Below are 57,671 nucleotides of genomic sequence, written 5' to 3'. Positions count from 1 at the left end.
TATTTACTAAAATACAACAAATAGACCCAAACTGGAAAATCTTAGACCAAACTAATACAAAAACAATTTTTGTATGCACTGGTATAACAGATGCAGCAAAACAAATATTACAAAGTTTAAGTATCGAATTTTGGATACTACCAGCTCAAAAAGACAAGGTATGTATAAATAGTTTATTAAAAAAAATGGCTAACATAGGCATAACAAGTGCACTTTTAGAAGGTGGTATGAAACTTATAGAAAGTTTTGCCAAAATAGATGCAATTAATGAATTTGTAACATACGTATCACCCGTATTGGTGGCTAATAATAACCCTAAAAAACAACTAGTTATTAATAAGACTAGCCAACTTGGATGTGATTTACTTATAAATTCAAAAATTAAGGAAGATTAAAATGTTTAGTGGAATAGTTCAGCAATTAGGAACTGTAAAAAGAATAACTGCCAGAGATAATATAAAAACTTTTTATATTGCTTTTGAAAACTGTAGTAAATGTAGTGTAGGAGATAGTGTTGCTATAAACGGGATCTGTCTAACGGTCACAGACCTTAATTTAGAACATACTATAGCAAGTTTTGACGCTGTCCCAGAGACTCTAAGCAAAACGAACCTAAATGAACTAAATATTGGAGATACTGTAAATACTGAACTTGCTATACGCTATGGAGACTTAGTCGGAGGCCATATAGTTCAGGGCCATGTTGATGAAAAAGGCTCTATTAAAGAGATTAAAGACGTTGGTGGAGCATGGATTATTGAAATAACAGCTTCAAAGGAACTTTTAAAGTATCTAATTCCTAAAGGATTTGTTGCTATAGATGGTATGAGCATTACTGTTGTGGATATTTTAGATGAAAGTTTTACTGTAGCTCTTATACCACACACAATAGATACCACTATTGCAAAAAACTATACTAAAAACTCTAAGATAAATCTTGAAGCTGATGCTACAGGTAAATATATCTATAAATATATACAAGGGCTCAAAAATGTTTGAACAAGTAAAAAATAATATAACAAAAGCTATACAAGCGCTTAAATCAGGTAAACCTGTTGTCGTCCTTGATGACTACGATCGTGAAAATGAGGGAGATCTTATACTACCAGGGCAAATGACAACTGAACAAAATATTGCTTTTATGTTAGAGCATACAAGTGGCATTATCTGTTTAGCGATGGACTCCAAGCAGGCTAAAAAGTTAAATCTGACTCCAATGGTTGCAGCAGATCAGAATAATAGTACTTTTAGTACTCCTTTTACAGTGACTATAGAAGCAAAAGAAGGTGTAACTACGGGTGTTTCAGCAAAGGACAGAGCTCACACAATTCAAGTTGCCTCAGCACCTGAGGCTAAAGCAGAAGACTTAGCTCGTCCCGGACATATATTCCCACTAATTGCTAATGATAAAGGTGTTTTAGGGCGCAATGGTCACACAGAAGCAACCGTTGATTTAATGAAACTTAGTGGTTTTAACAGCACTGGTGTTCTATGCGAGCTTATGAATAAAGATGGCTCAATGATGAAAGCTAAAGACATTGAAAATTTTACTCAAATGCATAGTTTACCTGTACTAACTATTGCTGAACTATATCAATACCGTTTAGCAACAGAAATTTTCATTGAGAAAACGGCTAGCTCTTCTATACCCTTTGTTGATGTGGGTGAGCTTGAAATATCTGTTTATAAGGATAAATTTAACAGTGATGAAGTAGTTGTATTGTCCAAACCATATCAAGGAGATAAACCTTTAGTAAGAATGCACTCTTCTTGTATAACTGGAGATTTATTTGGTTCTTTGCGTTGTGATTGCCAAGCTCAACTTAAGAAAGCTATGCAAATGATTAATGAAGAAGGAGGGTATCTTATATATCTTAACCAAGAGGGTCGGGGTATTGGTTTAACTAATAAGCTTAAAGCCTATAATTTACAAATTAATGATAATATGGATACTATTGAGGCAAATTTAGCACTAGGGTTACCTGTGGATGCTAGAAAATATGATTTAGCTATTCAAGTATTAAAGTACAATAAAATTGATAAATGTAGATTAATCTCAAATAATCCAAAAAAAGTTAATGCTCTGAGAATGGTTGGTATAGAGACAGAGCCTGTTGCATGTGAGGCTTTTGTAAATTCACATAATAAAGACTATCTTATAACTAAAAAAAATAAAATGAAACACACAATTAGGGGTATATAGGTATCAGTATGAATAAATTAGCTATAGTTGTAAGTGAGTTTAACGCATTAATAACAGATAAAATGCTTGAAGGTGCTCTAGAAGAGGCACACACACAAGGTTTAAAAGATGATCAACTTGAAATACACAAAGTACCAGGAGCTATTGAGTTGCCATATGCTGCTAAACTACTTGCTGAAACAGGCAAGTTTGATGTTATAATATTACTTGGTTGTGTCATTCGTGGTGAAACAGACCATTATGATTACGTATGTGAACAGGTAAGCTACGGTACACAAAAAGTTATGCATCAATACAATTTACCAGTAATCTTTGGTGTATTAACTACCCACAATAAAGACCAAGCTTTAGATAGAGTGGGCGGAAAAAAAGGTCATAAAGGAAAGTATTGCGTACAAGCAGCTATTACTATGGCAAAGATGAAAAAGGATATACAAATTCAAGGAGCTTAATAGTGTCTCTACAGATTTTAAAATACCCACACCCGGTATTAAAAGAGATTGCAAAAGAAGTCTCAAAAGATGAGATAAACGATGAGTTGCGAGCTACGTTTAGTGAAATGCGTCAACTTATGACACAAGCTGGCGGTGTTGGGCTTGCAGCAATTCAAGTAGGCATAAAAAAGAGGTTTTTTATTATGGTTGATGACTTAGAAAGTCCTGAGCCTAATGTTATTGCTGTAATTAATCCTCAAATTATTGAAAAAGATGGCGAAATTATAGATGAAGAGGGGTGTTTATCATTTCCAGGCGTTTCAGCAAAAGTCAAAAGGGCTAATACAGTCAAGATTCAAGCTTTAAACGAATTTGGTCAAGACATGGTGATTATAAAGGAAGGTTTTTTAGCTCGTTGTGTACAACATGAGATAGACCATCTTAATGGGATAACTTTTTTTGACCATTTAGGGCCACTTAAAAGGCAAATGATAGAAAAAAAATATAAGAAATTAATGCAAGAGAATGCTAGACTGTAGGATTTTATTAATTTTTTCATAGTCAAAGCTTTACTTTTCAGCGCTTCTAAGCAAAAATTGTGTTTAAAGATATATAAAATTGGGATTACACATGTATATACATAACTTATTTAAAAAAATCGCTTTAGTATTACTAATCGTTTTGCTCAGCTCCTGTAATATGTTGACTAATGACCAGTTTGTTTACCTTGGTCACGGCGATGATACTCCTAGCTACCAATTATATTATGATAAAACTCAAAAGTTATTTATTCTAATAGATAAAAGAAATGGATGTTTCCAAAAAGATGATACAGGCACTTGTCTAGCTTTTAGTTTAAAGCAGACCAAATCTTTTAGAAATGATGTCTTGGCTAAGATGATCAAAATGAATATACTCCTAGAAAAAGATAATTACGGTGGCAATTATGCTATTTCTGAACTTGAGAAAGCTGGAATTACGACCATCAATAAGCCTATAAAAATAGGTGAGGTGTATGCAACTCCTGTTAGACAAATAATGATGGATAGACAACAGCAGTATCATCTGGTTAGAGGAGATTTCAAAATAGCTGCAAATCTAGTTGCTATGGTAGTAACTAATTCTGAAGGTAAAAAACAAATCAAAGTCGCTTACACTGTTGATTTTCCTGGTGTAGTGAAGAAATACAACGCAAACTTAAGGCCTTTTGTTATAGACCCTGCATACCTATACACTCATATGACTATGGATGCCGTACACGAAGCTCAATATGCACAAAAAGATGTTCATAAAAGTCAGAAAAAAGTAACTAAAGAGGTTGATAGTTATCTAAAAAAGATCGTTGATGAAGAGACAAATGATAGCCAACAAAGTAGCTCTATAGATACAGAAATTACTCAAATGGTAGCTAGCTTAAATAATGACAATAATTTAGTAACAAATATGACTGGCAGTGGTAGTAGTGTTGTCAATCCAACTAATAACTAGTTCTAATTCTAAGTCTAATGTTGAAATATCATTTCAGGTTATTATTCCACCACCTAAACAGATATCATCATCATAAAAAACTACAGATTGACCTGGCGTTATAGCCCTTTGTGGCTGACCAAAATGCACCTCTACAGTGCCATCAGAATTTACTATAACTTCACAAGATTGATCTTTTTGTCTGTATCTAACTTTTGCGCTACATTTAAAATTATTTGATGGGGGCATACCAACTATCCAACTTAAATCTATAGCATGCAGTTTACTTTTAAAAAGCATTGGGTGATTATGACCTTGTACAACTATTAAAACATTATTTTCTAGATCTTTCGCTGCTGCAAACCAAGGTATCTCAGGGCGATTTTTTACCCCGCCTATGCCTAGCCCTTGTCGTTGTCCAATTGTATAATACATAAGTCCATCATGTTCACCAATATTAATCCCATTTTCGTCATGAATTTCGCCTTTTTGGGCAGGTAAGTACTTAGATAAAAAATCTTTAAACTTACGTTCACCAATAAAACAAATGCCTGTACTATCTTTTTTATCAAAAGTAACAAGCTTGTTTTCTTTTGCTATTTGGCGAACCTTTTCTTTTGGTGTATTACCTATTGGAAATAGTGTTTGTTTTAATTGCTCTTGTCCTAGTGTGTATAGAAAATAAGTCTGATCTTTGTTATCATCCAAGCCTTTTACTAATTGTACAGAACCATCTTTGGCAACTCTAGTTCTAGCATAATGTCCTGTTGCAATATACTCACCTCCTAAAAGATGAACGTAGTTTAGAAAGGCTTTAAACTTAATTTCTTTATTACACAAAATATCTGGATTAGGTGTTCTCCCAGCTTTATATTCAGTTAAAAAATGCTCAAAAACATTATCCCAATATTCAGCTGCAAAATTTATTTTTTTAAAAGGTATCCCTATAGAGTCACATACTGCTTGAGCATCTTTTATATCTTGTTCAGCAGAACAAAACTCATCAGTGTCATCCTCCTCCCAGTTTTTCATAAAAACACCAGTAACATCATAGCCTTGTTGTTTTAACAACAAAGCTGATACCGAAGAATCAACTCCTCCTGAAATACCTACTATTACTTTTTTGGACATATTTTTATCCTATATTACTTTTTAAGCACAGATAAAAAAGCTTCCTGAGGGATTTCAACTGAACCAATATTTTTCATTCTTTTTTTACCCTCTTTTTGCTTTTCTAAAAGCTTTTTCTTACGTGAAACGTCACCACCATAGCATTTAGCTAATACATTTTTACGTAAAGCTTTAACTGTACTTCTAGCAACAATTGTACCACCTATAGCGGCCTGAATAGCTACTTCAAACATTTGTCTTGGAATAAGTTCTTTTAACCTTTCAACTAGCTCTCTACCTTTGTACTTAGCTTGTTCTTTATGAACAATGCTTGCTAGTGCATCTACCTTGTCACCATTTATCAATACATCTAGGCAAACCATATCTGCAGGCTCATAACGGATTAATTCATAATCTAGTGAACCATAACCTTTGGTTACTGATTTTAGAGTATCAAAAAAGTCCGATACAACTTCTATCATTGGTAAATCATAAACTATAGAAACCTGACTACCTACATAATTCATATCTACCTGTATACCTCTTTTCTCTATACAAAGAGTAATTACACTACCGACATAGTCTTTTGGTACAAGTATATTTGCTCTAACTATAGGCTCTTGGATTTCTTGTATAGCTCCCGGGTCAGGTAATTTAGCAGGGTTATCAACCTCAACTGTTTCACCATCTTTTTTTATTGCTTTATAAACAACTGTTGGTGCTGAAGTTATTAAATCAAGGTTATATTCCCTCTCTAATCTTTCTTGGATAATTTCCATATGCAACATACCCAAGAAACCACATCTAAACCCAAAACCTAATGCTTGAGAAACCTCTGGCTCAAAAAATAATGAAGCGTCGTTAAGACTTAGTTTTTCTAGAGCTTCTCTAAAGTCAGGGTAGTCATCTGAGCTTATTGTAAACATTCCAGCATAGACTTGTGGTTGAACCTTTTTAAAACCAGGTACGGCTTTTTCAGTAGGATTATGAGTATGTGTAAGAGTATCACCAACCGGAGCTCCGTGGATATCTTTTATCCCAGCTACGATAAAACCAACCTCACCTGCTTTTAAGTGATCAAGGTCTTTCATTTTAGGAGTAAATACACCTACCTTATCAACTTGATAAGAGTTGCCCGTGGACATTACTTTGATTTTTTCACCTACCTTCAAAGTACCATTTTTGATCCTAACTAAAGATACTACCCCAAGATAGTTATCAAACCAGGAATCTATAATCAAAGCTTGTAACTTATCATCTGGATTACCAGCTGGAGCTGGAACCTTTGCAACAATAGTTTCTAAAACGTCTTCTACACCTAAACCTGTCTTCGCGCTACATGTAGTAGCACCTGTTGCATCTATTCCAATAATTTCTTCTATTTCTTCTGCAACTTTTTCTGGATCTGCAGATGGTAGATCAATTTTGTTTAATATAGGGATAACCTCTAGATCTTGCTCTATCGCTGTATAGCAATTTGCTACAGTTTGCGCTTCTACTCCCTGAGCAGCATCTACAACTAAAAGAGCTCCTTCACATGCTGCTAATGAACGAGAAACTTCATATGAAAAATCAACATGTCCTGGTGTATCAATAAAATTAAGCTGGTAGGTTTGACCATCCTTAGCTGTATAATCTAAAGTGACAGATTGAGCTTTAATTGTGATTCCTCGTTCTCTTTCAATATCCATAGAGTCTAAAACTTGCTCTTTCATTTCACGTTCAGTCAAGCCGTTACAAACTTGGATAAACCTATCTGAAAGAGTTGATTTACCATGATCAATGTGAGCAATTATTGAGAAGTTCCTAATATTTTTTATGTACATACTTTTTAATAAACAATTTTTCTTAATGTTATAACTTAGCTACCTATTATGCTATAAAATAATTTTAAAATGTAGCTGTTACGACTTTTATGCAAAACAAATATTCTTTAACTATAACCTATTTAGTAAGAACCTTACTTACCCAAAACTTCTACTTTTGTTTTTTATTAATATTATACTTATTGTAAGTACGGTGACTTACTTTTCGAAGCATTAATGTCCTAACCAGTAAAACATTTAATCAGTTATAAAAGTTTTTCTTCATAGTTATTGTTTGCTATAATTGAAGTTCAAAGAAGTCCAAATTAGGAGAGCTACTATGGCATATAAAAAAATACTGTTAGCAATTAATGTTTATGAGAAAGCAAATGTTGTTATTGATTCTGCAGTTAACTTTGCTAAGAAAAACAACATCAAACAGCTTCAGGTTATTTCTGTAGTTGATTGTGTGGCACCTTTTGCACCTTCTATAGTTGATTTCCAGCACTCTATAGAAAGAGATGCAAAAGAAGCGTTAGCAAAAATAGTGGCTAAAATTTCAGGGTTTGATGTTAAGCATGAAATCTTAGTAGGTAATCCAGCTTCTGAAATAGTTGCATATGCTGAGGAAAATGAATGCGATCTAATTGTTTTGGGCTCACATGCTACTCATGGTATTAACTTATTGTTAGGCTCGGTTGCTAATGCTGTATTACATAAGGCAAAATGTGATGTTTTAACAATACGAGTTGGTAAAGATAAGCAAACAGCGATTGTAGACTACAAAAAGGTATTGGTGCCTACAGATTTAGAAAGTGATTCATGTGCGGTAGCGGCAAAAGCTAATGAAATAGCTAAGCTCTATAATGCAAGAGTAGATACAGCTTTTGTTATACCAAATGACAGTATATCTCTAATGACTTATGAAACAGCAAAGGTAGAAAATGCTATAAAGGAATTTTCCAAAGAAAATGATATTAATGGAGAAAAATCTGTGTTAATTGGGGGAGTTTCTAATAGTATTTTAGAAAAAGCTAAAGAGCAAGGAAATGATCTAATTGTGGTGGGAAGCCATAGAAGAAGCGCCATTGGTAGGTTCTTTTTAGGTTCTACGGCTAATGGAATACTGCATGAAGCAGATGTTGATGTTTTAGTGGTTAGATTAAAGTAGTTTTTGTCTTATTTTTCTCATTTTGGTTTAAGTTTTAGGTATTTTTCTTACAGAATTTCCATTAAAAAGCTATATTTTTTTGTTTTTTTATAATTTAATAAAATAATATACAGGTTTTACTTTCAGATTTTTATGAAAAAACTACTAGTCCTTCTTGCAAGTTCAGCAGAGTGGTATGAATTTACTGTGTATTCATTTTGTGCAGGATATATAGGCGCTGCATTTTTTCCATTTAATAACTCTTTCACCAACTTTTTATTTGCTTTTGGTGCTTTTGCTGTAGGTTTTCTTGCTAGACCACTTGGGGGAATTATTTTTGGCTACATAGGAGATAAAAAATCACGTATCTCAGCTCTTGCTTGGGCAGCATTTTTTATGGGAGTTCCTACAGTAGGTATGGCTTTGTTACCACCATATACTATGATAGGAATCTTAGCTCCTTTATTATTAGTGGTTTTTAGAATATTACAAGGTATAGCAATTGGGGGGCAATATAGTGGTTCTGTTGTTATTCTTATAGAAGGTGAAACTACAGCCTTGGGTAAAGCTAAAGCCTCAGCAAATGTGATAGCAAGCGCCTTTGGTGGAATATTACTTGCTATAGTTAGTTTTCAGGTTATTAGTTATTTTATACCAGATGAACTTATGGCAAATGGAGGCTGGAGAATCTTATTTGCTGTAGCAATTCTTTTAGTGATTTTGTCATTCTTTATTAAACATAGTGGTGCGAAAGAGGAAAAAAGTGCACCAAAAACTCAGGTTAAGCTAACATTATTATTTTTAGAGTATAAAGCTAGTATTTTGTATATGATACTATTATGTTTTCCTGGAGCAGTTGTAGCATACTTTCAGATTACTATATTGCCTAATATTATTAAGGAAGTACTTGGTCAAACTCACACTAATGTAGCTTTACTAACTACTATAAGCTTAGCTGTGTTTATAGGATCTTGTGCTTTGGCTGCTAGGCTGACAAAGTTTTTTGCTACAAAAGCCATAATTACAGCAGGATTAGTTTTGATGCTTATTTTACCTTTGCCAATGTATGCGCTATACAAGGCAAATAGTGAGCTATTGGTATTTTTCTTTATAGTCATGGGAGTAATCTTTGGGATTTTTTATGGCAATATTATGGTAATATTTACAGACTGTTTTCCAAAAAATGTGCGCTATACAGGCTTTGCTCTGGCCTATAATATAGGGTTTGGGGTATATGGAGGCTTATTGCCATTTGTATGCTTTTACTTAGCAGGTAAGTTCTCTGATTATGCAGCTGTTGGTGTTATATGTTTAAGTGCTATAGTTGGCTTGATAACTTTATATACATTAGAACCAGAGATCTGCAAAAAAGTACCTCAAAATAAAACTAAGCTGTAAAATAGTATATAAAGGTACACTTGCTGCAAGTTATTTATGGGTTACTATTTTTTAAGTGAAAGCTGCTTTGTTTATAACCTAAGTGATCGACTTTCTATAGATGATAATCTTAAGATCCTTAGAATTTATAAATCTATTTCAGAAGATAAGTCATTTTGTAACGATTTAAAGATTCATGACATTGTACCGGCATATAACTCAATAGCTTTTCATTTTCTTTATACTAATGATTTTTTATCCTTACAAAACAAAATCCTTGGAAGAATAGAATCAGCTGATTATAGTAGCTATATAGAATTTAAAACACATTATATTGATGTTGAGTATAGTGGTGTAGATTTAGAATCTGCTTCACAAAAACTAGGTTTAAGTGTGCCGGAAATAATAAAAAGACACACAGCATCAGAATATCATATAGCAATGCTTGGGTTTAAACCGTACTTACCTTATTTATTGGGACTAGATACTAGTCTAAGTTTACCTAGGCTGGCTACGCCAAGAAATAAAATAGAAGTTGGCTCTGTTGGGATAGGTGGCTCGCAGACTACTATATTTACAACAGATACTCCTAGTGGTTGGAATATTATTGGTAAAACAGCTTTTAGAGATTTTTCTAGTTTTAGCCCAGCAGATAAAGTAATTTTTAGGGAAATTTAGTCATGTTTTCAGTTAACTGTGATTTAGGAGAAAGAGGAGTAGCTCATCCAACAGATGATGAGTTAGTCAATTATATTGATATTGCAAATATAGCTTGCTCTGGACATGCTGGCGATAAGCAAAGCGTTGAGTATTATACAAAGCTTTGTAATGAGAATAACGTTAAAATAACTGCTCATATATCTTACCCAGACAAACAAAACTTTGGTAGAAAAGTTATTAGTATTGATAATACCACTTTACAAAAGTCTTTTGATCAGCAGCTAGCTCTTTTTGATGGTAATATAAAAGCTATTAAGCCACATGGGGCATTATATAATCAATTAAACGTTGATGATAAGTTAGCTAATTTTTTTGTAACATGGTGCTTAGATAGCGATATAGAAGAGCTTTTAGTTAGTCCTGTTGGTATATTACGAAAATACGCAGAACAAAATGGTATAAAGGTACTTAAAGAAAGTTTTGCAGAAAGGGGGTATATGTTAGATAAAAATAATAATCCTATGCTTATTCCCAGGGGTATGCCAAATGCAGAAATTCATGATTTAAGCAAGGCACTGTCTCAATATATGGATTTAAAAGAAGGTTTTATAAGGATAGCTGGTAAAAAAGTTACATTTAATTCCGAGACGATTTGTGTCCATTCTGATAGTAAAATAGCACTAGCGCTTGTAAAAGAAATATATAATCATAAAGGCTAAGTATGCAAACAAAAATATTTTCCGTGAAAGGAGGGTTATCGTTCCCTGTTTATGAAAGGCTATATGGATTTCAAGATAAAGGTATATCTCTTGGTGGTGCCCAAGATCAATTAAGTTTTAGAGTTGCTTATCAGTTATTTAATCAACCTTTAGATTTTCAAGCTATAGAGATGATTTATCCTGCGAAAATAACAGCCGAAGAAGATATGCTTTTTATATTGTGTGGAGCAACTTACGAAAATACTTCTATGGGAGGCAAACAAGTAGTATACAACCAAATACAGTTTTTAAAAAAAGGAGATACTCTAGAATTCAGTGGTATTAAGACTGGTTTTCGTACTTTAATGTTTGCTATAGCTCAAACTTCCAACCAAATTGTAGATATTGGTAAGAAAAGGTCAAAAGAAATTGAGCAGTTTATAGATTCAAACTATAAAAATAACTATATCCGAGTAATTAAGGGTCCAGAGTTTGGTATTCTAGAAGATAATGGTTTTTTTGAGCAAGTTTGGACAATATCACCAAACTCAAGTCAAATGGGAATCTCTCTAGATGGTAATGCTTTGTCTATTAAGAAAGTAGAAATGATCTCACAACCTGTAGTTGATGGTACAATACAGCTCTCTCCAGGCGGACCGATAGTTTTGATGCGCCATAGACAAACTGTAGGTGGTTATCCAAGAGTGGCTACAGTCGTTGAGCCAGATATAAACAAACTTGCTCAGTTTGTACCAAAAGCCCATTTAAGATTTAAGCTTGTTAGTTTCGATGAAGCAATAGAATTAAATTCTAAGTTTAATACTCTTTTTACAAAAAATCTTTTTTCGTAAATTAAGAGTGTTTTTATCTATTTTTTTGTTATAAACTTCTCATCGTAACTAACTCTAAATTAGAGGAACCATTTATAATGTTGCGAAAACTAGTAAAAACCTTAATTCCAAGTCAAGATAAGATATTTTTTGACCTATTGATACAGGCTACAGAGAGTGTAGAGGAGTCAGCAAGGATTTTAGATCAGATAATGAAAGAAAAAGATAATCTAACCATATCTGAACTTGCAGAAGAGTTAAGATTAACTAGAACTGTCACAGTTGAGTTGGCTAATAAAATTGATCATGAGTTAGCCAGATATTTTGTAACACCTATAGATAGAGTCGAATTACATAATATTATAACTTTACTTTCAAAGCTAAATAAGCGAATCGTAAGAGCTTATCGCTATATGCAAATCCTAATGGAAGAGGAAAGAGGCAACGTTAACCTATATTTATCAAACTGTGTTGAAACTCTTAGAAAAATGACAAAAGTTCTAGATGGTATGATGAAAGCTTTTAGTAAAGGCGATTATAAAACTCTTAAATCACTTTATACAAGAATAACTGTTTTAGATGAGAATGTTTTAGAGGATTTAGGCTATGCTCTTAAGAAATTCTCTCATTTTGAAGAGGGTGATATTATTTTTATAATGAAGGTTAAAGATATCTACAAAACCATAGAGAATGCTATTTCAACTTGTACAGCTGTTGCAGAATCAATAATGAGAATATATGTGAAAGAAGTTTAAATAGGATCTTGTCATAATGGTTACCTCAATGTTAATAATAATCATTTGCGTGGCTTTATTTTTTGAGTTTACAAATGGTTTTCACGATGCAGCAAATGTTGTTGCTACGCCAATAGCTACTAAATCTTTAACACCGTATCAAGCTATAGGTCTAGCTGCTTTTTTTAATTTTTTAGGAGCATTTTTTGGTACAGCTGTGGCAGCTACTATCTCAAAAGGCCTTGTAGATACAAGTGTAGTTTCGGACATAGTTCTTGTATCTGCGCTATTAGGAGCTATAAGCTGGAATTTTTTTACATGGTATTTTGGTATACCATCAAGCTCATCCCACGCTTTAATAGGCTCTTTAGTGGGAGCTGTTATAGTAGGAGCTAGCTATAAAGACGTCAATTACATTACAGTAGTTAATAAGGTTCTTGTACCAATGATTAGCTCACCTATTTTGGCTTTTTTCGTAGCTTTAATTGTTTGTATAGTGCTGTTAAACATTTTTACGCAAGTAAAAAATGTAAGACTTACTAATAAATACATTAGGGAGTTACAAGTAGTATCAACTAGTTTATTATCCTTTTCGCATGGTTCAAATGATGCTCAAAAAACTATGTCAATTATAACCTTAGCATTATTAAGTGCCGGTTTAGTACAGAGTACTGTAGTTCCAGATTGGGTTATAATAGTTTGTGGTGCAGCTATGGGTTTGGGGACTCTTTCTGGTGGTAAAAAAATCATAAAAACCTTAAGTACAAAACTTTCGAAACTTGAGCCTACAAATGCTGTTTCAGCTGAGTTAAGTTCAGGATTATTAGTTTTAGGTGCTTCTCATATAGGCTTACCAGTTAGTACTACTCAAGTTGCATCAGGTTCAATCATGGGTGCTGGCTTTGCTGATTCAGGAGTTAATTGGAGAGTTGTTAAAAAGCTAGCAACCGCATGGCTACTAACCATCCCTGCGTGTATCTTTGTTACAGGGATCATCTATACGATACTATATCATTCTTTTGGTAGTTTTTAGCTATAAAATATTTTCCTAAAAGTCTCTGTTGGCTTATAATTTAGAATTAAGATATTATATTTTTTTTCAAAGTATGCTAAAAAGAGATCAAGTTAAAAAAATTATTATGGCCCTTCACTGGTTTACGGTCGTTTTGTTAATCTTAGTATTTATATCTATAGAGTTTAGAAGCACTTTTGGTAAAAACACAGTTTTTTACAATTTTATGAAAAGCTCGCACTTATATATAGGTTTTAGTATTTTATTTTTAACCATTTGTAGGATTATTTTAAAGCAGTTTGCTATATTTCAGAGACCAGATTATAGTTTTTTGCGTGATTTTTCGGCCAAAGTAGTTCATGGGTTTTTATATTCTTGGTTAATAATTATGCCTATTTTAGGTTGGTGTATAATAAGTGCAAAAGGTACATATACGATACCATTTGGATTGCCAAGTATTCTCGACACTATGCCAAAAGAACAAGTTATACAGTTAAAGAATATGCATGAATACTTAGCATATCTTGGGTTAGGTATAGTATTTGTTCATATTTTAGTAGGTTTATCTAATTATTTATTAACAAGTAGAACTATTTCTTATTCGAAAATAAAAGTTTCTAAAAACGCTAACAAATATAAGGAGAAAGTTTTCAAATAAAACAGCTGATTTTTTGGAGGGGAGAAATGATAAAGCTGATATCTATAGAAGCTGTAAAAAGAGCTTTTTTAAAGGGCATTGATTCATTTACTGGCTTATATGAAATTCAAAATAATAAAAATTTCACCAATTTAGTTATTGGTAATTTCATGATGCATGTTAAAGGTCAAGGGGTCCAGATAAACCGGATAACAACTATAGAGCTTGAAAAAGCTAATCGAATAAAGGCTGTTTTAAATAGGGAGAGTGATGAAGACCTCAAAAAGCTTTTTATAGGTTTCGGGAGCAGGTTAAAACACATAAGCCAAAAGAAATGTAGAAGATGTTTTATAACAACTCACTACTCTTTCATAGCATTAGCAGTGTTTCATTATGCCTCTATAATAGATCCAAAATATTTAGAAGTAAACAATGTCTCCGTAGTTGATTTTTATGACATGGAGAGGTTGCTAGCATATTATTTGATTCCTAATACCTATCATAAGAGAGCTATTTTGAAACTCTTTGAAGTTATAGGAAATACTTTAGTGGATATAAATACATCGCTATATGAAGAAAGCTTTTTAGATCAGCTTTATTTAGATCAGGTTTCTGAAAATGAAAAGCTGTGGGCTTTTATTTGTCAGTCAAACTCTAGTTTAAGAACCCAGGCAGAAAACTTTCTTGATTATAAAAGTTTTAAAAAATTCTCTGATCTAGGGAAAAGGATATTAAAAGAAAAAAGCTTTAGGGATTTTAATAATGGTAGGGTCGTAAGATTTCGAGAGATGCCGGAAAATAGTAACTTATTTATAAAAATAAATGAGCTATTTTTAAATACTGTAGGTATCCTTAAGGGGATTGATAATATGTGTAGCGGTATATTAGCTTATTCACTAAAATTTAAGCAAAACACAACAAACCTTCATTCAACAGCAGCGCTGCTAAAAGATTTCCGAGAAGCATATATCTCTGGTGAAGCTATAATGCAGCGAAATCCATTATCTCATCTAATATCTAAGGGTATAGCTTTTGGTCTATTAAAACCTGCTCTTTCATCGTCTATAATTGCTTTACTGATAACGAGTATTTTCGGGAAAACTATAAACATATCGTTTAATTCTCCATATTATGGCGCTTGGAATAGACATGGTATAACAGGACAAATCAGGGGTTTCCTACTAAAAAGCTATCTTGAGATGTTTTCCGTTTTTATAGAGAACCATTTGTATTTTGTTTTATCTCAAGCAGAAAATCCTAATATACCTGCCCTAACCATTGAAAAACTCTGTTCATATGGCAATTATTTTATAAAAATTTTTTCTTCCGCTTACAAAGGTGGTTTAGGGCTACTGCCTAATAAAAAGCAAAAAGGAAGCTTACATTTTTACCTGAAAATGTATGCTGGAATTACACCAGATGGACAATTCACTTTTGAACCTGACTTTGGGAAAATGGAAGAGTGGAATAAGACAAAATTATCTAAAATATATACAGACATTTGAGTTTTATCACTTTTACCTACGGCTTGGTTTTTTGTTTTCAGGTCTTAACTGTTACTATCGTTAGGATCGTCTAAATCATTTCCTAATAATTCTAACAACTCAGTTCTAAATGCCTCAACTAACTTATCTTTATGCTTTGAATACTTGTATACTAAAACTAAAAAAGATTCTATGTGAAAATCTACCTCAAAGCCTCTTATGAAATCAATATATTCGGAATCTTTCATCAGTGAGTCGTAGTAGAATTTAGGCATAAAACCAATTACATTCTCTTTTTTTATAATATTAGATTTCTGTACTTCATTACTAACTAGATATTTTATTTTATTAGGATTGAACCTATAGGTTTTGTTTTGATGGTTATCTTCAGCATCTTCTTTATGTATGAAGTTGAAAATATTGTGGTCCCAGTCATATCGATTAAATACCAAATCTGTCTCTAGAACTTTCTGAGGCTCGTTATGTAAGTCTTTTATAAAATTTTTATCCCCATATATTAGAGCAGGTAGTTTTGCGGTATTGACAGATTTACAAATTATCCAATCATTTAAATCAATATGTTCCAGATGTTTTGTATTTATTAAGATTACATCATATGTCTCAAACTGATATTCTTTACCGTCTAGATGGTTTAAGGCATAATTGTCTAAGGTAAACCTTAAGTTGCTAGTGGAGTCTTGATTTAGTTTAGGTATTACTCTATCTATAGTTACTTTTATAGAAAGTGGAGACCCTAATATTCTTATAGCTCGTCTTTCTTTAAACCCATTATTTTTAACGCTATCTATAGTGCTTTCTAAATCCTTATAAATTTTGCTACAAGAATGAAAATATTTGACACCATTTTTTGTTGGGGTGATGCGATTGTGTATATTTTGTATGAGTTTAACTCCAAGATAATTTTCTAATATGTCTATCTTGCTTTTTATAGTGTTAAGTTCAACGTTATAGAATTTCTTTACAGAGCTGTATGATCCTAGTTCTACTACCTTGATGAAATAACGAGTTGCCTCAATAATGTCTTTGCTGAAATCAATATTCATATAATAAAACCCCTTTATGCATTATATTAATATATAACTATACTTAAAAAAATTTAAATAATAAAGATATTTATATAAAATTAACAAAATTATTTAATTTTTCTCTTCCTGTCCTATATTTATTTACTCTATCTTGAGTATCTTCGTATCCTATAGCGATACCACATAACAATATATAATCTTTGTAGCCTAACTCTTGTTTTACTACATCTGGATAGTGTGCTAATGACGCTTGGGGGCATGTTGCTAACCCTAGATCAATTGCTGCTAGCATTATAGATTGGATTAGCATCCCACAGTCCATGTAGCCACTAATTCCTGTATTATGGTACTTAAATATAAATACCGTAGTCGGTGATTCAAAAGAAAGATAGTTTTTTGCCCATTGTTGTAATCGTTTATCTTTATCCTCTCTGGTTATTCCTAAAGCACTATATAGATCGTGTCCACACTTTATAGCTCTTTGCTTTAGTTCGCCATCTAATTCTTCACCTTCATACCCGTATTCCATGCATGGTTTTTGTCCTTCTTTATGAGCTTTAAGTATTTTGTTCATTAAATTTTCTTTTTTTTCTCCGCTGATGACAGCTATCTTCCATGGTTGGGTGTTTTTGCTAGAAGGCGTCCATTTTGCAGCTTCAAATAATTTAACAAGGAGTTCTGGAGGTATAGGTTTCTCTAGAAATTTCCTAACAGATTTACGCTTTTTTAATGCATCAATTACATTCATAATTCATATAAAATAGTTTTTTGTCTGGATACTTTATTTTACTAGATAAAAGCAATAAAAGGGTAATTTCTACAGGTGAGCGCTTTTATTGCTTGATTAATGATCTAGATCTATATTAAAAAAATTTTTTATTTATTTGAGTTAGCCTTTCTAAAACTATAAAATCTATACACAAAATTACTTATATAAACGGATAAAAATATGGAATCAGTAAACTATAGAACTTTATTAAAGGGTTTATCTAGTCGTATAGAATCATTACGAGGCTATCTTTGACTATGATGTCAAAAAAGAAAAATTAACAGAAATTTTAATGGAGCTAGAAGATGGCTCTATATGGGATAATCCTGAACACGCACAAAACCTAGGCAAACAAAAGGTTGAACTAGAAAACATTGTGTTAACTTGTGAACATATTACAGACACTTTAGGAACTTTAACAGAACTTCTTGAGTTAGCACAAGAGGATGAATCTTTAATCCAAGAGATTGCGAAAGATACTCATGAGATTACTCAAGAAATTGAGAAGCTAGAATTTAGAAGAATGTTTTCTAAAAAGATGGATCCTAATAATGCTTATCTAGATATTCAGTCTGGTTCTGGAGGAACAGAAGCACAAGACTGGGCTGAAATGTTAATGCGAATGTATATGCGTTGGTCAGATAGTCATGGTTTTAAAGTTACGATAGATAATGTCTCAGATGGTGATGTTGCAGGTATAAAAGGATGTACTTTAAAAATTGAAGGTGAATATGCATATGGATGGTTAAGGACAGAAACAGGGATTCATAGGCTAGTTAGAAAATCACCCTTTGATTCTAATAATAAAAGACATACATCGTTTGCTTCAGTGTTTATATCACCTGAAGTTGATGATAATATCGATGTTGAGATTAATCCAGCTGATTTGAGGGTGGATACATATAGAGCATCAGGAGCTGGTGGCCAGCATGTTAACAAAACTGATTCAGCTGTTAGGATAACTCACTTACCAACAAATATTGTGGTTCAGAGTCAAAGCGATAGATCTCAGCATAAAAATAGAGAAAATGCTATGAAACAGTTAAAATCTAAGCTGTATGAGATGGAGCTACAAAAACGAAACGCTGAAAAAAATGCTTTAGAAGATTCAAAATCTGATATTGGTTGGGGAAGTCAAATTCGCTCTTATGTTTTAGATCAATCTCGTATTAAAGATCTAAGAACAGGTGTGGAAAACACAAATACTCAAGCAGTATTAGATGGTGATTTAGATAAATTTATAGAAGCAAGCTTAAAAAGTGGTTTATAGGATAATTTTAAATGACGGATAAAAATAATAAAGTAGAAGAGCAAGTTTTAGATGAAAACTCACAAATTGCTTTAAGAAAAGAAAAATTAAAGATATTAGCTGAACAAAACGTAGGTGTTAGTCATCCAAATGTTTTTAAAAGAAATGTGGTTGCTGCATGTCTTCAAGCTAAGTATGCAGATAAATCAAAGCAAGAATTAGAAGAAATAGAACATAAAGAAAACTATAAAATTGCAGGACGTGTGGTATTAAGAAGGGTTATGGGGAAAGCTTCTTTTTTTACTCTTCAGGATATGTCAGGCAGAATACAGGTTTATCTTAAAAAAAGTGATTTGCCAGAAGGTCAATACAACACGTTTAAAAATTTATGTGATTTAGGTGATATAGTTGCTGTTTCTGGTGTTGTATTTAAAACTAATACAGGTGAGCTTTCTATTCATGCTGATCATTTTGAAGTTTTAACTAAAGCTATCAGACCGTTACCAGATAAGTTTCATGGCTTGTCAGATCAAGAAATGAGATACCGTCAAAGGTACGTTGATCTTATAACAAATGAAAAAGCTAGAGAAGTTTTCAAAGTGCGTTCGAAGGTAGTTAGTTTTATTCGTAAGTATTTTGATAATTTAAATTTTATGGAAGTAGAAACGCCTATGATGCATGTGCTGCAAGGTGGTGCTGCGGCAAAACCTTTTAGAACCCATCATAATGCTTTGGATATGCCTTTATATTTACGTATTGCTCCAGAGTTATACTTAAAAAGACTAGTAGTTGGTGGTTTTGAGCGCGTATACGAGATAAATCGTAATTTTAGAAATGAAGGAGTATCTTCTCGTCATAACCCAGAATTTACAATGCTTGAGTTTTATATGGCATATGCTGACTATAATGATTTAATGGATCTAACAGAAGATATGCTTTCAAAGTTAGTTAAAGAAATAACTGGCGGTGTAGAGGTGGAATATGGTGAGCATAAGATTAACTTTTCTGCACCATATCAACGTATGTCTATGGTTGATTCTATAGTTAAGTACAATCAAGATGTTGATACCCAAGATTTAGCTGATTTTGAATCAGCTAAAAAAGTTGCAGAGAAGTTAAAGATAAAGGTAGAGCCTTTCTATGAGCTTGGTCATCTAATAAATGAAATTTTTGAAGAGACTGTTGAAGATAAGCTTATTCAACCTACATTTATAACAGACTATCCAGCTGTAGTTTCTCCTTTAGCTCGTCGTAGTGATAGTAACCCGGAGTTTACAGATAGGTTTGAGTTTTTTATAGGAGCCCGTGAGATTGCAAATGGGTTTTCTGAACTAAATGATGCCGAAGATCAGGCAGAAAGATTTAAAAAACAAGTCCAAGCAGCTGCTTCAGGTGATGATGAAGCAATGCCATATGATAAGGATTATATTAGAGCACTAGAGTACGGTATGCCACCAACAGCAGGTCAAGGTATTGGGATTGATAGGCTAGTAATGTATCTAACCAATTCACAGTCAATAAGAGATGTGATACTTTTTCCACATATGAAACCTGAGTGAGATTGTAAGTTATGTCAAAAGAGATTGTAAGTCATGGAATATTTTCTAATTATGATGATGCTATCGCTGAAATAAAGTCTAGAATAGCTAACGATAGTCATTTAAAGGCTCTTTTAGTTCAGTTGGAGAGTTGCCCATTAGGTAGATTTTTGATTGAAAATAGAGGGCTAGATGCATATTGGACAAAGGTAATTACCCAGAATAAAGGTAGTTATAGTAATGATTTTGAGGCTAAACTTATAACTACACCTCCAATATTTAACGCCACTCAAGAAAGATATCAAGTATTTAAACAAAAAATACTGCAATTACCAGATAATATAAAAATTTTATCTGTACCTGCGGGTCTTTTACCAGAATTTTCACAAGAGCTACTCTTATCTAAAAACTTTCAGATTGATGCTTACGACCCTGATCCATACTGCGCAGAAAAAAGTGGATTATCTAAACTTAAAAATGTTAAGTATATTGTTGAGAATGTTTTTAGGATGAAGATTGAAAATCATTATGATGCTGTAGTTAGTAATGGTCTTAATATCTATCTTAAAACTAATGAAGAGGTGCGATGTTTTTACCAAATTTTAAGCAATTCTTTGAAACAAGGTGGGACACTTATTTCTAGTTTTATAGCTTCATTAGAAGGAGTTGATATTAAAAGTCCTGAACATGCTAAGTTTGGCAAAGAAATCTTTGCAGAAATTTTAAATGTAAAGTGGACAAAAACCCATACGGAAGAGGAGTTTAGTCAGATACTTTCAAATTGTGGTTTTGGTATCAAAGAAATTATTTACGATAGTCAAAGAATGTTTCCAACCGTAGTAGCTGTTAAACAATAAGTAATTTGATCTAGTAACTTTACTTATAAAGTTTGTATATAGCTAGACAAGTTCAAGTACAGCTGTAAATCGGTTGGTACGGTTTAGATAAGAGAACTATTCAAAACTATAACAAAGCTGATACAGTTACTTTGGTTTTTTTGGGACACAATTTACGACATTGGTTATTGTTAAGAAGTATGAAAAGCAACCTAAGTAGCCAAAGTCATTTTTTATGGAAAATATTTCAAAATAAAATAGCTATAAAGTTTCATAAAAATCCATATAATATATTAAATAAATCTAATAGTTTATTAGGATTAGTGGGTGAAAAAAAGCTTACCTAGAAAAAAAATATACTTATTTTTATTATTGCTAGTAGTAATAGCAAGTTTTGGCTTTTTATTTAAAAATACAGGGCCTAAAGTTGTTGAGCCATCTGAAATAGCTGATAAGCAAGAAGAAAAAGTAGCTAAATTAAATTTAGAACCATCTCATAAAAAATTGCTTCCTGATAGGATTATAGGAGGTTTTTTAGATATGAGATATTCAAGTTCAGCTAATATTGATATGAAAAAAGTAGCTGACGATGGCTATAATGTTTTAATTATTACAAACGCAGAGGTATATGGTACAGATATAAACTTTTTCTCAAGTAGCTTAGGTGGTGTTAGTAACCAAACGTTTGTAAAGAAAATAGAGGAGGCTAAAAATGCTGGCCTAAATATTTTATTAGATGTAGGTGGCGTTCCAAATACTTTTTACCCAGGAATCAAAAAAAATGAGCCTGATCCTAACATAATAGGAGAGAATCTAACACAAGGCCAGGTAAATACACTTGCTGACAATATGGTCAAATTCTTAAATAAATATAATATAGAAGGTATTGCTTTTCGGATCAGAAAGTTCACTTCTTCTGTGTTTTTAGATAAGTTAGTGACAAGAATTAAGCATATAAATCCTAACTTAGTCATTGTAGTAAATCCAAAAGTAAATGATTATAAACTTGTTACTACAGGCCACAGTAGTGATTATGCTAGTGTAATTAAATCTGGGAATGTAGATTATTTATTTATACAAGAGTATGATGAATTTCCGCAATATGATTCTAATTTCATTTCAGAAAGTTATGATAAGATTATCGAAAACGCCTCTGTACCACTTAAAACAAAGGTGGTGATAAGTGAGCCAACAGATGCTGTAGCTGGAGGAGTTAATACAATATACCATCCTATGGCTGATGCTACGAACTCTCTTACTACAACTCAGGCTGTAGCTTTAATGTTACCTCAGCTAGAAAAAATAAAACTTAAGCCAAGATTCTCTGGTGTGGTCGGTTGGACTTTGAATGCTGATTATGTTGCTGATTCATACGATGATGATGACCATAAAGCAGGATCTTTTGCTCTAGGATTACGCGATTGTATTTATAAAAATATTTGTGATCCAAGAGTCAAAATGATTAAAGGGCCGGTAGTTGCAGGATTTTTACCTTTATGGGGAAAAAACAGCACATATAACATTTCTGGAAGACAGTTAAATAGTAGCCCTGTCAGTATTAAAATGACAGAAGATAAAGAATACTGTGATAAAAACCCAGAGATTTGTAAGTATAATGTTCTTATAGTCACATATTTAAATTACACCAGCAGTACAGGCTTTAAACTTACTTTTAGCCAAGAAAATAGCAGCAATACGAAAGAGATAATTTATTCTCCACAAGAGCTTAAGAAGTTTGTCGACTACATGAAACAAAAAGGCAAACATATTATAGTTTCAATTGGCGGGAAATTTTCTTATATTGAGTGGCAGGAATTTGATTTTGATGGACTTGAAAACGTTGTTGGTGATTATGGTTTTGACGGCGTGAATTTTGACTTATCTCCTTCTGACCTTCCACAAAACAAGCAGATGACGCAGCAAGCTGCTAAAAAAATTATAGAGTTTGTAAAACATATGAAAACTACAAAACCAGATTTTTGGTTAACGTTTTCACCTGTTTGGACATATATTGTGGCGCCTTTAGATAAAAATGGTGAAGATAACATTTACCGCAACCAAAGTTATGCTGACTTAATGAATGAAATAGGAGTTAATAATATTGATTACATATGGTTAAATACATATGGTCATTCAGGCATGGCAGGTATTTTAAGTTTCTATAAAGATCCTAAAGGAAACTATATGAAGATTACTTCAAATGATGGTTACCCTAGTTTTATGGCTTCTTTAGCTTGGGCCTTAACGACACAAGAAGGGTACGATGCAAATAAGCCTAAATACGAGGTAGATCGTGTTCCTAAAATTCCTGCTGGTAAGTTAATATTTACTATCCCAGCCATAGAAGGAGTTACTGCAAGAGGGTTGACATACGCACTTTCTGCTAATGATATCAAAGCTACTGTGGAGTTGATGGAAAAACATCAAGCATCTTTTGGAGGTTTTGCGTTATGGAGTATAGATTTTGATGCTATGAAAATTAGCCCAGGAGAGCTGTCAGCTGGATATTCACATCAGCCATGGAGTACTACTGATGCAATAGCTTCTATAAAACTTCCTCCAGTTATTTCTAAAGTGGTTGATAAATCCAGCATTAATAAAAATTCTAGTAAAAAAAACAACTCAGATGTATCCTTGATTACTAGTACAATAATCAATTATCCAGATGGTATAGGCACATATGAGGCTGGTACCATTGTTAGTTATCAAGCTTCAGAATATAAATGTATTTCTACTTTAGTGGCAAGGCTGTGTAACGATAAAATGTATATGCCAAATGGCTTATATGGAAGACTTGCATGGGAAAAAGTTCAAAAAGATAGCGTTGTAGACGATAGCACACTTACTAATGAACCTGAAATAATAATGGTCAATGGAGCTTATAAGTATCCTAGTGGCATAGGCTCTTACAGAGATGCTGAAGTTGTGGTAAACGGGGATAAAAAATATGAATGTATACCCGGCAATCAAGATTTATGTAACGATCTTACTTATGCACCTTACGGTGATAAAAGTTATCTAGCATGGAGTGATATAACAAAAGCGACTAATATGGAGCACTCGACTATAGGTTCTAAGGTTAAAAAACCAAAAGCTGCCGAATATGTTTATCCAGATGGCATAATTTCGTATGCAGGTGGTACAACAGTATCAATAGGTAATGATCTGTATAGATGTAAAGTAGGACCAGAGTCAAGACTATGCTCTATAGAAGCATTTGATCCTTCAGGTGACTATGGTACAGATGCTTGGGTAAAAATAAATTAAGACTACTCAATAGAATCAATAAGCTCTTGGAGCTCCCCTGATTCTTTCATCTCCATTATGATATCATATCCTCCAATAAGCTCCCCTTTAACCCAGAGTTGGGGGAATGTTGGCCAGTCTGCATATTTAGGAAGAATAGCTCTAATATCTGGGTTTTCTAATATATTCACAAAAGCAAATGGTTTGCCACAAGCTCTAATTGCGCTAGCTGCATGAGCTGAAAACCCACATTGAGGCATATTTGGAGAGCCTTTCATATAAAGAATAATTTGGTTTTCTTTTATTTGTTTTTCTATTCTATCTATTACTTTTTGTTCATCAGGAGTATTCATTTTATATCCTCTTTATAGGTTAAGTGGTTAGTATACTTAGAAATTTTATTTAAAAAATGATAGCATATTATACTAAATGGGTATAGTCATCTAAAGGCTATTAGGATAAAAACAAATTTAAAGGGAGTTTTATTATGAAATTTGAATTACCAGCGTTACCTTATGCTAAGGACGCGTTAGAGCCAGTTATCTCCAAAGAAACTATAGAATACCATTATGGTAAGCACCATCAAACTTATGTTACTAACTTAAACAAGTTAGTAGAAGCAACTGAGCATGACGGAAAAAACTTAGAAGAAATTATTAAAACTGCTAATGGTGGGTTATTTAATAACGCTGCGCAAGTTTATAACCATACGTTTTATTGGAACTGTCTTTCACCTGAAAAAACAGAGCCTTCAAGTCAACTTAAAGCTGCTATAATGGAAACATTTGGTTCAATAGATAAATTTAAAGAAACTTTTTCAGCAGCAGCTGTAGCTACATTTGGTTCAGGTTGGGCTTGGCTAGTTAAAGACTCTACAGGAAAGCTAGAGATAGTAATAACAAGTAACGCAGGGTGCCCATTAACAGATAACAAAAAGCCTTTATTAACTTTTGATGTTTGGGAGCATGCGTACTACATAGATTATCGTAATGCTAGACCTAAATATATAGAGGCTCTCTGGAGTTTAGTAAACTGGGAATTTGTTTCAGAACAGTTTGCTAAATAACTTTATACAAAAAGCTATAAACTTTTTAATTCCTCTTATATTATTACAATTCTAGATGCTACAAAATACTATCCTAGTTTTGCTAATATGTCTTTGGATATTTCTTGGGCCTGGGATTGTTTAGTAGTAAAGCTAAATTATACTTATTTAAGATTTGCCATAGCTTTTATCTGGTTTTTGGATATATAGATAACCAGCGACACAATTATTCCTATGATAAAGCTAAAGATAAATAGACCGCTCCAGCTATAGTAATATTGGATATAACCAGCTAGCGGTCCGACTAGTACTCTACCAAGTGAATCAATAGAGCTAAGTATAGCGAATTGAGTTGCTGAGAATTTAACATTTACTAAGCTCATTATCATTGCTACTAAAATAGCTGTCCCCATTGCACCACAAAAGTATTCAACTGCAACAGAGGCAACCATTAGACTATAACTTTTCCCTACTATTGCTAAAATGACGTACATTAAATTTGCACATGCCATGATGATGCTAAAATAAAGAAAGCTCTTATATACACCTATTTTTTTTGCTACTAGACCACCAAAAATTAATCCCAAGATAGTAAAAACTAGAGACATGGCTTTATAGGATACAGCTATAGTAGTTTTTTCAAATCCTAAATCAACAAAGAAAACAGAGTTTAGAGAAAAAGCTATAGCATCTGCTAGTTTATAAGCTATTAGAATCGCTAATATAGTGAGAGCAGGTTTGAAACCTTTACGTGTTACAAATTCTATAAATGGATTAATAAAAGCTTCTTTAAAGGTCCTTGGTGCAATAATCTTAGTATCTTCTTTTAAAAATAAAGTAAATATCGGACAGAGCATAAAAAAAGCTAAAATGATTAGTAAAGCATTACCCCAACCAGAATTTATAATATGTAGGATGTTATCGTTACTAGAAACTAAAATTAAAGAACCTAAAAGGTGGGAAGAGTTCATAAGAGTAGTAACTTGAAGTGGAGTAAGACATAGCTGATCAAGGTTGTAACCTCGGTTAAAGCTATCTACTAAAATTAAGAGTATTGATCCGGTAATTAACATGCCTATACGATAACCCATTACGGCAACAGCATTTCCTAGAGCTCGTTCAGATTCGCTAAGAACTTCAGTTTGGTATGCGTTGATAGCTATATCTTGTGTTGCTGATGTAAGGCATATTAAAAATCCGATAAAGGCTATTACTAAGGGGTAGTTAGCAGGTGAAAATCTACTCATTAGAGCAATTAGTAAGATTAAAATTACTTGGGTGATGAATATCCACCCCTTTCTTCTACTAAAGCCTTTAATACTGACTTTATCTAGAATCGGAGCCCATAAGTATTTAAAAGTATACGGTATTGCAATTAGCGTTAAAAACCCAATATCTTTAATTTGAATATTATTATCTTTATACCAAAGAAATAAAGATGATGCAGTAAGCATTAAAGGTAGACCAGAAGCGTAGCCTAAAATTAGCATACTAAACATTTTACTTTGCTTAAATGGTGCAATTAATTTCTCTAAAATGGTCGGGGATTTATTCATTAAGGATCAGATACAAAATTTTTAGCCTGTATTTGATAATAGGCTAATTTAAAAATTATTGGATGTAAAGGTAAATAATGAAAAGTGACTAGAAGTTCCTACTAGGCGCCCCTGTGTATAATTGTCTTGGGCGACCAATTTTTTGAGCTGAGTCGTTTACCATTTCTATCCATTGAGAAATCCAGCCAGAGGTTCTAGCAAGAGCAAAGGTTGCTGTGAACATTTCTTCTGGAATTCCCATAGCCTTTAAGATGATACCTGAATAAAAGTCTACATTTGGAAAAAGTTTCCTTTCTATGAAAAACTCATCTTGTAGTGCAATTTCTTCTAACTTTTTAGCTACAGCTAAAAGTGGGTTATCCCCATTGCCAAGCTTAGCTAAAATTTGCTCACAGTTTTGTTTCATGGCAGTAGCTCTAGGGTCAGTATTCTTATATACTCTATGGCCAAAACCCATCAATCTGAAAGGATCATCTTTATCTTTGGCTTTATCAATAAACTTGTTGATATTCTCCATGCTACCAATTTCTGATAACATTTTTAGAACAGCCTCATTTGCCCCTCCGTGTGCTGGGCCCCATAAAGCTGTTATACCTGCTATAATTGCAGCATACGGAGAGTTGCCTGTAGACCCGGATAGTCTAACAGTCGAGGTTGAAGCATTTTGTTCATGGTCAGCATGAAGTATAAAGATTGTGTCCATAGCTTCCACATGAAGTTCATCTGGCTTATAGTTTTCATCTTCAGCAAACATCATATATAGGAAGTTTTCAGCATAACCGTAGTCTGGTTTTGGCTCTAGGAATTTTTTGCCTTGGTTATGTCTATAGGCCATAGCTGCTATAGTAGCAATCTTGGCAATTATATTTTTGGCAATTTCTTCTTGAGACTCTTTTTGTCCATTATGAACATGCTCAGCAGCAATCACGTTAACCCCAGCAATTAGGCTAGACATAGGGTGAGCATGTTTTGGCATAGCAGACACTGCTGCTTTTATATGTTCACATACAGGCATTTTTGCTATAATTTCTCTTCTGAAAGCTTCTCTTTGCTCGTTAGTTGGTAATTGACCGTAGATTAGAGCATAACATAGGGTTCTATAATTTGATTTTTGTGTCCATTCTTGTATAGGGTAGCCTCTATGAAGGAGAACACCTTTTTCCCCATCTATATAAGTGATTTTGGATTCACACGATGCAGTTGACATAAACCCAGGATCATAAGTGAAAAGACTGTGTTTTACTAGAGATGAAACATCTATGCAATCATTACCCAAACTAGGAGAATATACGGGCAAGTCTATCTCAATATTTTTCTCAGCATATTTAAGTGTAGCGTACTTTGACATTATTATAAAACCTCCGGATAAGAGTTGATTATTTTAAAAAGTAGTAAAGTTTTACAGCAAAAAGAAACACATGCTAATAAACATATGATCATAGTCGAAATAATAAGCTAAACAGTATTTTTTTGCAAATAAAAATTGTTGTTTGTAAAAGCGGCTTCTTGTTAAATCAATGGATTAAAGCTACCTAGTTCAAACGCTTTTGATGTGAGTAAATTAGTTCTGGGCTTTTATTTTATAAATGTTTGAATTTCATCTTACAAAAATATATCATAAAGAGGTTAAGAACGTGAATTCACTTTGGTTTTGGTGTGAAGTTGCTTCGGAGGAATATCGAGCATGAAAAAAATAACAAATATTGATCTGATGTCAATAAAATCCTATAACTTTCCTATTACGGCTATAAGCTCAATATTGCACCGTATAACAGGTGTGATCCTTATAGTAGCTATTCCATTAGCAGTGGTTGGAATGAACTATTCTTTAGCTGGGCCAAATGGTTATGAGCAGACTGTGTCAATTTTGACAAAGGGGTGGGTTAGCTTATTTTTTTGGGTTTTCTTGTCAGCTTTGACTTATCATGTATATGCTGGTATTAGGCATATGATTATGGATATGGGCTTCGGTGAGAGTATGAAGATTGCTAAGTTAACTTCATTTATAACGATTGTTTTGGGTATTTTATCAGCGGTTTTTTGGGGGTACTTTTTATGGCTGTAATTTCGCTTACATCTTCAGGTGTTAAAGACTTTTTTGTGCAGCGAGTTACAGCTGTTATTATTGCTGTTTACTTTGCCTACATACTTATAAAAGCTTTATGTTTATCTCATGCTGGAGCACTTAATTATGACAGTTGGCACGGCTTGTTTACAGATGGCATATTTCTTAGAATTCTAACTTTGATGGCATATTTATCAATTTTCTTACATGCTTGGGTTGGTCTTTGGATTATCTGTGGCGACTATATTAAATGTGCATGGACTTCAGCGGTCGTTATGCTAAGTTTTATTTTGGTTTATGTATTTTGTTTTTTTTGGTTATTTGCGATTTTATTTTTCTATTAAGAGGTTGTTTTTATGAGTATAGCTACACAAGAATTTGACGCGATCGTTGTTGGTGCTGGTGGCGCTGGACTTAGAGCTGCGTTTCAGTTATCGCAATCAGGATTTAAGACTGCGGTTGTTTCGAAAGTCTTTCCAACAAGATCTCATACTGTGGCAGCTCAAGGCGGTATTGCTGCAGCTTTAGGTAATATTCAGTTTGAAGATGACCTTCCATCTGATGATTGGAAGTGGCATATGTATGATACTGTTAAGGGTTCTGATTATATTGGTGATCAAGATGCCATTGAGTATATGTGTGAGCATGCACCTCAATCAATTATTGAGTTAGAACATATGGGTATGCCATTTTCGCGTTTAGAAAATGGTAAGATTTATCAGCGTGCGTTTGGGGGCATGTCTAGAAATTTTGATCCAGCAAACCAAGCTAAAAGAACATGTGCAGCTTCAGATAGAACAGGGCATGCGCTTTTGCATACCTTATATCAGGGGAACTTAAAGCATAATACTAATTTTTATACCGAATGGTTTGCGGTAGATCTTGTCAAAGCTGATGATGGTAGTATCTCCGGTGTTATAGCTCTTTGTATAGAAACTGGTGAGACAGTGTTTCTTCAATCAAAGATAACAATCCTTGCAACAGGCGGAGCAGGTCGTATTTATGAATCTAGCACTAATGCATATATAAATACAGGTGATGGGATGGGCTTGGCTTTAAGAGCTGGCTTGCCTCTTCAAGATATGGAGTTTTGGCAATTTCATCCTACTGGTATTGCTGGAGCTGGTGTTTTGGTTACGGAAGGTTGTCGTGGAGAGGGTGGTATCTTACGTAATAAAGATGGGGAAAGATTTATGGAAAGATATGCTCCTAACGCTAAAGACTTGGCTTGTCGAGATGTTGTATCACGAGCATCTCAGCAGGAAATTATGGAAGGTCGTGGGGATACTTTTAGTGGTTCTAGTTGTGTATGGTTAGACCTTACTCATCTTGGGGAGGATGTTATTGATGAAAGGCTTCCTACAGTTAGAGAGTTAGCAAAAACTTTCGCAGGTGTGGATCCTGTTGAAAAGCCTATCCCTGTTGTGCCAACTTGTCACTATCAGATGGGTGGCATACCAACTAATAAATATGGACAAGTTATTACTCAAGAAAACGGTGAAGATAAGGTTATTGGTGGATTATATGCTGTTGGTGAATGTGCTTCAGTATCTGTTCATGGGGCTAATAGGTTGGGGAGTAATTCATTATTAGATTTGGTTGTATTTGGTAGGGCTGCAGGAATGCATGCCGAAGAAAGCTTAAAATCTGGCATGGCCATCAAAAAAACTTCAGTCGAAAATATAGAAAAAGCTACTGATAGGATTAGAAAATGGGATACTTCTGAGCAAAGAGGTTGCAAAGAAAAAATTTCCGTATTGAGAAAAGAGTTGCAACAAACTATGCAACAATATTTTTCGGTATTTAGACAAGAAACTACAATGAAAGAAGGCTTTGATAAGCTTCTTAAGTTAAGACAAAGACTGGATGATGCTGTTTTAGAAGATAATAGTAGAATATTTAATATGACTAGGATTGAAGCATTAGAGCTAGATAACTTAATGTTGACAGCCATTGCAACGGCTAAGCTGGCTATAGAGAGAAAAGAATCTCGAGGCGCGCACTCAAGAGTTGATTATCCAGAAAGAGATGATGAGAATTGGATGAAACATACACTATATTTCTTGGATGGAGATAGAACATCTTCTCGTGAAGTTAATATGTCTCCAACAAAAGTAAAAGCCTTTCAACCAGCAGAACGTAAATATTAATACAAGGATTTAATATAATGGACGTAAGATTTAAAATTTACAGATATAATCCGGAAACAGATAAGAAACCTTACTACGATGAGTATACTGTAACGGTTGAAAATGAAGGCGTAAAAGTTTTGACAGCTTTAGAGCTTATCAAAGAACAAGATCCAACCCTTGCTATGAGAAGGTCATGTAGAGAAGGAGTTTGCGGTTCTGATGGTATGAATATCAACGGTAAGAATCGTTTGGCATGTATTACCTCTGTTGGAGAGTTAAAGCAGCCTATTAAGGTGAACCCTTTACCTGGATTACCTGTTGTTAGGGATTTGATTGTAGATATGAAACAATTCTACAAAAACTATGAAAAAGTAAAGCCTTACTTGATAAACGACGAAGAGGCTCCTGCCAAAGAAAGGCTACAATCGCCAGAGGATAGAGCTAAGCTTGATGGGCTGTATGAATGTATCTTGTGTGCGTGTTGTACTACTTCTTGTCCATCATTTTGGTGGAATCCTGACAAATTTATTGGTCCGTCAGGGCTTTTACAAGCTTATAGGTTTATAGCTGACTCCAGGGATTCAGCTACTGAAGAAAGGTTAGAAGCTTTGAAGGATCCTTTTAGTTTATTTAGGTGTAGAACTATTATGAATTGTGTTTCTGTGTGTCCAAAAGGATTAAATCCAACAGAAGCAATAGGTAAGATTAGGTCAGCTTTATTGAAAAAGAGTGTATAAATAGTAAACCTAAGATCAGGTGGGTATATGAGAAAAAACCAACCAAATTTTAACCAATGGCTGGAAACAACGCAGTTCTTTGGCGGTAACTTGGAGTATTTAGAGTCAATTTATGATGACTATATTGCAGGCAATCATGATGGGATAGACCCAGAATGGTTATCTTTTTTTGATTCAGTAGCTAGTGCAACAGATGAAGTTCATAGAGATGTTCTAGAAGAGTTTAAGTATTTAGCTAAAAATAAAGTTAATGCTAGCAGTATGGCAGCTGTTGGTGGAAATGAAATAACATATAAAATAAAGTCTTTAGTTAATGCTTATAGGTTTTATGCTTATAAGTCTGCCAATATTGATCCTCTTGGGCTTTTAAAAAAAGATAGGGATCCTGATTTAGATCCAAAAACTCATGGATTGGATGCTCAAGAACTCCAACAGTCTATTAATTTAGGTGTTTTAACACAAAATAAAGAGCAATCAATAGAAAACCTAATTAGTAACCTTAAGTCAATATATGAAGCTAGTATCGGTTACGAATATATGTATATTGACAGCAAAGAAGAAAAAAAATGGTTGCAGCAGCAGATAGAGTCAAACACGCCAGTTTCTGTAGAAGAAAAAAAATGGATATTGCAACAGTTAGTTGCAGCAGAAGGTTTGGAAAAATATTTGGCTGTTAGATATGTAGGCCAGAAGAGATTTGGATTGGAAGGCGGAGAATCAATGATTCCAGCTCTACAGCATATTATCGAAAAATCTGTATCTAGACATTCAACTCGGTTTATACAGCTTGGTATGGCTCATAGAGGTAGACTTAACGTTTTGGTCAATATACTTGGCAAAAATCCAAAAGAATTGTTTGAGGAGTTTGAGGGTAAGCAAAGCGGAAAGAGTTTATCTGGAGATGTTAAGTATCATATGGGTTACTCAAACTACCGTAGTATTGATGGTAAAGAAGCTAAAGTAGCATTGGCATTTAACCCTTCGCATCTTGAAGCTGTTGATCCTGTAGTAGAAGGGGCAGCAAAAGCGATTCAAAATAAGCTTGAGGGTGATGTTCATAATAAGGTTGTACCTATACTTATACATGGGGATTCAGCTTTCTGTGGACAAGGTGTAGTTATGGAAACTTTTGGTTTTTCTCTTACAGAGGCTTATGGAACTGGTGGTACGGTACATATAGTCATTAATAATCAAGTTGGATTCACTACAAGTAGTAAGTTCGGTGTTAATAGAAGTAGTAATTATTCTACTGATATAGCTAAAATGGTAGATGCACCAATATTTCATGTCAATGGTGACGATCCAGAGGCTGTACTTAGAGCTACAAATATTGCTCTAGAGTATCGTATGAAATTTAATAAAGATGTCGTGATAGATATTCTTTGTTATCGTAGAAATGGTCATAATGAAACAGATGAGCCATCTGGTACTCAGCCAAGAATGTATGAGGTGATTAAAAGACTTCCTACAACTTTGAAAATTTATAGTGATAGGCTTCAAAGCCAGGGAGTTGTTAATACAGAGTTTGTGTCAAGATTAAATACACAATACCGCAGTAAGTTGGATGAAGGAAAAACTACTGTAGATATCCTTGATAGGAATAATGTTAAAGATAAGCTAAAAGTTTGTGACTGGCTTCCTTATTTAGGTAAACAAAAAACTGAATATGCCTACAATCCAATAGAGCAAAAGATACTTAAAGACTTGGCATATAAAATGTGTGAAGTTCCTAAAGAAATTGATATTCAGATGCAGGTTAAAAAAACCATCGCTGATAGGCTTAAAATGGCAAAAGGTGATACTCCTATTAACTGGGGATTCGCGGAATCTTTGGCGTATGCAACGTTACTTAAGGATGGTCATACAGTCAGGATCTCAGGGGAAGATAGTGGTAGAGGGACATTCTCACATCGTCATGCTGTAGTTAAGAACATGAACACAAGCTCATCGATAAAGGAGTATATACCGCTTAAGCATATAAATGAAAAAGCTAGATTTGATATTATTGACTCTACACTTTCTGAATATGGTGTATTAGGTTTTGAGTATGGCTATAGTTGTTATAGTCCAGATGCATTAGTAATTTGGGAGGCTCAGTTTGGTGATTTTGTTAACACTGCTCAAGTAGTTATAGACCAATTCTTGGTTGCAGCAGAAGAGAAATGGGGGATATTGTCAGGTTTAACTTTGTTTTTACCTCATGGTCAAGAAGGAGCGGGTGCTGAGCATTCTTCAGCAAGGTTAGAAAGATTTTTAAGTTCTTGTGCTAACGGTAACATGCAGGTTTGTACACCAACGACTCCTGCGCAGATTTATCATTTGTTAAGAAGACAAGTTATTAGACCTCTTAGAAAGCCTCTTATTGTTATGACTCCAAAAAGCTTACTAAGAAACCCTATGGCTGTTTCAAATTTAGAGGAGCTTTCAGCAGGATGTTTTGAAAGTGTAATAGATGATAAAAAAGCAAAAGCAGGTGAAGTTAAAAAACTGATTTTATGTAACGGTAAGGTTTATTATGATCTTATGCTTAAAAAGCAAGACGTTTATGCAGATACAGCAGTAGTTAGAATAGAAGAGCTTTACCCTGTTCCTAATGAGAAGTTGGAAGAAATATTTAAGAAATATAAAAATGCTAAGAAAATTATTTGGTTACAAGAAGAGCCACAAAACAAGGGGGCTTGGTACCATGTAAGGCATTTTATTGAAAAAATTCTTGGAGATGACCAAAAATTGTTGTGTGTAGCTAGAGAAAGATCTTCAACTCCTGCTGTAGGCTACCATGCGATGTATGTGAAACAGCAGGAAGAAATTGTTAATAAAGCTTTAGAAATATAAATTTTAAATTTATTACTAGGAGTAAATAATGTTAGAGTTAAAAGTACCTATGTTTCCAGAATCAGTAGCAGATGGAACCTTGGCGCAATGGCATAAAAAAGAAGGTGATTTCGTGAAAGAAGGTGAGATAGTGGCTGAGATTGAAACTGATAAAGTTGTTTTAGAGGTTCCTGCTACAACTTCTGGTGTTTTAAAAAATATCAAAAAGCAGGCTGGTGATATTGTATTATCAGAAGAAACCCTTGCTAATATAGATATAGATGGAAAGGCTGTTTCTAGCAAAGAAGAATCTTCTACTCAAGGAGCCAAAAACCAAGTTCCAGTTTCTTCTGGTGCAGAAGTTGATGTTAAAGCACCGGTTTTCCCAGAATCAGTAGCTGATGGTACAGTTTCTGAATGGCATAAAAAAGAGGGCGATGTGGTAGCAGAAGGTGATATTCTGGCAGAAATTGAAACCGATAAAGTTGTTTTAGAGGTTCCTGCAGTTGTAAGTGGTACATTGGTTAAAATAATAAAAGGTGCTGGAGATACTGTTTTATCAGCACAAACTATAGCTAAGATTGTAGAAGGCGCCTCTTCGATAGCTGTAGCGTCTAAGGAAACTAAGTCTGAGTCTGTAAATAATACAACTGCTCCACATTTGGTTCCATCAGCACGTAAAGCGTTTAACTCAAGTAATTTAGAGTCGGCTGCGGGTATACAGGGTACAGGTAAAAAAGGACGTATTACGTCAGAAGACGTTAAAAAAGCAGCTACTATATCAAATAGTTCTCAAAATAGCTCTCAGCCAGTGATTGCTCAAGGTTCAAGGTTTGAAAAGAGAGTTAAGATGACTCGTCTACGCCAGACTATAGCAAATAGGCTTGTTGAAGTTCAACATACAAATGCTATTTTAACTACTTTTAATGAAGTAGATATGAGTGCTGTAATGGAACTTAGAAATAAATATAAAGATATGTTTTTAAAAGAGCATGACACTAAACTTGGCTTTATGTCTTTTTTTATCAAGGCAGCTACAGAAGCTCTTAAAAAATTCCCAGACGTGAACGCTTCTATAGATGGTGATGAAATTATTTACCATAATTATTTTGATATAGGTATTGCAGTAGGCACAGATAGAGGACTTGTTGTGCCTGTGTTAAGAGATACTGATACAAAATCTTTAGCTGAATTAGAGGCTGATGTGCTTGATAAGGCAATTAAGGGGCGTGATGGTAAATTAAGTTTAGATGATATGAAAGGTGGTACGTTTACTATTACTAACGGTGGTACTTATGGCTCTATGTTATCTACACCAATCATTAACTCACCACAGAGTGCGATTTTGGGAATGCATAATATAGTAGAGCGTCCAGTTGTAATTAATGGAGAGATAAAAATCCGTCCTATAATGTATTTGGCACTATCTTATGATCATAGAATTATTGATGGTAGTACATCAGTTAAGTTTTTAAAGATGATTAAAGAATTACTTGAGGATCCAACTAGAATCCTTCTTCAAGTTTAGCCTTTCTATTGTTTTTCTTAAGGTATTCTCAGATGAGTTTGGAATTTATAAAAAGTAAGATTATGGCTGTGCCAGATTTTCCTAAAGCTGGTATCACATTTAGAGATATTACACCGCTTTTAGCTGAGCCACAGGGTTTAAGAGTGACAGCCCAAGAGATGGCAAAAGAGTTACAAAGAAGAAATATAAAACCAACTATAATAGCAGGAACGGAAAGTAGAGGATTTATATTTGGAGTAGCTTTAGCAGAAGTTTTAGGAGTAGGATTTGTACCAGTTAGAAAGCCTGGTAAGCTTCCTAGAGAAACCTACAGTGTTAGCTATGACCTTGAATATGGTAGTGATAGTCTAGAGATTCACAAAGATGCTTTCAAAGAAAGTGATAGAGTATTAATTGTAGACGATTTACTAGCTACTGGAGGTACTGCAAAAGCTACCGTTAAGCTGATTGAAGAAACACACGCACAAGTTGCAGCTCTTATATTTGTGATGGAGCTTAAAGGTTTGGGTGGAAGAGACGTTTTGGATGGGTACAATGTTTCAGCACTATTAGAATTTTAAATAAGGTTTTAAAAAATGGCAAAATATTTTGGTACAGACGGCATTAGGGGAAAGGTTGGTAACTCAACTATCACAGCAGAATTTGTTCAAAAATTAGGTAATGCTGTAGGATCTTTGATTAATGATAAAGAGTACCCTAAATTTGTCATGGTCGGTCAAGATACACGTGGCTCTAGTAATCTGTTAAAGTTTGCCTTGGTCTCAGGGCTAAATGCAGCTGGTATAAATGTTTTGGATTTGGGTATTGTACCAACGCCAGTGGTGGCATTTATGACTGTTAAACATAAAGCTTCAGCAGGTTTTGTCATAACAGCATCCCATAATAAATTTACAGATAATGGTATTAAATTATTCTCTTCTAATGGTTTTAAGTTAGATGACTCTTTAGAAGAAGAGGTTGAAAAGAAAATAGATAGCTCATTTATATATCAGTCTCAATATAAGTTTGGTAACTACAAAATGTTAGAAAACACTATTGCTGAGTATATAGAAGATAGTTACCAGCGTTTTGGAGATTTGGTTAAATATAAAGGCAAAGTTGTTATAGATTGTGCTAATGGTGCAGGATCTCACAATTTTGAGGTTTTACTTGATAAGTTTGGTATTGATTATATTTCGATAGCTTCTAACCCTGATGGTGTAAATATTAATGTTAATTGTGGAGCTACATGCGTAGAAAATATAAGTAAAGCTGTTTTAGAGCATAAAGCAGACCTTGGCGTGGCTTTAGATGGCGATGGCGATAGAATTATAATTGTTGATGAAAACGGCAGTGAAATAGATGGTGATGGAATTTTAAATATCATATCCCAGTATAGTGATATTTGTGGTGGTACCAGCGGTATAGTTGGTACGCAAATGACTAATATGAGTTATGAGAATTATTATAGAAAAACTAACATACCATTTATTCGTTCTAAAGTTGGTGATAGATATGTTTTAGAAGATTTAGTGAAGTATGATTATAAAATAGGTGGTGAGTCATCTGGGCATGTCATTAATTTAAATTTTGGTACTACTGGAGATGGTCTTCTTACAGCTATACAGCTTTTAGCTATTTTTTCCCAAATTGATAAGCCGGTTTCCCATTTTAAATTAAAAGATAAGTTAATGCAGCAGACTTTAATTAATGTACCATTAGAGAAAAAAATTACTAAAGAAGATTTACTCAAACTTTCTGTAGATGTTGAAGATGTTGAAAATAGGTTAGCTGATGGAGGTAGGGTTTTACTTAGACCGTCAGGAACAGAGCCTGTTTTACGTGTAATGGTAGAAGCCAACGATAAAAAATTGGCTACTTTAGAAGCAGAGTATTTAGTTAAACAAGTTAAGCAAAAATTAGTATAGGATAAGTATGCAAAAGTTAATCATGGGTAATTGGAAAATGAATGGCAATACTCAGAGTATCAAAGAGCTTTGCTATGGTATTTCAGAAGTTGAGTATGATATTTCAAAAGTTAGTGTTGCTGTTTTTCCATCTAGTGTTTATGTAAAAGAAGTGATTTCACAGTTGCCAGAAAGCATAGGTGTGGGTTTACAAAATATTACATTTTATGATGATGGAGCTTATACTGGAGAGTTATCTGTAAAAATGCTACAAGATACAGGTTGTAGTTATGTTTTGATTGGGCATTCTGAGAGAAGAGCATTGTTTGGTGAGTCTGATGAAGATGTCTTTAAAAAGTTGCAGAAAGTTATAGATACAGATGTGGTGCCAGTAGTTTGTATGGGTGAAACATTATCAGATAGGGAAGCTGGAATTTTAGAAGATGTTCTAGAAACTCAGCTAGGTTTAATTTTAGAGAATTTTTCTGTCAAACAATTAGAGAAGCTAGTTATAGCTTATGAGCCTGTCTGGGCTATTGGTACAGGTGTTGTAGCATCATTAGAGCAAATACAGCAAACACATAAGTTTATAAGATCTTTGCTGGCAAAAGTTAACCAAGACCTTGCTAAAAAAATTAAAATAGTGTATGGTGGTAGCTTAAAAGCTGAGAATGCCAAAGATATTCTAAGTTTACTAGATGTGGATGGTGGTCTTATAGGTGGGGCGTCTCTAAAAGCTTCTGAGTTTAACGAAATAATAAGTCAAGCAAATAAGATATGTACGGAATAATTTTAACTATAGATATTATCGCTGCTTTAGCTGTTGTTGTACTAGTGTTATTACAACAAGGTAAAGGTGCAAATATGGGAGTCTCATTTGGGGGCGGTGCGTCAAATACTGTGTTTGGTAGTAAGGGGGCGGCATCATTTTTATTTAAAATGACTGTGTTTTTCACAGCTATTTTTTTTGTGTGTTGTTTGACTTTAGGATACTTGGGTAAAAGTTCAGTTACAGCTTCAGTAGCTACAGAACAATCTATTGGTAGTCAGTATGATTACGATCAATATCAAAAGGAAATTGGTCAAAAATCCACATCATCAAGTAATGCTTCTAAAGGTGAAGTAACTAACTAAGAAAATATCTATTGCACCGGTGGTGGAATTGGTAGACACGCCATCTTGAGGGGGTGGTGTCTTTAAAGACGTGTGGGTTCAAATCCCACTCGGTGCACCATAATTTAACGTTCTTAAGAAATCTTTCCAGGACCATAAATCGACATATGGTGTATTTCTACCGGAGGTTATCTAGGCTCTTGATAAATACCTGTATGAGGGTATTTTTTTTCTAACATGTATTATATAATAAGTACTCTTGATATAATGTGAGTTAAATAACTTAATAATTTTAATTTGACGAAGGAATATATTTGCTATGAACTGGAAAAAATGTTTAATCATACTGTTTAGCATATTAGGAGTGTTGTCCTTATCGGGTTGTAAAGGTGGTATATGGAACCCTATGGGGGTAATCACGCTGCAAGAGAAAAAACTACTTATATTTGCAGTGCTTCTGATGCTTATCGTGGTTGTGCCTGTTATTATTTTAACTCTCTGGTTCGCTTGGAGATACCGTGAAGGAACAAATGCTGAATATCGTCCAAACTGGTGTCATAATAACCTTCTTGAAGTTATCTGCTGGGGGGTTCCTTTTATAATTATATTAATATTAGCAATTGTTACGTGGAAAACTACACATTCACTTAGCCAATATAAGCCTTTAGAGTCAGATAAAGAACCTGTAAAGATAGAGGTTGTGGCTTTAGATTGGAAATGGATGTTTATATATCCTCAGTATGATATAGCTACAATTAATTATATTGAAATTCCAAAGGATCGTCCTGTGAATTTTAAGATTACATCAGCTGCACCTATGAACTCTTTCTTTATTCCAGAACTAGGTAGCCAGATTTACGCTATGACTGGTATGACTACTCAATTGCATATTCTTGCAACTGAGGAAGGTAAATACCGTGGTTTTTCTGCTAACTACACTGGTAAAGGTTTTGCTGAAATGCAATTTTATACAAAAGTAACAGATCAAGATAGTTTTGACAAATGGGTCAAAGAAGTTAAAGATGGTAAGCATAAGTCGTTAACATGGGATTATTTCTGGAAGAATTTAGTTAAGCAATCTATTGACGATCCAGTAACTTACTATTCACATGTTGATGGAAACTTATTTAATGATATCGTTATGTCTTATATGATGCCAAATTATAAGCCTGGTGATATGGACCATATGCATATGCACCATAGTATGTCGCATTAATAATAAGTAGTATTTAAATAGGAGACAAGTATGCTAGAAGCATTGATAGGGAAACTGAGTAATCCACATTTAGTTTTTCCATATCTGTATGAGCCAGTAAGTCAGCAGATGATAATACTGGGGATGTTCATATTTATTGTGATCACAGGTGTGGCAGTCTTAGGTGGAGTAACTTATTTTAAGAAATGGGGTTACTTATGGAGAGAGTGGTTTACTACAATCGATCATAAGAAAATAGGAACAATGTATACAATAGTGGCTCTGGTCATGTTGTTTAGAGGTTTTGTTGATGCTGCTATGATGAGAACGCAGCAAGCTTTAGCAGCAGGTGATAGTACTGGTTATTTGATACCAGAACACTTTGATCAGATCTTTACTGCTCACGGTGTCATCATGATTTTCTTTGTGGCGATGCCACTTATATTTGCATTAATGAACTGGGTTATACCTCTGCAAATTGGTGCTAGAGACGTTGCTTTTCCTTACATGAATTCTTTAAGCTTCTGGCTTTTTGTTGTTGGAGCAATGCTTATTAATATTTCACTACTTGTTGGTGATTTTGCTCATGCTGGTTGGCTTGCATACCCTCCTTTTTCAGATATAACTTATAGTCCTACTGTGGGTACAGATTACTACATTTGGGGGCTACAAATATCTGGTATTGGATCTTTAATGACCGGTATTAACTTCTTTGTGACAATTATTAAAATGCGTTGTAAAGGTATGACTTTAATGAAGATGCCTATTTTTACATGGGCTTCATTATGTTCAGTTGTGCTTGTTATAGCAGCTTTCCCTGTGTTAACAGTAACATTAGGTTTATTAACTTTAGATAGGTATTTTGGTACGCATTTCTTCACAGTTTCTGGTGGCGGAGATCAAATGATGTATGTCAACCTAATATGGATATGGGGTCATCCAGAGGTTTACATTTTAGTACTTCCTATGTTTGGTGTATATTCAGAGGTTGTTGCTACTTTCTGTAAAAAACCATTATTTGGTTATGTAACGATGGTATGGGCAAGTATTGTTATTACTATCTTGTCATTTACCGTATGGCTACATCACTTCTTTACAATGGGAGCAAGTGCGAATGTTAATGCTTTCTTTGGTATAATGACCATGATTATTGCTATCCCAACAGGGGTTAAAATATTTAACTGGTTATTTACAATGTACAAAGGACGCATAACATTTACTACACCGATGTTATGGTTAGTTGGCTTTATAGTGACTTTCTCAGTAGGTGGAATGACAGGTGTATTATTATCTGTACCAGGTGTTGATTTCCAAATGCATAATAGTGTATTTCTAATAGCACATTTCCATAATGTTATTATTGGCGGTGTAGTATTTGGTGCTTTTGCTGGGCTTACTTACTGGTTCCCTAAAATATTTGGCTTTAAGCTAAATGAGCGTTTAGGTAAATATGCATTTTGGTGTTGGTTAGTTGGTTTCTTCGTAGCGTTTATGCCTTTGTATATACTGGGTATGATGGGTATGACTAGAAGACTTTATCACTATGATGCAGCAACTGGATATCAGCCGCTATTGATAGTAGCTTGGTTTGGAGCAATGATTATTGCTTTAGGTGTATTCTTCCAAGTTCTACAGATTATAGTAAGTGTACGTAATAGGAATGAAAATCGTGTTACTGGTGATGCTTGGGGTACCGGTCGTACTTTAGAGTGGGCTATACCATCTCCAGTACCTTTCTACAATTTTGCGCATGATCCAGTAGTATCAGAAAGAGATGCATTCTGGGATCAAAAACAAAAAAGCTTAGATATCCAAAATGAATCAAAAGATAGAACTAAGTCATATGAAGATATTCATATGCCAAGAAATACAGCTGTAGGTTTTGTTATAGGAGTATTCAGTTTTGTCTTTGGCTTTGCTGCAGTGTGGCACATTTGGTGGCTTGCAGCAGTTGGTATAATAGGTATTATAGGTACTGTATTATATAGATCTTTTGATTATGATATTGATTATTACGTCAAAGCAGATGAGGTTGAAAAAGTAGAGAATGAATATAAAAATTCACAAGGGGTGATATAATGAGTGCAGTAACTGTAGATAATCATCATCACCAAGGCGAACACCACCATCATTTTGATGGTTCTAAAAACGTATTTGGGTTTTGGATTTACATTATGAGCGACTGTGTTCTTTTTGCGACACTGTTTGCTGTTTACGCAGTTTTTCATAAAAATACATTTGGTGGAGCTGGTGCTCAAGAATTATTTAGTTTGCCATATGTATTTGTAGAAACTATGCTTTTATTAGTTAGTAGCTTTACTTTTGGTTTAGCTATGCTATCGCGTAACTCTGGTAACGTCAGGGATGTTACAAAATGGTTATGGGTTACTTTCTTCTTAGGACTAGGTTTTATACTTATGGAAATTCATGAGTTCTATGAATTAGCTATAGAAGGTCATAGTTGGTCAAGTAATGCATTTTTATCATCTTTCTTTACATTAGTGGGTACACATGGATTACACGTATCTATGGGCCTTATATGGATAGTGAGTATGATTTTGCAACTTAAAAAGTATGGTATGACGCCGATGGCAAAAACAAAGCTTACTTATTTAGGCTTATTTTGGCATTTCTTAGATATCGTATGGATATTTGTATTCTCAGTAGTTTATTTGTTAGGAGCAATATAGTATGGCTAAAGAACACTTATATGATCATGAAACAGGTGCAGCATATGGTACTCATAAAAGCTATATACAAGGATTTGTATTATCGATAATAATTACTACTATAGCTTTTGTATTAGTAGGTTTTAAGTTACTATCACCTGGAGCTTTATGTGTATCTGTTGCTATACTAGCTTTAATACAACTTTTTGTTCAGTTGATATTCTTCTTGCATTTAAACACAGATTCAAAAGCACGTTGGAACTTAATAAGTGCTATATTTGCATTAATAGTAGTCTTTATCGTTGTAGCAGGTACTATTTGGATCATGTTTGATCTTTATGACATGATGATGTAACTTTTGATTTTTAATTATGTCCTTCAAAAAATATCTTCAGTTAACTAAGCCGGGAATTATTTTCGGGAATTTGATTACACTTACGGGTGGTTTTTTATTAGCTACAAATCGCCAAATAGGTTTTAATTATTTAGATCTGTACCTTTATGTCACTATTGGTACAGCTTTAATGATAGGTTCCGGGTGTGTTTTTAATAATTGCTTTGACCGTGATATTGATGCAAAGATGCAAAGGACCCAAAATCGACCTTTGGTGACTAATGATATAGGCCTTTTATCTGCAATAATTTTTGGAATAGTATTATTTCTATTAAGTAGTGCGGTCTTGTATGTATTAGTTAACCCTTTGACATTATGGGTTATCATAATCGGTTTTATAGTTTATGTAGGAATATATACTGTATCTAAACGTTTTACAGTGCATGCTACTTTGTTAGGGGGCATTTCAGGAGCTGTTCCTCCAGTTGCTGGATATACGGCTGTAGTGAATAATCTAGATCTAAATGCTTTTGCATTATTTTTAATACTATTCTTTTGGCAAATTCCACACTCTTACGCTATAGCAATACTATATATCAAAGATTATAAGAATGTACAAATCCCACTATTGCCTATAGTTAAAGGATTAAGCTATACTAAAAAAATAATGCTAGGTTATATGATCTTATTTTTAATTTCTTGTAGTTTACCTTATCTTTTAGGCACAGCAGATATTTATTCTTTTATAATTTGTATGCTGATAGCTATATTTTGGTTGTATAAAACTATGAAATCATTTTATACAGATAGTGATCGTGATTTTGCAAAAACAGTTTTTAAGTGGTCGATTATTGTAATTACAGTTATTTGTTTGTCTATAGGTTAAAGGTTGCTGTATAGGTGTAGTTATTATACCTAAACATTCTAAAATAGATTTTATCAAAAGTGTAATTATATGCTAAAGCATAAAACACATAAAATATAACAAACCCGATATCTACAAATAATGCATCTAAAAAGCTTATTCTTAACCAAGATGCTATGAAAGGAATGGTTATAATTAATAGAACAACCTCAAATAAAAGTGTGTGTAGTATTCTAATATTAAACCTTCTTTTTGACCTATGTCCATCTAAACAAGTTTCTACTATATCAAAAAGGTAGTTGTAGATGAAATTCCATATCATAGCCATTATAGATATAACTGCAACTAATACGCTCGTATCAAAAACGTTTTCATTTAATATAAACATAGTAATAGGTGTAAAAATAATTATACCCATTACTTCAAACCCAACCATATGAATTATTCGACCTAATAAACCCATACTGTTCCTAATAATTTTAAGTTAATTAAAAACCATATAATAAAATTTATTCGATTTTTCTCTATTACATAGAGAAACCAATCAATTATTTGCTAAACCATTTTATAAATCGATATTTAAGCTTTTTGCTAAAGCTTTTAGTTTTTTCATAGTCTCTGGAAGCTGCTTAATAGCTACCCATTGACGCATTAATTCACGCCCTTCACAAGCAGGGTAACCCATCTGGCTTTGGCCAGCAGGTACATCTTTCATAACACCTGATTTAGCGCCAATTTTAGCGCCAGCTCCTATATTGGTATGGTCTTTAATACCAGCATTGCCTGCAATTATAGCTCCATCACCAATAGTTACAGAACCGCTAATTCCAGCTTGGCCACAAATCATACAACCTTTTCCAATAACTACATTATGACCTATCTGTACAAGGTTATCGATCTTTGTAAAGTCACCAATAATAGTTGAACCAAATTTAGCAATGTCTATACATGTTGAGGAGCCAATATCAACATAGTTACCTATAACTACATTTCCGATATGTGGGATTCTTACTATGCTTCTACCATCTTCTGATGGTCTATATCCAAAACCGTCACTACCTATGGAGCAGTTTGAATAAAGCCTGCAAAAGTGCCCTATTTGGGTTCTTTCTCTAATAGTAACATTTGGCCATATAATACAATTTTGTCCGATAGTAGCTTCATCATAGATGCTTACATTTGCATATATGATAGAGTTATCACCAATAACTACGTTTTTGCCTATGTAGGCTCCAGGACCAATAGAAACGTTGGCCCCGATAGTTGCTGTAGGTTCGATGACAGCTTTCTCATGAATGCCATTTTGTTCTGGGTTGGGTTTAGAAAATAACTCTAAAGCTTTTGCCATAGCTAAATCAGCATTATGTACAACAATTAATGGTTTATTATTAATATTTCCTATATCACGTAAATCTTTACTAATGATTGCAGCGCTAGCATTAGAATATTGCCAAAGTTTAATATGTTCATTTTTATTTATTAAGGTTAAATCACCATTTTTAGCTAGGCTAGCGTAGTTTAAGCCAGAAATATGAAAGTTATCGTTAGAAGTAAAGTTAATTATCTCTCCACCAACTCGCTCAGCAATTTGCTGTATTGTGTATTTCAAGTAAATTTCCCTCTGTTATTAATTTATTTAACAATATTGTAGCATATTTTTTGATATTTGGATTCATAAAAAATGAGTTATTAAAAAATTTTTACTTAACCTACACCAAAATCTGTATTCTCAACTAATATTTCGAATTGCGGATCGTTGTATAAGTAGATGTACTCTTCTAAAAACCATTTTTTTAATTCATCATCTGCTTTAATGTGAGTAGTATTGTTCTTATAGATATTTATAGTTGTATGATTAAAATATGTTTTTGCTATCTCAATATCTTTGCGTATAATTTCTTTAGTTTGTCCTTTTACACCTATTAGTAAGCAGACAGAATCAAATAGGTTACTAAGTTGAGTAAGTGATTGATAGTTAAAACCTTTCTTCAGAATATTTTCTCTAAAATCATAATCGAAGCTTTCTAATCCTGTTTTTATAAATATATTAGTTTCAAAGATGTCTTTGATTTTGTGTAGATGGTCTTTGTACATCCAGTGTGCTTCGACAAAAAGGAGATTGATATTCTTTTCTTTAACGATTTGTTTTATGTAGTTTTTTGTCTTTAGAGGTAGCTCAAAAATATTGCCAGAATTGATAATTTCTAAGGTGCCAAATTCACCAGTTACATTTTCTAGTATTTTAAGGTTTATTGAATTAATTTCATCAGTATTTTTGGAGTTATCTAGAATATAGTCACAAAATGAACATTTTCCATAAGCACAAGGACGGCTTTTTAGAAGTACTATTTCACGTTTATAATGGTGAACGTTTGTTATCTTACTATAGCGTTGCATAATTATTTAATATACCTTTGTGCTTGTACTAGAGCTAATTCATCACTATTTAACTCATAGGTGGTCTTAAATATGCCATCTAAACATTTGATTACTTTGTTTAAGGCTTGAAAAAGGTCTTTACCTTTTAAAATATAGCTTAAGAACATCGCAGCTGTGATATCTCCAGAACCACTTACATAAGGGTGGACTTTATATTTTGGCGATTCTAGGCATTTAAACTTGTTTTTATGGTATATTGCAATACCAGTTTTAGAGTTATCAAAAGATGTGCTTGTAATAATGATTATTTGATCTGGGTTTTTAGTCTTAGTTATTAGGTTTTTACAAGCTTTGACAATATCCTCAAAATTTTTAATTTTTGTATCACTTAGTATAGAAAGTTCAAATAAGTTAGGAGTAATAATATCAGCTATAGGTAATAAATGCTCTAAGAAAATATTAGGATGCTTTTGTGTTGCAAAAATACGACCTTGCTGGTTACCAGTATCATAGATGTCTCCAAATACTGGATCACAGCAATATAGAGCATTTTTGTTATTATCTTTAATGACTTTGGCTGTATTAGCAATAACTTTGGCTATCTCGGTATCGCCTATATAACCAGAAAGTACAGCATCATGTTTAGTCAAAAAGTTATTTGCAATCATACCATCGATAACATTCTGGATCTCTTTTGCATTAAAAAAAGATCCATTGTAGTGTGGATACTGGGTATGGTTAGATAATTGAACTGTATATATAGGAGATACTTCTATCCCAAGCTTCTGCATCGGAAAGATAGCAGCTTTATTACCTGCGTAACCATAAGCGACATGTGATTGGATAGAAAGGATTCGCGGAGTTTTTTTGATCAAAGTCATTATTATATTTTATCCACCTAAGTTATTTCTTATATCAGTTAACAGATTTACATAAGCTTTTTTATCACCAAAAGTACCTATTTTGAGGTATATATTTACTATGTTACTGTTGTCTTTTATCATTTTTATTTCAAAAGGGTCTTTACCCGGTTTAACAGTACCAGATATTTCAGCGTAATCGTCTTTTATGTAACTCTTTTTAATATCATAACTACCATCATTGCTAAGAGCTAACCCTGTAGCATTGTAGACACTCTGGATATTTGTGTTATCTATTTCTGCAGAAAAAGTACCATTTACAAACCTAACTATAGACTCGCTAGTGGAATTTAAATCCCTTGATAGACTGTTATTAATTGAGCATGCAGATAGTGTCAAAACAATGGTTAAACTTAGAGCTAATATACCTACATTTTTCATTTGAGTCCCCTGTTTAAGATAAAGCTGATGTGGGTTAATACCTGTAATCTTTTTGTGTAAAATACACTTTTTTATTAAAAAGCTACACCATATTATAAAACTATAAAAAATAATGTCATTAACTTTTTGTTTATAGGCTTTATGTAAGCTTATGACCTTAACATAATATCAAAAATTGGTGCGTGCTATTAAATATACTATCTATAAAATAATGCGCCTAGCAGGTATATTCACCTTTGCAAAGAGTAAAACAGCTAAAAAAAGGAGATTACCTATGGCATATTACATAATAAATTTTGATAAATCTAAATGGTTTGAAATGGTGTCTGATAGTGATAAACGTAATGTTGCAAATAAATGGTCTTTAGGTTATGTCTGGGAGCATGATAGGGGGCTAACAGATTTGAATCCTGTTATGAAAGGGAAGGTTTTATCTAATTTAAACGATATTCAATTTGCTAGAGACCACCATATGCTATCACGTAATTTGCGTAAACATAAGTTAAGCAAGCATTTTGATGGATGGGTCAAGAATTTTGGCACACAACCTCTAGAGGACTTTAATGCATATCATTATTTTGTAAATACTGATAATACGACTGATTATAAGATGTTAAAACTTAGCGAAAATAAATTTTTTCGTAGTGAAGATGAGAACGCCCTTGTATCTGCTTTTAGAAATAAACCTGAATATGATAAGTATAAGATAGAACTTGATAAACTTAATATGGAAAATAACGTTAAAGTAAAGTTACCAAGAATGTTTGATCGATCTAAAGATACATTGGTGTTTCTTGCGCATGGTTCATATGGTAGTGAGACTATTTCGTCTGGGATTAATAAACTAGACTTTTCTAATAAAGAAAAGAGGATAGAATTTAATGCAAGAATTATGGGTCAGTTTATAGATGTCTTTTTTAAAGAAAATTTATATCCTGGTATTAATACGCAGCATGATTTTAGTACAACCAAGGGAGATCAGAATACCCTAAAAGTTATTTTATGGTCTTGTTATGCAGGAGGAATCAGTGAGTCTGGAAAATGCATTGCTGGAGAACTATGTAAAAAATTGAGTGAAAAAAATAAGTTTAATGTTAGAGTTATCGCTCATGATCTAGCATTATTTTTCCCTGATATTAGATATTACACTTTCCCTAGTTATCCTAATAAGTCCTTTTTTATTTTAGAAAATGCTAATCATGTTTGGTTTAAAACTGGTGTAAATGGAGAAGAAAGTATAGACTTGGCACACAATATCTATAAATATGGCGGCAAAAATGAGAATCATAAGTTAATTTTTTGGCCACATAAAATAAGAGGAAATGGTTGTATGGCTAAAGATAAACCATCATTTAAACATACATATAAAAAGTTTAATGATTGGCAACCAAAACAATATGATTGAAGGCCTAAACTAAATTGTATCATCAAAAATTAATTGAAGTTTCTCTGATCACCTTATTGTTTTTAAGTTTAGTTATGTTTTATAAAAGATATTAACAAAACTTGAAAAAGCGATAATAGCCCCTATACTTTACTAAAGCTATGTTTAGACTTTTGGAGAAAGGTTGTGTCAGCATATAATCAATTTAGTGAATTGCTAGAATTTTTAAATAATAGAGTAGTTGGTCAAGAAAATTTAAATAAACGTTTATTAATAGCACTTTTAGTAGGAGGACATTTATTAGTTGAAGGAGCTCCAGGGCTAGCAAAAACTACAGCTATAAAGACTTTATCAGAATGTATAGACTGCTCATACCATCGTGTGCAGTTTACCCCAGATTTGTTACCAGCTGATTTGACAGGCACAGAAATATATGTGCCACAACAACAAAGTTTTGAATTTCAATCTGGGCCATTATTTCACAACCTTCTTTTAGCTGATGAAATAAATAGAGCTCCTGCTAAAGTTCAGTCTGCTCTTCTTGAGGCAATGGGTGAAAAGCAAATAACTGTTGGTAAAAAGACTTATCCGCTATCAGATTTATTTATGGTAATGGCTACCCAAAACCCTATTGAGCAGGAAGGGACTTATCCTTTACCAGAAGCTCAATTAGACAGATTTATGATGTTCATTAAAATTGAATATCCAGACCCTAAAACAGAAGCTAAGATATTAGCTATTAGCCGTGGAGAAGCTTTAGGATATAGATTTGAGTACCCTAATATAACTCAAGAAGTGATTTTCACAGCCCAAAAGGAGGTGCTAAATATCCAGATGTCTCAAGCTGTAGAAGATTATATTATAGAGTTGATATTAGCGACTAGAAACCCAACCAAATATAGTCAAGATGTAGCTAAATGGATATCTTTTGGAGCAAGCCCACGAGGTACTATAGCTCTTGATAGAGCAGCAAGAGCTTATGCTTGGTTATCTGGTAATGATTTTGTGTCTCCAAGTGATATTCATGCAGTTGTGTATGAAGTTTTACGTCATAGAATATTGTTGACTTTTGAAGCAGAAGTCGATGGCATAACAACAGATGACGTTATTACTAGTTTATTAAAGGTAGTACCAGTTCCGTAGAGGTTAAGCTTAAATGAAAAGCTATAAAGGTATAAAACCTGATATCAATGAGCTATTAAACTACCGTTACCAAGCCAAGATTTTAAAGCTTTTTGCTAGTCAGAGGGTTAATAATGTAAATGCTGGTAGTAGCCTTTCTAAAGCGAAAGGTCGAGGTATGGATTTTGATGAAGTTCGCCATTATCAGGCTGGTGATGACATTCGTTTAATGCATTGGTCACTTACAGCTAGATTAGGTAAGCCTTACACTAAGGTTTACCACGAAGAGAGAGAGCGTAGGGTGTATTTCGTCCTGGACCAGCGTAGTACTATGAAGTTTGGTACTAGAGAGTGTTTTAAATCAGTAAAGGCTACAAATACTCTGTCTTTAATAGGTTTTGGAGCCTTAGAAGCCAATGAAAAGGTTGGTGGAGTAATTTTTGATAATAATGGTTATAACTTTTATCCAGCTAAGCAAGATAAATCGTCTTTAGTTAAAATGTTTAATTTTACAGTTGCTGATAAAGTTGAATATCAGACTAAAGCTGAAGGGGGTTTAGCTACTGTTTTAAAATTTTTATATGCAAAGGTACGTAGTAATAGTGTGATAATACTAATTAGTGATTTTACTAAATTTGATAGCCACGCTCAGCAATATCTGAAGCTCTTAGCTAAAAAGAATCAGATTATAAATATTTTTACTTATGATCCTATTGAAAAATCTTTACCTTCTTTAGATCTTTATTATTTTAGTGATGGTAAGGAAAAATTTGTTTTGGATGCTGCAAGTAAAAAACAAAATCAAATGTACCAAGATATTTACAGTGCAAGACATTTGGCTATAAAAGATTACTCACATAAATATAGGATGGGCTTTATAGAGATAGCAACAAACGATGATTTGGTGAAAACCATTAACCATGGGATAGTTAACTATGCAAACTAATAGTCTTTTAGACCAATTAAAAGATATTTATCTACCTGCTAGAGTGTCTCAATGGTGGCCATTAGCATACGGTTGGTGGATTGTTATAGGCATTTTTATTATAGGTTTGCTTTTATTAGTATTTCTTCTTTACAAGAAGAAAAAGCGTAGAATTTATAAGCAATCTGTTATAGATGATTTTAAAGCTACAATTCAAAGAACTCTTGAAAATAAACCTCAAGAAGTATTGCAAAATATATCTATTTACTTAAAAAGAGTAGCTCTACAAAAATTCTCTAATGAAAATGTGAAATTATTGCATGGTAAGGCTTGGGTTGAGTTTTTAGATACTAAATTAGACAACCAAGAGTTTTCTAAATCATCTGGTGGCTTACTCGCTGATAGTTATAAACCACAAATCTTAGAAACTGCTAAGTTACAAGAAATAATTACGGTGTCAGAAAAATGGTTAAGGAGAGTTTTATGATAAAAATAGAATATCCTTGGTTTTTGGTACTGATCATTTTACCTATATTAATATATTGGATTTTACCTAGAGCGAAAACAGATAAGCAATTAGCCTTAAAAACGCCTTTTTTTCAGCAAATAAAATCGCAAATTGCAGATAGTAAAAATAATAATTTTAAGCGTGCTAATTACCTAAAGTATCTATTAGGTATTATTTGGGTACTTTTGGTAATTTCAGGTTCCGGGGTGCAATGGTTGGGTAAGCCAATGGATTTGCCACAAAGTGGTAGAGATTTAATGATGGCTATTGATTTGTCTGGAAGTATGGCTATACAGGATATGAAAAAATCTAATGGTCAAATGGAAAACCGTTTTGACTTAGTAATGCGTGTTGCTAATGAATTTTTAGATACTCGTAAAGGTGATAGGGTTGGGCTGATACTTTTCGGGAGTAAAGCGTATTTACAAGCACCACTTACTTTTGATATTCCGACAGTTAAAAAAATGCTTAATGATTCAAGTATAGCTTTACCGGGGCCCCAGACTGCTATAGGTGATGCTATAGGTCTTGCTGTTAAAAAACTGATGCTATACCCATCTCAATCAAAGGCTTTGGTATTATTAACAGATGGTGAGAATAATTCAGGAGCATTACAACCCCTGCAAGCAGCAGAAATTGCTAAACAAAATGGTATAAAAGTCTACACAGTAGGTTTAGGTGGTGGTCAGATGGTTGTGCAAACAGCGTTTGGTCAAAGAGTTATAGATACTTCTGAAGATTTAGATACTAGTGTGCTTAAAGAGATTGCACAAATGACTAAAGGAAAGTTTTTTAGGGCTCAAAATAGTCAAGATTTACAGAAAATTTATCAAGAAATTGACAAGCTAGAGCTTGTGGAATCTGATAAAACAGTAGTGCGACCAATTACGTATCTTTATCCATGGAGTTTAGGAGCGGCATTACTACTAAGTTTTATTGTCTCAACTATTTGGCTTAAGCGTAGGAGAGGACATTAATGATAACGTTGCATATTTTACGTCCATGGTGGCTTTTAGCTTTGATCCCAGTATTGTTTACTGTTGTTTTCTTATTTAGGAATTCAGCAAAAACAAATAGTTGGGCTAAACATTGTGATAAGCATTTATTAGATCATTTATTAGTAGGACAAGAATCGAGAATTAAAAAAACATTCTTACCATTAGGTTTTTTATTACTTTGGGGATTAGCGATAGTGGCTTTAGCAGGCCCGACATGGAAGTTTAAGGAGACAGCCGTATATCAAAAAAGCGTATCGCGAGTGTTAACTTTAGATGTTTCTCAATCAATGGATACGACAGATGTCTCCCCAAGTCGCCTTGAACGAGCGAAGTATAAAATATTTGATATTTTAAAAAAAATTACAGAAGGTCAAGTCGGTATGGTGGTATTTTCAAGTGAGGCTTTTGTAGTTTCTCCCCTTACTTTTGATGCAAAAACTGTAGAGAATTTGGTTTCTGTGTTAAATACAGATATTGTTCCTGTACAAGGTCATGACATTGCTAAAGCTTTGCAAAAATCAGCAGAATTAATATCGCAAGCTGGAGCAACTGAAGGACAAATAATTTTAATTACAGACTCTACACCTACTCAAAAAGCGATAGAAAAGGCTCAATCACTCTCAAACAATGGTATAACAGTAGATGTGTATGCTATAGGTACCCCTAAAGGTGGTATAGCAAAAGATAAAAATGGTAATTATCTAAAGGATGAACAAGGCAATATAGGATATTTTGGGGTAAATTTGCAGAAACTACAAAGTTTAGCTAAAGCTGGTGGTGGCAAGTTGATTACTTTAACAGCTAATAATAATGATGTAGATGCTTTACTTACAAGCATAAAAAATAATCCAGATGCTAAAAAATCTGAGCAGTCATCAGCCAAAATATTTTGGCAAGATGAAGGGGTCTATATAATCTGGGTACTAACTGTTTTGAGTGCATTACTCTTTAGAAGAGGTTTTTTGGAGAGAATATGTCGTTAAGGAAATTAACATTTACTATGTTTTTATTACCCGGTTTAGCTTTAGCTAACACATGGAGTGATATGTGGCAAACTAAAGATCAACAGGGAATGAGTTACTTATGGAGTGATATGTGGCAAACTAAAGATCAACAGGGAATGAGTTACTTTGATAATGCAAAGCCTAAAGAGGCAGCTCAAGCATTTGAAAATAATCGTTGGAAAGGAGCTTCTTATTACAAAGCTGAAGATTATCAAAACGCCTATGATGAGTTTAAAAAAGATAGTTCTGCAACAGGGTTATATAACCAAGGAAATGCTTTAGCTCATTTGGGTAAATATAAAGACGCGATAGATGCGTATAATAAAGCAATACAACAGCGACCAGATTTCGAAGATGCAAAAACTAACTTAGAAATTACAAAAGAGCTAGAAAAACAACAACAAAAACAGAATAATTCCCAAGACAACAAAGACAACAAAGACAACAAAGACAACAAAGACAACAAAGACAACAAAGACAACAAAGACAACAAAGATAATAAAGATAATAAAGATAATAAAGATAATAAAGATAATAAAGATAATAAAGATAATAAAGATAATAAAGATAATAAAGATAATAAAGATAATAAAGATAATAAAGATAATAAAGATAATAAAGATAATAAAGATAATAAAGATAATAAAGATAATAAAGATAATAAAGATAATAAAGATAATAAAGATAATAAAAGTCATCAAGACCAGTCTCAACAACATACAGCTGGGCAATCGCGAGAAGATCAGCTTAGCAAAAAAGAGGCAGATAAGTTATTGTCGATGATAGATGATGACCCCGGCGGTCTTTTAAAACATAAGTTTGCTAGAGATTACCAAAGAATAGTAGGAGCTAACTATGAAAATTAGTCTATTTAAAATCATTGGTTTTATACTAACATTATTTATAGCGATTAATATTAGTTATGCCAACGTATCGGCAACTATAGATAGAACTCATCTTGAAAAGGGTGAAACAGCTCAGTTGGTATTACAATTAGATAACTTTGATAGTAAGCCGGATTTATCTGTATTAGATAAGAATTTTATAGTCTATAACACTAGTACTAGTAATAAAACAACAGTTATAAATGGTAAGAAAAGTGTACAATATGAAATGATAATCACTTTAATGCCAAATAAGTCAGGCAACTTAACTATTCCAGCAATTAAAGTTGGTAATCAAAGTACTAAACCTATCCGAATCAAAGTCGATAAATCATTATCTAATGAAGAAGAAACCAAATACGATGACTTTTTTGCGATAGGTATGTTAGCAACTACAAAAAGTTATGTAAATGTGCCAGTGCTTTATACACTTAAATTTTACTATTCAACACCAGTATTAAGCCTTCAAGCTAAGCCTTTTCAAATTAAAAATTCTGAGATACGTCAGACTAGCCATAGAGTAGTTTACCAAAAAAAGGTTAATGGTAGAATGTATGACGTTCTTGAAGAAAATTTATTGATAATACCTCGTAGTACAGGTAAGACTAACGTCCCAGCTATGGTTCTACAAGTTACTAAGCCAAATGGGTTTGGTCAACTAGGGGCTAAAACAGAATATATATCAACCAAACCTCTTAGCTTAAATATAGCACCTATTCCGGATAATGTGGATATTCAAGATTGGTTTCCAGCGTCAAATGTTAGTTTAACAGATAATTGGTCTCAAGAGATAGGTATCAAAGAAGGAGAACTTGTTACAAGGACTATAAAAATTACCGCTGATGATGTTTTAAGTGATGATATCCCGAAACTGAAGTTTGAATCTACAGATGGTTTTAATATCTATGCTGAAAAACCAAAATTAGAAGATATTGAGAATAGTGGCAAACTTACAGGAGTAGCGACATATAAGATTGGTTATATGCCAATAAAACAAGGTGAAGCCACTGTACCAGATGTTAAGCTTAAATGGTACGATGTAGATACCCATAAATCAAAAGTAGCTAAAATAGCTGCAAAAAAATTCAATATACAGAAAGGCAACCTTTCAAACATTAATCTCTTAGGGTCTTCAGTTCCTAATACTAAAATTGTCCATGAAAAAGTAGTTGATCCTTTTTGGCGGAATGTTGCGATATTCTTTATTATTTTATGGTTTATTACTTTACTTTTACTGTTAAAATGTAAATTTAGAAAACCGTCTTATCATGATAATGTTAAAAGTGTTGCACCTAGAGAGTCGGGAAGCTTAAAAGAAATAAAAAAAGCTTGTTCTAATAATGATAACATCGCTTTACAAAAAGCTTTGATTAATTGGGCCTCTTTAAAATTTGATAGCGAGATATTTTCATTATTGGAGATAGCTGATTTGATGCCACAGCTTTTGCCATTGCTAAAAAATCTTAATGCGGCTATTTATGCAAATAAAAGTTTTAATCAATACAAAGAGTTATTAGAATTAGTAGGTAGTGTAAATAAGAAGCAAAAAACCTATCAATCTGCTAAATTAATTAAAGGTTTATACGAAAAATAAAGTTTTAGGATTAATTATGCAAAAAAAAGATTGGAAATATTACTTAGGAGTGAGTTTTTTCATACTGTCATTTGTACCGTATATATTAGTGTTTTGCATTATGCCTTTTATTGGATTTTCAACTTCTAGTTATCTTGCTATATCATCAGTATTATTAATAAGTGCGGAAGGTATATTTATTTTATCTGTAATGTTGCTAGGTGAAACAATAGTTATGGCAATTAAAACAGCTATTGCTAAAGTTTTTAAAAAAACTTTTACTTATAATAAACCCATAAGCTATAAAAGGTATCTTGTAGGTATAATAATGTTTTTTAGTAGTTTATTCTATCCTACAGTATTAATGGAGTTAATCCTGTTGTTTAATAAGATTGATCAAGTTGGCAAAGTTAATATGATGTTGATATTGTTTAGTGGAGATATCTTATTTATAGGTAGTTTTTTTGTATTAGGTGGCGATTTTATAAACAAATTAAAATTAGCCTTTAAATACCAAGGTAATTAGTCGCTTATTTGTTAAACTATTAAATACAAATATTAGGTTTATAGTTTTCTATGAAAGTTGAATTTCATGTCTTACAAATAAACACTCTAGCTGAGACTTTAGATGTAGTAGTGCAAAGAGTTATATCAGTATATAATACTGGTAAAACAGTAGTAATACTTGCCCCAGAAGCTTTCGCAAAGGAGCTAGATATTAAACTATGGCAGGCTGGAGAAGAAAGTTTTATACCACATTTTTGCGCTACCAGTGCTAAAGATTATAATACCTTTAAAAATATACCAATTTTAATAACCGATAATATGTTTATAACTTCTGGTTTTGATGAGTTGATTAATTTAATGGATATTCCTATAGATTCTAATAAAGTATCTATAAGAAACCTTGTCGAATTTGTGTATCAAGATAAAAAAGTTATTGAAAATTTACGTAAGAAGTATGTTTTGTATAAGAAAAAACTGGGTTTTGATATAAAAACAGTTAACTATAGATAAGTTTATATCGGGATCTTACCTCACCAATGCTCTTCACGGGAAACTTGTATTCACCAATTTGTTAGATATTGATATTTTTAGTTTTGTTATTAGTTCAGTCTTACACATTTAATTTGTTATATAAATATTAACACTTTTATACTCTAATATTAATGTTATAATTTAGTTCTATAATTTTTTAGGCTAAGCAAATGAATTCTCTTATAACACCCCCAATATTATTTTTCTTTTTAGGTTTTATAGCAGCAATATTTAAAAGTAATATTCATATTCCTGATGATATAAAAAAATTTTTATCTATATATTTATTGATTTCTATAGGTTATAAAGGAGGCTTTCAAATATATCATAA

Annotated in this window: 58 protein-coding genes and 1 tRNA gene (2 of these 59 cut by a window edge); 47 read left to right on the top strand and 12 right to left on the bottom strand. The window is 33.3% G+C overall.

Annotated elements, in window-relative coordinates:
• From ribD to E4K63_RS07955, 6 genes are all read left to right on the top strand, one after another.
• Positions 1 to 395: the end of a bifunctional diaminohydroxyphosphoribosylaminopyrimidine deaminase/5-amino-6-(5-phosphoribosylamino)uracil reductase RibD gene (gene ribD, locus E4K63_RS07980; protein ID WP_133940926.1), read on the top strand. 667 nt of this gene lie to the left of the window's left edge; only the last 395 of its 1,062 coding nucleotides appear in the window; its start codon lies beyond the left edge, outside the window; its stop codon occupies positions 393 to 395.
• 1 nt (position 396) lies between these two features.
• Positions 397 to 999 (top strand): riboflavin synthase, encoded by a 603-nt coding sequence (locus E4K63_RS07975; RefSeq protein ID WP_133940924.1) that lies wholly within the window; start codon positions 397 to 399, stop codon positions 997 to 999.
• Positions 992 to 2,203: a 3,4-dihydroxy-2-butanone-4-phosphate synthase gene (ribB, locus tag E4K63_RS07970; RefSeq protein WP_133940922.1), complete on the top strand. Its 1,212-nt coding sequence runs from the start codon at positions 992 to 994 to the stop codon at positions 2,201 to 2,203. Before E4K63_RS07975 ends, ribB begins: the two co-directional genes overlap by 8 nt.
• A gap of 8 nt (positions 2,204 to 2,211) precedes the next feature.
• Positions 2,212 to 2,655, top strand: a complete 444-nt coding sequence (ribH, locus tag E4K63_RS07965) for a 6,7-dimethyl-8-ribityllumazine synthase (RefSeq protein WP_133940920.1) — start codon at positions 2,212 to 2,214, stop codon at positions 2,653 to 2,655.
• A gap of 2 nt (positions 2,656 to 2,657) precedes the next feature.
• Positions 2,658 to 3,176, top strand: a complete 519-nt coding sequence (gene def, locus E4K63_RS07960; protein ID WP_133940918.1) for a peptide deformylase — start codon at positions 2,658 to 2,660, stop codon at positions 3,174 to 3,176.
• 91 nt (positions 3,177 to 3,267) lie between these two features.
• Entirely contained in the window at positions 3,268 to 4,125 is an 858-nt protein-coding gene (locus E4K63_RS07955; RefSeq protein WP_424922888.1) for an FTN_0109 family protein, read from the top strand.
• A 33-nt stretch (positions 4,126 to 4,158) separates the two neighbouring features.
• Here the strand turns inward: E4K63_RS07955 and mnmA are convergent, their stop codons facing one another.
• Together mnmA and lepA are read right to left on the bottom strand one after the other, a co-directional pair.
• Positions 4,159 to 5,235: a tRNA 2-thiouridine(34) synthase MnmA gene (gene mnmA / locus E4K63_RS07950; RefSeq protein WP_133940916.1), complete on the bottom strand. Its 1,077-nt coding sequence runs from the start codon at positions 5,233 to 5,235 to the stop codon at positions 4,159 to 4,161.
• A 14-nt stretch (positions 5,236 to 5,249) separates the two neighbouring features.
• The gene (gene lepA, locus E4K63_RS07945) at positions 5,250 to 7,034 is read right to left on the bottom strand and encodes a translation elongation factor 4 (protein ID WP_133940960.1); all 1,785 of its coding nucleotides are present in this window, start codon (positions 7,032 to 7,034) and stop codon (positions 5,250 to 5,252) included.
• 325 nt (positions 7,035 to 7,359) lie between these two features.
• Between lepA and E4K63_RS07940 the strand changes: the two genes are divergently transcribed.
• The 9 genes from E4K63_RS07940 (at position 7,360) to E4K63_RS07900 (ending at position 15,622) form a co-directional block, all read left to right on the top strand.
• Positions 7,360 to 8,190 (top strand): universal stress protein, encoded by an 831-nt coding sequence (locus E4K63_RS07940; RefSeq protein WP_133940914.1) that lies wholly within the window; start codon positions 7,360 to 7,362, stop codon positions 8,188 to 8,190.
• Between the two features lie 132 nt (positions 8,191 to 8,322).
• Complete coding sequence (locus E4K63_RS07935) at positions 8,323 to 9,567, top strand: MFS transporter (RefSeq protein ID WP_133940912.1); 1,245 nt, start codon at positions 8,323 to 8,325, stop codon at positions 9,565 to 9,567.
• Between the two features lie 36 nt (positions 9,568 to 9,603).
• On the top strand, positions 9,604 to 10,224 hold the full coding sequence (locus E4K63_RS07930) for a 5-oxoprolinase subunit B family protein (protein ID WP_133940910.1): 621 nt from the start codon (positions 9,604 to 9,606) through the stop codon (positions 10,222 to 10,224).
• A 2-nt stretch (positions 10,225 to 10,226) separates the two neighbouring features.
• A complete protein-coding gene (locus tag E4K63_RS07925; RefSeq protein WP_133940908.1) occupies positions 10,227 to 10,925 on the top strand; it encodes a 5-oxoprolinase subunit PxpA in 699 nt (232 codons plus the stop codon).
• 2 nt (positions 10,926 to 10,927) lie between these two features.
• The gene (locus E4K63_RS07920; protein WP_133940906.1) at positions 10,928 to 11,755 is read left to right on the top strand and encodes a 5-oxoprolinase subunit C family protein; all 828 of its coding nucleotides are present in this window, start codon (positions 10,928 to 10,930) and stop codon (positions 11,753 to 11,755) included.
• Between the two features lie 77 nt (positions 11,756 to 11,832).
• Complete coding sequence (locus E4K63_RS07915) at positions 11,833 to 12,489, top strand: DUF47 family protein (RefSeq protein ID WP_035720517.1); 657 nt, start codon at positions 11,833 to 11,835, stop codon at positions 12,487 to 12,489.
• Between the two features lie 16 nt (positions 12,490 to 12,505).
• Positions 12,506 to 13,501 (top strand): inorganic phosphate transporter, encoded by a 996-nt coding sequence (locus tag E4K63_RS07910; protein ID WP_133940904.1) that lies wholly within the window; start codon positions 12,506 to 12,508, stop codon positions 13,499 to 13,501.
• Positions 13,502 to 13,574: 73 nt separating this feature from the next.
• Positions 13,575 to 14,138 (top strand): cytochrome b, encoded by a 564-nt coding sequence (locus tag E4K63_RS07905; protein WP_133940902.1) that lies wholly within the window; start codon positions 13,575 to 13,577, stop codon positions 14,136 to 14,138.
• A gap of 26 nt (positions 14,139 to 14,164) precedes the next feature.
• A complete protein-coding gene (locus E4K63_RS07900) occupies positions 14,165 to 15,622 on the top strand; it encodes a hypothetical protein (protein WP_133940900.1) in 1,458 nt (485 codons plus the stop codon).
• A gap of 44 nt (positions 15,623 to 15,666) precedes the next feature.
• Here the strand turns inward: E4K63_RS07900 and E4K63_RS07895 are convergent, their stop codons facing one another.
• Complete coding sequence (locus E4K63_RS07895; RefSeq protein ID WP_133940898.1) at positions 15,667 to 16,665, bottom strand: LysR family transcriptional regulator domain-containing protein; 999 nt, start codon at positions 16,663 to 16,665, stop codon at positions 15,667 to 15,669.
• A 70-nt stretch (positions 16,666 to 16,735) separates the two neighbouring features.
• Positions 16,736 to 17,395: a nitroreductase gene (locus E4K63_RS07890; RefSeq protein WP_133940896.1), complete on the bottom strand. Its 660-nt coding sequence runs from the start codon at positions 17,393 to 17,395 to the stop codon at positions 16,736 to 16,738.
• Between the two features lie 201 nt (positions 17,396 to 17,596).
• On the opposite strand from E4K63_RS07890, the gene prfB reads away from it, so the two are divergent.
• The 4 genes from prfB to E4K63_RS07870 all read left to right on the top strand — a co-directional run bounded on the left by prfB (position 17,597) and on the right by E4K63_RS07870 (position 24,306).
• Positions 17,597 to 18,686 (top strand): peptide chain release factor 2 gene (gene prfB, locus E4K63_RS07885; protein ID WP_243830472.1). Its coding sequence is split into 2 segments (ribosomal slippage): positions 17,597 to 17,668 and positions 17,670 to 18,686, totalling 1,089 coding nucleotides; the frame shifts between segments, so codons are not numbered across the junction.
• Between the two features lie 11 nt (positions 18,687 to 18,697).
• Positions 18,698 to 20,224 (top strand): lysine--tRNA ligase, encoded by a 1,527-nt coding sequence (gene lysS / locus E4K63_RS07880; protein WP_133940892.1) that lies wholly within the window; start codon positions 18,698 to 18,700, stop codon positions 20,222 to 20,224.
• 11 nt (positions 20,225 to 20,235) lie between these two features.
• On the top strand, positions 20,236 to 21,060 hold the full coding sequence (locus E4K63_RS07875; protein ID WP_133940891.1) for a class I SAM-dependent methyltransferase: 825 nt from the start codon (positions 20,236 to 20,238) through the stop codon (positions 21,058 to 21,060).
• A 306-nt stretch (positions 21,061 to 21,366) separates the two neighbouring features.
• A complete protein-coding gene (locus E4K63_RS07870; protein WP_243830471.1) occupies positions 21,367 to 24,306 on the top strand; it encodes a glycosyl hydrolase family 18 protein in 2,940 nt (979 codons plus the stop codon).
• Positions 24,307 to 24,308: 2 nt separating this feature from the next.
• Here the strand turns inward: E4K63_RS07870 and grxD are convergent, their stop codons facing one another.
• Positions 24,309 to 24,638: a Grx4 family monothiol glutaredoxin gene (gene grxD / locus E4K63_RS07865; protein WP_133940889.1), complete on the bottom strand. Its 330-nt coding sequence runs from the start codon at positions 24,636 to 24,638 to the stop codon at positions 24,309 to 24,311.
• A 134-nt stretch (positions 24,639 to 24,772) separates the two neighbouring features.
• Here grxD and E4K63_RS07860 point away from each other — a divergent pair, with 134 nt between their 5' ends.
• Positions 24,773 to 25,351: a superoxide dismutase gene (locus E4K63_RS07860; RefSeq protein ID WP_133940887.1), complete on the top strand. Its 579-nt coding sequence runs from the start codon at positions 24,773 to 24,775 to the stop codon at positions 25,349 to 25,351.
• A gap of 143 nt (positions 25,352 to 25,494) precedes the next feature.
• Here E4K63_RS07860 and E4K63_RS07855 read toward each other — a convergent pair whose 3' ends face one another.
• A complete protein-coding gene (locus tag E4K63_RS07855; protein WP_133940885.1) occupies positions 25,495 to 26,886 on the bottom strand; it encodes an AmpG family muropeptide MFS transporter in 1,392 nt (463 codons plus the stop codon).
• 88 nt (positions 26,887 to 26,974) lie between these two features.
• Positions 26,975 to 28,234 carry a citrate synthase gene (locus E4K63_RS07850; protein ID WP_133940883.1) on the bottom strand — a complete coding sequence of 420 codons (1,260 nt, stop codon included), beginning with the start codon at positions 28,232 to 28,234 and terminating at the stop codon, positions 26,975 to 26,977.
• 336 nt (positions 28,235 to 28,570) lie between these two features.
• On the opposite strand from E4K63_RS07850, the gene sdhC reads away from it, so the two are divergent.
• From sdhC to cyoE, 16 genes are all read left to right on the top strand, one after another.
• Entirely contained in the window at positions 28,571 to 28,951 is a 381-nt protein-coding gene (gene sdhC / locus E4K63_RS07845; RefSeq protein ID WP_133940881.1) for a succinate dehydrogenase, cytochrome b556 subunit, read from the top strand.
• Positions 28,927 to 29,295: a succinate dehydrogenase, hydrophobic membrane anchor protein gene (sdhD, locus tag E4K63_RS07840; protein ID WP_133940879.1), complete on the top strand. Its 369-nt coding sequence runs from the start codon at positions 28,927 to 28,929 to the stop codon at positions 29,293 to 29,295. Before sdhC ends, sdhD begins: the two co-directional genes overlap by 25 nt.
• Positions 29,296 to 29,307: 12 nt before the next feature.
• Positions 29,308 to 31,101, top strand: coding sequence for a succinate dehydrogenase flavoprotein subunit (sdhA, locus tag E4K63_RS07835; protein ID WP_133940877.1), 1,794 nt, complete (start codon positions 29,308 to 29,310; stop codon positions 31,099 to 31,101).
• Between the two features lie 17 nt (positions 31,102 to 31,118).
• Positions 31,119 to 31,820 (top strand): succinate dehydrogenase iron-sulfur subunit, encoded by a 702-nt coding sequence (locus tag E4K63_RS07830; protein WP_133940875.1) that lies wholly within the window; start codon positions 31,119 to 31,121, stop codon positions 31,818 to 31,820.
• Between the two features lie 27 nt (positions 31,821 to 31,847).
• Entirely contained in the window at positions 31,848 to 34,655 is a 2,808-nt protein-coding gene (locus tag E4K63_RS07825) for a 2-oxoglutarate dehydrogenase E1 component (protein ID WP_133940873.1), read from the top strand.
• 28 nt (positions 34,656 to 34,683) lie between these two features.
• Positions 34,684 to 36,162: a 2-oxoglutarate dehydrogenase complex dihydrolipoyllysine-residue succinyltransferase gene (gene odhB, locus E4K63_RS07820; RefSeq protein ID WP_133940871.1), complete on the top strand. Its 1,479-nt coding sequence runs from the start codon at positions 34,684 to 34,686 to the stop codon at positions 36,160 to 36,162.
• 32 nt (positions 36,163 to 36,194) lie between these two features.
• The gene (locus E4K63_RS07815; RefSeq protein ID WP_133940869.1) at positions 36,195 to 36,722 is read left to right on the top strand and encodes an adenine phosphoribosyltransferase; all 528 of its coding nucleotides are present in this window, start codon (positions 36,195 to 36,197) and stop codon (positions 36,720 to 36,722) included.
• 15 nt (positions 36,723 to 36,737) lie between these two features.
• Positions 36,738 to 38,069 carry a phosphoglucosamine mutase gene (gene glmM, locus E4K63_RS07810; protein ID WP_133940867.1) on the top strand — a complete coding sequence of 444 codons (1,332 nt, stop codon included), beginning with the start codon at positions 36,738 to 36,740 and terminating at the stop codon, positions 38,067 to 38,069.
• A 7-nt stretch (positions 38,070 to 38,076) separates the two neighbouring features.
• Entirely contained in the window at positions 38,077 to 38,838 is a 762-nt protein-coding gene (tpiA, locus tag E4K63_RS07805; RefSeq protein ID WP_133940865.1) for a triose-phosphate isomerase, read from the top strand.
• Entirely contained in the window at positions 38,826 to 39,182 is a 357-nt protein-coding gene (secG, locus tag E4K63_RS07800) for a preprotein translocase subunit SecG (RefSeq protein WP_133940863.1), read from the top strand. Before tpiA ends, secG begins: the two co-directional genes overlap by 13 nt.
• 13 nt (positions 39,183 to 39,195) lie before the next feature.
• Positions 39,196 to 39,282, top strand: a tRNA-Leu gene (locus E4K63_RS07795).
• A gap of 198 nt (positions 39,283 to 39,480) precedes the next feature.
• Positions 39,481 to 40,377 (top strand): ubiquinol oxidase subunit II, encoded by an 897-nt coding sequence (gene cyoA, locus E4K63_RS07790; protein ID WP_133940862.1) that lies wholly within the window; start codon positions 39,481 to 39,483, stop codon positions 40,375 to 40,377.
• Between the two features lie 30 nt (positions 40,378 to 40,407).
• On the top strand, positions 40,408 to 42,435 hold the full coding sequence (gene cyoB / locus E4K63_RS07785) for a cytochrome o ubiquinol oxidase subunit I (protein WP_133940860.1): 2,028 nt from the start codon (positions 40,408 to 40,410) through the stop codon (positions 42,433 to 42,435).
• A complete protein-coding gene (cyoC, locus tag E4K63_RS07780; RefSeq protein WP_133940858.1) occupies positions 42,435 to 43,046 on the top strand; it encodes a cytochrome o ubiquinol oxidase subunit III in 612 nt (203 codons plus the stop codon). Before cyoB ends, cyoC begins: the two co-directional genes overlap by 1 nt.
• A 1-nt stretch (position 43,047) precedes the next feature.
• A complete protein-coding gene (cyoD, locus tag E4K63_RS07775) occupies positions 43,048 to 43,380 on the top strand; it encodes a cytochrome o ubiquinol oxidase subunit IV (RefSeq protein WP_133940856.1) in 333 nt (110 codons plus the stop codon).
• A gap of 16 nt (positions 43,381 to 43,396) precedes the next feature.
• Positions 43,397 to 44,245: a heme o synthase gene (cyoE, locus tag E4K63_RS07770; protein ID WP_133940854.1), complete on the top strand. Its 849-nt coding sequence runs from the start codon at positions 43,397 to 43,399 to the stop codon at positions 44,243 to 44,245.
• Here cyoE and E4K63_RS07765 read toward each other — a convergent pair.
• The 5 genes from E4K63_RS07765 to E4K63_RS07745 form a co-directional block, all read right to left on the bottom strand.
• Positions 44,235 to 44,687 carry a PACE efflux transporter gene (locus E4K63_RS07765; protein WP_133940852.1) on the bottom strand — a complete coding sequence of 151 codons (453 nt, stop codon included), beginning with the start codon at positions 44,685 to 44,687 and terminating at the stop codon, positions 44,235 to 44,237. The two genes, cyoE and E4K63_RS07765, sit on opposite strands and share 11 nt — an antisense overlap.
• 102 nt (positions 44,688 to 44,789) lie before the next feature.
• The gene (lpxD, locus tag E4K63_RS07760; protein ID WP_133940850.1) at positions 44,790 to 45,833 is read right to left on the bottom strand and encodes a UDP-3-O-(3-hydroxymyristoyl)glucosamine N-acyltransferase; all 1,044 of its coding nucleotides are present in this window, start codon (positions 45,831 to 45,833) and stop codon (positions 44,790 to 44,792) included.
• Between the two features lie 95 nt (positions 45,834 to 45,928).
• Positions 45,929 to 46,621, bottom strand: coding sequence for a radical SAM protein (locus E4K63_RS07755; protein ID WP_133940848.1), 693 nt, complete (start codon positions 46,619 to 46,621; stop codon positions 45,929 to 45,931).
• Positions 46,622 to 46,623: 2 nt separating this feature from the next.
• Entirely contained in the window at positions 46,624 to 47,484 is an 861-nt protein-coding gene (gene pdxY, locus E4K63_RS07750; RefSeq protein ID WP_166666879.1) for a pyridoxal kinase, read from the bottom strand.
• A 9-nt stretch (positions 47,485 to 47,493) separates the two neighbouring features.
• Positions 47,494 to 47,904 carry a DUF3568 family protein gene (locus E4K63_RS07745; protein WP_133940846.1) on the bottom strand — a complete coding sequence of 137 codons (411 nt, stop codon included), beginning with the start codon at positions 47,902 to 47,904 and terminating at the stop codon, positions 47,494 to 47,496.
• A 274-nt stretch (positions 47,905 to 48,178) separates the two neighbouring features.
• Between E4K63_RS07745 and E4K63_RS07740 the strand changes: the two genes are divergently transcribed.
• From E4K63_RS07740 to E4K63_RS07690, 11 genes are all read left to right on the top strand, one after another.
• Positions 48,179 to 49,309 carry a hypothetical protein gene (locus tag E4K63_RS07740; RefSeq protein WP_133940845.1) on the top strand — a complete coding sequence of 377 codons (1,131 nt, stop codon included), beginning with the start codon at positions 48,179 to 48,181 and terminating at the stop codon, positions 49,307 to 49,309.
• 165 nt (positions 49,310 to 49,474) lie between these two features.
• Positions 49,475 to 50,431 carry an AAA family ATPase gene (locus E4K63_RS07735; protein ID WP_133940843.1) on the top strand — a complete coding sequence of 319 codons (957 nt, stop codon included), beginning with the start codon at positions 49,475 to 49,477 and terminating at the stop codon, positions 50,429 to 50,431.
• Between the two features lie 13 nt (positions 50,432 to 50,444).
• The gene (locus tag E4K63_RS07730) at positions 50,445 to 51,356 is read left to right on the top strand and encodes a DUF58 domain-containing protein (protein ID WP_133940841.1); all 912 of its coding nucleotides are present in this window, start codon (positions 50,445 to 50,447) and stop codon (positions 51,354 to 51,356) included.
• Positions 51,346 to 51,822 (top strand): DUF4381 domain-containing protein, encoded by a 477-nt coding sequence (locus E4K63_RS07725; RefSeq protein WP_133940839.1) that lies wholly within the window; start codon positions 51,346 to 51,348, stop codon positions 51,820 to 51,822. Before E4K63_RS07730 ends, E4K63_RS07725 begins: the two co-directional genes overlap by 11 nt.
• A complete protein-coding gene (locus tag E4K63_RS07720; RefSeq protein WP_166666878.1) occupies positions 51,819 to 52,820 on the top strand; it encodes a VWA domain-containing protein in 1,002 nt (333 codons plus the stop codon). Before E4K63_RS07725 ends, E4K63_RS07720 begins: the two co-directional genes overlap by 4 nt.
• A gap of 2 nt (positions 52,821 to 52,822) precedes the next feature.
• A complete protein-coding gene (locus E4K63_RS07715) occupies positions 52,823 to 53,824 on the top strand; it encodes a vWA domain-containing protein (RefSeq protein ID WP_133940955.1) in 1,002 nt (333 codons plus the stop codon).
• Positions 53,815 to 54,711, top strand: a complete 897-nt coding sequence (locus tag E4K63_RS07710) for a tetratricopeptide repeat protein (RefSeq protein ID WP_133940835.1) — start codon at positions 53,815 to 53,817, stop codon at positions 54,709 to 54,711. Before E4K63_RS07715 ends, E4K63_RS07710 begins: the two co-directional genes overlap by 10 nt.
• A complete protein-coding gene (locus E4K63_RS07705) occupies positions 54,701 to 56,323 on the top strand; it encodes a BatD family protein (protein WP_133940833.1) in 1,623 nt (540 codons plus the stop codon). Before E4K63_RS07710 ends, E4K63_RS07705 begins: the two co-directional genes overlap by 11 nt.
• 16 nt (positions 56,324 to 56,339) lie before the next feature.
• The gene (locus E4K63_RS07700) at positions 56,340 to 56,828 is read left to right on the top strand and encodes a transporter suffix domain-containing protein (RefSeq protein WP_133940831.1); all 489 of its coding nucleotides are present in this window, start codon (positions 56,340 to 56,342) and stop codon (positions 56,826 to 56,828) included.
• Positions 56,829 to 56,878: 50 nt separating this feature from the next.
• Positions 56,879 to 57,319 (top strand): DNA polymerase III subunit chi, encoded by a 441-nt coding sequence (locus E4K63_RS07695; RefSeq protein ID WP_133940829.1) that lies wholly within the window; start codon positions 56,879 to 56,881, stop codon positions 57,317 to 57,319.
• Between the two features lie 191 nt (positions 57,320 to 57,510).
• Positions 57,511 to 57,671, top strand: the start of a protein-coding gene (locus tag E4K63_RS07690; RefSeq protein ID WP_133940827.1) for a sodium-dependent bicarbonate transport family permease. 793 nt of this gene lie beyond the right edge of the window; 161 of the gene's 954 nt are visible here — the first part of the coding sequence; the start codon lies at positions 57,511 to 57,513; its stop codon lies beyond the right edge, outside the window.

The sequence above is a fragment of the Allofrancisella inopinata genome, from assembly GCF_012222965.1.
In the GTDB taxonomy this organism is placed as follows: domain Bacteria; phylum Pseudomonadota; class Gammaproteobacteria; order Francisellales; family Francisellaceae; genus Francisella; species Francisella inopinata.
Note: the sequence above shows the minus strand (reverse complement) of the source record. Positions and strands in the feature narration are given on the sequence as shown.

Coding starts and splice junctions, on each gene's coding strand:
- E4K63_RS07975 (WP_133940924.1), top strand. CDS start 397: ATGTTTAGTGGAATAGTTCAGCAATTAGGAACTGTAAAAAGAATAACT.
- ribB (WP_133940922.1), top strand. CDS start 992: ATGTTTGAACAAGTAAAAAATAATATAACAAAAGCTATACAAGCGCTT.
- ribH (WP_133940920.1), top strand. CDS start 2,212: ATGAATAAATTAGCTATAGTTGTAAGTGAGTTTAACGCATTAATAACA.
- E4K63_RS07955 (WP_424922888.1), top strand. CDS start 3,268: ATGTATATACATAACTTATTTAAAAAAATCGCTTTAGTATTACTAATC.
- mnmA (WP_133940916.1), bottom strand. CDS start 5,235: ATGTCCAAAAAAGTAATAGTAGGTATTTCAGGAGGAGTTGATTCTTCG.
- E4K63_RS07940 (WP_133940914.1), top strand. CDS start 7,360: ATGGCATATAAAAAAATACTGTTAGCAATTAATGTTTATGAGAAAGCA.
- E4K63_RS07935 (WP_133940912.1), top strand. CDS start 8,323: ATGAAAAAACTACTAGTCCTTCTTGCAAGTTCAGCAGAGTGGTATGAA.
- E4K63_RS07930 (WP_133940910.1), top strand. CDS start 9,604: ATGGGTTACTATTTTTTAAGTGAAAGCTGCTTTGTTTATAACCTAAGT.
- E4K63_RS07925 (WP_133940908.1), top strand. CDS start 10,227: ATGTTTTCAGTTAACTGTGATTTAGGAGAAAGAGGAGTAGCTCATCCA.
- E4K63_RS07920 (WP_133940906.1), top strand. CDS start 10,928: ATGCAAACAAAAATATTTTCCGTGAAAGGAGGGTTATCGTTCCCTGTT.
- E4K63_RS07915 (WP_035720517.1), top strand. CDS start 11,833: ATGTTGCGAAAACTAGTAAAAACCTTAATTCCAAGTCAAGATAAGATA.
- E4K63_RS07910 (WP_133940904.1), top strand. CDS start 12,506: ATGGTTACCTCAATGTTAATAATAATCATTTGCGTGGCTTTATTTTTT.
- E4K63_RS07905 (WP_133940902.1), top strand. CDS start 13,575: ATGCTAAAAAGAGATCAAGTTAAAAAAATTATTATGGCCCTTCACTGG.
- E4K63_RS07900 (WP_133940900.1), top strand. CDS start 14,165: ATGATAAAGCTGATATCTATAGAAGCTGTAAAAAGAGCTTTTTTAAAG.
- E4K63_RS07895 (WP_133940898.1), bottom strand. CDS start 16,665: ATGAATATTGATTTCAGCAAAGACATTATTGAGGCAACTCGTTATTTC.
- E4K63_RS07890 (WP_133940896.1), bottom strand. CDS start 17,395: ATGAATGTAATTGATGCATTAAAAAAGCGTAAATCTGTTAGGAAATTT.
- lysS (WP_133940892.1), top strand. CDS start 18,698: ATGACGGATAAAAATAATAAAGTAGAAGAGCAAGTTTTAGATGAAAAC.
- E4K63_RS07875 (WP_133940891.1), top strand. CDS start 20,236: ATGTCAAAAGAGATTGTAAGTCATGGAATATTTTCTAATTATGATGAT.
- grxD (WP_133940889.1), bottom strand. CDS start 24,638: ATGAATACTCCTGATGAACAAAAAGTAATAGATAGAATAGAAAAACAA.
- E4K63_RS07860 (WP_133940887.1), top strand. CDS start 24,773: ATGAAATTTGAATTACCAGCGTTACCTTATGCTAAGGACGCGTTAGAG.
- E4K63_RS07855 (WP_133940885.1), bottom strand. CDS start 26,886: ATGAATAAATCCCCGACCATTTTAGAGAAATTAATTGCACCATTTAAG.
- E4K63_RS07850 (WP_133940883.1), bottom strand. CDS start 28,234: ATGTCAAAGTACGCTACACTTAAATATGCTGAGAAAAATATTGAGATA.
- sdhC (WP_133940881.1), top strand. CDS start 28,571: ATGAAAAAAATAACAAATATTGATCTGATGTCAATAAAATCCTATAAC.
- sdhA (WP_133940877.1), top strand. CDS start 29,308: ATGAGTATAGCTACACAAGAATTTGACGCGATCGTTGTTGGTGCTGGT.
- E4K63_RS07830 (WP_133940875.1), top strand. CDS start 31,119: ATGGACGTAAGATTTAAAATTTACAGATATAATCCGGAAACAGATAAG.
- E4K63_RS07825 (WP_133940873.1), top strand. CDS start 31,848: ATGAGAAAAAACCAACCAAATTTTAACCAATGGCTGGAAACAACGCAG.
- odhB (WP_133940871.1), top strand. CDS start 34,684: ATGTTAGAGTTAAAAGTACCTATGTTTCCAGAATCAGTAGCAGATGGA.
- E4K63_RS07815 (WP_133940869.1), top strand. CDS start 36,195: ATGAGTTTGGAATTTATAAAAAGTAAGATTATGGCTGTGCCAGATTTT.
- glmM (WP_133940867.1), top strand. CDS start 36,738: ATGGCAAAATATTTTGGTACAGACGGCATTAGGGGAAAGGTTGGTAAC.
- tpiA (WP_133940865.1), top strand. CDS start 38,077: ATGCAAAAGTTAATCATGGGTAATTGGAAAATGAATGGCAATACTCAG.
- secG (WP_133940863.1), top strand. CDS start 38,826: ATGTACGGAATAATTTTAACTATAGATATTATCGCTGCTTTAGCTGTT.
- cyoA (WP_133940862.1), top strand. CDS start 39,481: ATGAACTGGAAAAAATGTTTAATCATACTGTTTAGCATATTAGGAGTG.
- cyoB (WP_133940860.1), top strand. CDS start 40,408: ATGCTAGAAGCATTGATAGGGAAACTGAGTAATCCACATTTAGTTTTT.
- cyoC (WP_133940858.1), top strand. CDS start 42,435: ATGAGTGCAGTAACTGTAGATAATCATCATCACCAAGGCGAACACCAC.
- cyoD (WP_133940856.1), top strand. CDS start 43,048: ATGGCTAAAGAACACTTATATGATCATGAAACAGGTGCAGCATATGGT.
- cyoE (WP_133940854.1), top strand. CDS start 43,397: ATGTCCTTCAAAAAATATCTTCAGTTAACTAAGCCGGGAATTATTTTC.
- E4K63_RS07765 (WP_133940852.1), bottom strand. CDS start 44,687: ATGGGTTTATTAGGTCGAATAATTCATATGGTTGGGTTTGAAGTAATG.
- E4K63_RS07755 (WP_133940848.1), bottom strand. CDS start 46,621: ATGCAACGCTATAGTAAGATAACAAACGTTCACCATTATAAACGTGAA.
- pdxY (WP_166666879.1), bottom strand. CDS start 47,484: ATGACTTTGATCAAAAAAACTCCGCGAATCCTTTCTATCCAATCACAT.
- E4K63_RS07745 (WP_133940846.1), bottom strand. CDS start 47,904: ATGAAAAATGTAGGTATATTAGCTCTAAGTTTAACCATTGTTTTGACA.
- E4K63_RS07740 (WP_133940845.1), top strand. CDS start 48,179: ATGGCATATTACATAATAAATTTTGATAAATCTAAATGGTTTGAAATG.
- E4K63_RS07730 (WP_133940841.1), top strand. CDS start 50,445: ATGAAAAGCTATAAAGGTATAAAACCTGATATCAATGAGCTATTAAAC.
- E4K63_RS07725 (WP_133940839.1), top strand. CDS start 51,346: ATGCAAACTAATAGTCTTTTAGACCAATTAAAAGATATTTATCTACCT.
- E4K63_RS07720 (WP_166666878.1), top strand. CDS start 51,819: ATGATAAAAATAGAATATCCTTGGTTTTTGGTACTGATCATTTTACCT.
- E4K63_RS07710 (WP_133940835.1), top strand. CDS start 53,815: ATGTCGTTAAGGAAATTAACATTTACTATGTTTTTATTACCCGGTTTA.
- E4K63_RS07705 (WP_133940833.1), top strand. CDS start 54,701: ATGAAAATTAGTCTATTTAAAATCATTGGTTTTATACTAACATTATTT.
- E4K63_RS07700 (WP_133940831.1), top strand. CDS start 56,340: ATGCAAAAAAAAGATTGGAAATATTACTTAGGAGTGAGTTTTTTCATA.
- E4K63_RS07695 (WP_133940829.1), top strand. CDS start 56,879: ATGAAAGTTGAATTTCATGTCTTACAAATAAACACTCTAGCTGAGACT.